Annotated in this window: 49 protein-coding genes, 1 tRNA gene and 1 pseudogene (1 of these 51 running past the window's edge); 35 read left to right on the top strand and 16 right to left on the bottom strand. The window is 32.2% G+C overall.

Annotated elements, in window-relative coordinates; genetic code table 11:
* The 9 genes from groL to miaB all read right to left on the bottom strand — a co-directional run.
* On the bottom strand, nt 1-158 hold the 5' portion of the coding sequence (gene groL / locus ACFFGA_RS08630) for a chaperonin GroEL (RefSeq protein WP_386062555.1). 1,474 nt of this gene lie to the left of the window's left edge; only the first 158 of its 1,632 coding nucleotides appear in the window; the start codon lies at nt 156-158; the stop codon falls past the left edge of the window.
* Nucleotides 159-266: 108 nt separating this feature from the next.
* Nucleotides 267-542 (bottom strand): co-chaperone GroES, encoded by a 276-nt coding sequence (locus ACFFGA_RS08625; protein WP_386062552.1) that lies wholly within the window; start codon nt 540-542, stop codon nt 267-269.
* Nucleotides 543-712: 170 nt separating this feature from the next.
* Nucleotides 713-1,060 (bottom strand): preprotein translocase subunit SecG, encoded by a 348-nt coding sequence (gene secG, locus ACFFGA_RS08620; protein ID WP_386062549.1) that lies wholly within the window; start codon nt 1,058-1,060, stop codon nt 713-715.
* A 1-nt stretch (nt 1,061) separates the two neighbouring features.
* A complete protein-coding gene (locus tag ACFFGA_RS08615) occupies nt 1,062-1,997 on the bottom strand; it encodes a DUF8458 domain-containing protein (protein ID WP_386062546.1) in 936 nt (311 codons plus the stop codon).
* A gap of 3 nt (nt 1,998-2,000) precedes the next feature.
* A complete protein-coding gene (locus ACFFGA_RS08610; RefSeq protein WP_386062544.1) occupies nt 2,001-2,507 on the bottom strand; it encodes an LptE family protein in 507 nt (168 codons plus the stop codon).
* The gene (locus ACFFGA_RS08605) at nt 2,508-2,705 is read right to left on the bottom strand and encodes a hypothetical protein (protein ID WP_386062542.1); all 198 of its coding nucleotides are present in this window, start codon (nt 2,703-2,705) and stop codon (nt 2,508-2,510) included.
* Nucleotides 2,706-2,810: 105 nt separating this feature from the next.
* Nucleotides 2,811-4,076: a sigma-54 interaction domain-containing protein gene (locus ACFFGA_RS08600; protein WP_386062541.1), complete on the bottom strand. Its 1,266-nt coding sequence runs from the start codon at nt 4,074-4,076 to the stop codon at nt 2,811-2,813.
* A gap of 6 nt (nt 4,077-4,082) precedes the next feature.
* A complete protein-coding gene (locus tag ACFFGA_RS08595; protein ID WP_386062539.1) occupies nt 4,083-5,012 on the bottom strand; it encodes a hypothetical protein in 930 nt (309 codons plus the stop codon).
* 16 nt (nt 5,013-5,028) lie between these two features.
* Nucleotides 5,029-6,474, bottom strand: a complete 1,446-nt coding sequence (miaB, locus tag ACFFGA_RS08590; RefSeq protein ID WP_386062536.1) for a tRNA (N6-isopentenyl adenosine(37)-C2)-methylthiotransferase MiaB — start codon at nt 6,472-6,474, stop codon at nt 5,029-5,031.
* Nucleotides 6,475-6,673: 199 nt separating this feature from the next.
* Between miaB and ACFFGA_RS08585 the strand changes: the two genes are divergently transcribed.
* From ACFFGA_RS08585 to ACFFGA_RS08545, 9 genes are all read left to right on the top strand, one after another.
* The gene (locus tag ACFFGA_RS08585; protein ID WP_386062533.1) at nt 6,674-7,462 is read left to right on the top strand and encodes a hypothetical protein; all 789 of its coding nucleotides are present in this window, start codon (nt 6,674-6,676) and stop codon (nt 7,460-7,462) included.
* A gap of 43 nt (nt 7,463-7,505) precedes the next feature.
* On the top strand, nt 7,506-7,952 hold the full coding sequence (locus ACFFGA_RS08580; protein WP_386062530.1) for a hypothetical protein: 447 nt from the start codon (nt 7,506-7,508) through the stop codon (nt 7,950-7,952).
* 155 nt (nt 7,953-8,107) lie between these two features.
* Nucleotides 8,108-10,615, top strand: a complete 2,508-nt coding sequence (gene topA / locus ACFFGA_RS08575) for a type I DNA topoisomerase (protein WP_386062527.1) — start codon at nt 8,108-8,110, stop codon at nt 10,613-10,615.
* Nucleotides 10,616-10,621: 6 nt separating this feature from the next.
* Nucleotides 10,622-11,788: a formimidoylglutamase gene (locus tag ACFFGA_RS08570; RefSeq protein ID WP_386062524.1), complete on the top strand. Its 1,167-nt coding sequence runs from the start codon at nt 10,622-10,624 to the stop codon at nt 11,786-11,788.
* A gap of 165 nt (nt 11,789-11,953) precedes the next feature.
* Entirely contained in the window at nt 11,954-13,300 is a 1,347-nt protein-coding gene (porK, locus tag ACFFGA_RS08565; RefSeq protein WP_446697945.1) for a T9SS ring complex lipoprotein PorK/GldK, read from the top strand.
* Between the two features lie 89 nt (nt 13,301-13,389).
* Nucleotides 13,390-14,022 carry a type IX secretion system motor protein PorL/GldL gene (porL, locus tag ACFFGA_RS08560; RefSeq protein WP_386062519.1) on the top strand — a complete coding sequence of 211 codons (633 nt, stop codon included), beginning with the start codon at nt 13,390-13,392 and terminating at the stop codon, nt 14,020-14,022.
* A gap of 53 nt (nt 14,023-14,075) precedes the next feature.
* On the top strand, nt 14,076-15,653 hold the full coding sequence (porM, locus tag ACFFGA_RS08555) for a type IX secretion system motor protein PorM/GldM (protein ID WP_386062516.1): 1,578 nt from the start codon (nt 14,076-14,078) through the stop codon (nt 15,651-15,653).
* Between the two features lie 65 nt (nt 15,654-15,718).
* Nucleotides 15,719-16,627, top strand: coding sequence for a type IX secretion system ring subunit PorN/GldN (porN, locus tag ACFFGA_RS08550; protein ID WP_386062514.1), 909 nt, complete (start codon nt 15,719-15,721; stop codon nt 16,625-16,627).
* A gap of 211 nt (nt 16,628-16,838) precedes the next feature.
* Nucleotides 16,839-17,882 carry an NAD(P)/FAD-dependent oxidoreductase gene (locus tag ACFFGA_RS08545; protein ID WP_386062511.1) on the top strand — a complete coding sequence of 348 codons (1,044 nt, stop codon included), beginning with the start codon at nt 16,839-16,841 and terminating at the stop codon, nt 17,880-17,882.
* Between the two features lie 7 nt (nt 17,883-17,889).
* On the opposite strand, the gene ACFFGA_RS08540 is transcribed toward ACFFGA_RS08545, so the two are convergent.
* Nucleotides 17,890-18,291 (bottom strand): DUF983 domain-containing protein, encoded by a 402-nt coding sequence (locus ACFFGA_RS08540; protein WP_386062508.1) that lies wholly within the window; start codon nt 18,289-18,291, stop codon nt 17,890-17,892.
* Nucleotides 18,292-18,402: 111 nt separating this feature from the next.
* Between ACFFGA_RS08540 and ACFFGA_RS08535 the strand changes: the two genes are divergently transcribed.
* The 19 genes from ACFFGA_RS08535 (at nt 18,403) to ACFFGA_RS08445 (ending at nt 44,061) form a co-directional block, all read left to right on the top strand.
* On the top strand, nt 18,403-20,313 hold the full coding sequence (locus ACFFGA_RS08535; protein WP_386062505.1) for an ABC-F family ATP-binding cassette domain-containing protein: 1,911 nt from the start codon (nt 18,403-18,405) through the stop codon (nt 20,311-20,313).
* 68 nt (nt 20,314-20,381) lie between these two features.
* Nucleotides 20,382-21,521 carry an efflux RND transporter periplasmic adaptor subunit gene (locus ACFFGA_RS08530; protein ID WP_386062503.1) on the top strand — a complete coding sequence of 380 codons (1,140 nt, stop codon included), beginning with the start codon at nt 20,382-20,384 and terminating at the stop codon, nt 21,519-21,521.
* On the top strand, nt 21,521-24,718 hold the full coding sequence (locus ACFFGA_RS08525; protein WP_386062500.1) for an efflux RND transporter permease subunit: 3,198 nt from the start codon (nt 21,521-21,523) through the stop codon (nt 24,716-24,718). The genes ACFFGA_RS08530 and ACFFGA_RS08525 overlap by 1 nt, the downstream gene beginning before the upstream one ends.
* Complete coding sequence (locus ACFFGA_RS08520; RefSeq protein WP_386062498.1) at nt 24,708-26,024, top strand: TolC family protein; 1,317 nt, start codon at nt 24,708-24,710, stop codon at nt 26,022-26,024. Before ACFFGA_RS08525 ends, ACFFGA_RS08520 begins: the two co-directional genes overlap by 11 nt.
* 11 nt (nt 26,025-26,035) lie before the next feature.
* Nucleotides 26,036-26,218 (top strand): CPXCG motif-containing cysteine-rich protein, encoded by a 183-nt coding sequence (locus ACFFGA_RS08515; RefSeq protein WP_386062495.1) that lies wholly within the window; start codon nt 26,036-26,038, stop codon nt 26,216-26,218.
* Between the two features lie 131 nt (nt 26,219-26,349).
* On the top strand, nt 26,350-27,192 hold the full coding sequence (locus tag ACFFGA_RS08510; protein ID WP_386062492.1) for a leucine-rich repeat domain-containing protein: 843 nt from the start codon (nt 26,350-26,352) through the stop codon (nt 27,190-27,192).
* 177 nt (nt 27,193-27,369) lie between these two features.
* Nucleotides 27,370-27,442 (top strand) — tRNA-Met (locus tag ACFFGA_RS08505).
* Between the two features lie 54 nt (nt 27,443-27,496).
* A complete protein-coding gene (locus ACFFGA_RS08500) occupies nt 27,497-28,855 on the top strand; it encodes a tyrosine-type recombinase/integrase (RefSeq protein ID WP_386062490.1) in 1,359 nt (452 codons plus the stop codon).
* 2 nt (nt 28,856-28,857) lie between these two features.
* On the top strand, nt 28,858-29,790 hold the full coding sequence (locus tag ACFFGA_RS08495) for a hypothetical protein (RefSeq protein WP_386062487.1): 933 nt from the start codon (nt 28,858-28,860) through the stop codon (nt 29,788-29,790).
* A 199-nt stretch (nt 29,791-29,989) separates the two neighbouring features.
* Entirely contained in the window at nt 29,990-30,484 is a 495-nt protein-coding gene (locus ACFFGA_RS08490) for a ribbon-helix-helix domain-containing protein (protein ID WP_386062484.1), read from the top strand.
* A gap of 7 nt (nt 30,485-30,491) precedes the next feature.
* On the top strand, nt 30,492-31,529 hold the full coding sequence (locus ACFFGA_RS08485; protein ID WP_386062482.1) for an AAA family ATPase: 1,038 nt from the start codon (nt 30,492-30,494) through the stop codon (nt 31,527-31,529).
* Between the two features lie 273 nt (nt 31,530-31,802).
* On the top strand, nt 31,803-32,654 hold the full coding sequence (locus tag ACFFGA_RS08480; protein WP_386062479.1) for a DUF6371 domain-containing protein: 852 nt from the start codon (nt 31,803-31,805) through the stop codon (nt 32,652-32,654).
* 152 nt (nt 32,655-32,806) lie between these two features.
* Nucleotides 32,807-35,875: a type I restriction endonuclease subunit R gene (locus ACFFGA_RS08475; RefSeq protein ID WP_386062477.1), complete on the top strand. Its 3,069-nt coding sequence runs from the start codon at nt 32,807-32,809 to the stop codon at nt 35,873-35,875.
* Nucleotides 35,876-35,883: 8 nt separating this feature from the next.
* Nucleotides 35,884-37,512 (top strand): HsdM family class I SAM-dependent methyltransferase, encoded by a 1,629-nt coding sequence (locus ACFFGA_RS08470; protein ID WP_386062474.1) that lies wholly within the window; start codon nt 35,884-35,886, stop codon nt 37,510-37,512.
* Complete coding sequence (locus ACFFGA_RS08465; RefSeq protein ID WP_386062471.1) at nt 37,505-38,770, top strand: restriction endonuclease subunit S; 1,266 nt, start codon at nt 37,505-37,507, stop codon at nt 38,768-38,770. Before ACFFGA_RS08470 ends, ACFFGA_RS08465 begins: the two co-directional genes overlap by 8 nt.
* 60 nt (nt 38,771-38,830) lie before the next feature.
* Nucleotides 38,831-39,019, top strand: coding sequence for a hypothetical protein (locus ACFFGA_RS08460; RefSeq protein ID WP_386062469.1), 189 nt, complete (start codon nt 38,831-38,833; stop codon nt 39,017-39,019).
* 71 nt (nt 39,020-39,090) lie between these two features.
* A complete protein-coding gene (locus tag ACFFGA_RS08455) occupies nt 39,091-41,700 on the top strand; it encodes a hypothetical protein (RefSeq protein ID WP_386062466.1) in 2,610 nt (869 codons plus the stop codon).
* Complete coding sequence (locus ACFFGA_RS08450) at nt 41,694-43,475, top strand: metallophosphoesterase family protein (protein WP_386062463.1); 1,782 nt, start codon at nt 41,694-41,696, stop codon at nt 43,473-43,475. The genes ACFFGA_RS08455 and ACFFGA_RS08450 overlap by 7 nt, the downstream gene beginning before the upstream one ends.
* 148 nt (nt 43,476-43,623) lie before the next feature.
* The gene (locus ACFFGA_RS08445; protein WP_386062460.1) at nt 43,624-44,061 is read left to right on the top strand and encodes a hypothetical protein; all 438 of its coding nucleotides are present in this window, start codon (nt 43,624-43,626) and stop codon (nt 44,059-44,061) included.
* A 540-nt stretch (nt 44,062-44,601) separates the two neighbouring features.
* Here the strand turns inward: ACFFGA_RS08445 and ACFFGA_RS08440 are convergent.
* Nucleotides 44,602-45,375 carry an XRE family transcriptional regulator gene (locus ACFFGA_RS08440; protein WP_386062457.1) on the bottom strand — a complete coding sequence of 258 codons (774 nt, stop codon included), beginning with the start codon at nt 45,373-45,375 and terminating at the stop codon, nt 44,602-44,604.
* A gap of 52 nt (nt 45,376-45,427) precedes the next feature.
* On the opposite strand from ACFFGA_RS08440, the gene dinB reads away from it, so the two are divergent.
* Complete coding sequence (dinB, locus tag ACFFGA_RS08435; RefSeq protein WP_386062454.1) at nt 45,428-46,642, top strand: DNA polymerase IV; 1,215 nt, start codon at nt 45,428-45,430, stop codon at nt 46,640-46,642.
* Nucleotides 46,642-49,602: a DNA polymerase III subunit alpha gene (locus ACFFGA_RS08430; RefSeq protein ID WP_386062451.1), complete on the top strand. Its 2,961-nt coding sequence runs from the start codon at nt 46,642-46,644 to the stop codon at nt 49,600-49,602. Before dinB ends, ACFFGA_RS08430 begins: the two co-directional genes overlap by 1 nt.
* Before the next feature lie 39 nt (nt 49,603-49,641).
* On the opposite strand, the gene ACFFGA_RS08425 is transcribed toward ACFFGA_RS08430, so the two are convergent.
* On the bottom strand, nt 49,642-49,824 hold the full coding sequence (locus tag ACFFGA_RS08425; RefSeq protein ID WP_386062449.1) for a hypothetical protein: 183 nt from the start codon (nt 49,822-49,824) through the stop codon (nt 49,642-49,644).
* Nucleotides 49,825-49,885: 61 nt separating this feature from the next.
* Here ACFFGA_RS08425 and ACFFGA_RS08420 point away from each other — a divergent pair, with 61 nt between their 5' ends.
* From ACFFGA_RS08420 to ACFFGA_RS08400, 5 genes and pseudogenes are all read left to right on the top strand, one after another.
* Nucleotides 49,886-50,614, top strand: coding sequence for an SOS response-associated peptidase (locus ACFFGA_RS08420; RefSeq protein ID WP_386062446.1), 729 nt, complete (start codon nt 49,886-49,888; stop codon nt 50,612-50,614).
* Between the two features lie 212 nt (nt 50,615-50,826).
* Nucleotides 50,827-52,137, top strand: a complete 1,311-nt coding sequence (locus ACFFGA_RS08415; RefSeq protein WP_386062444.1) for a tyrosine-type recombinase/integrase — start codon at nt 50,827-50,829, stop codon at nt 52,135-52,137.
* Between the two features lie 3 nt (nt 52,138-52,140).
* Nucleotides 52,141-52,842 (top strand): hypothetical protein, encoded by a 702-nt coding sequence (locus ACFFGA_RS08410; RefSeq protein ID WP_386062442.1) that lies wholly within the window; start codon nt 52,141-52,143, stop codon nt 52,840-52,842.
* Between the two features lie 44 nt (nt 52,843-52,886).
* Nucleotides 52,887-53,327, top strand: coding sequence for a hypothetical protein (locus tag ACFFGA_RS08405; protein ID WP_386062439.1), 441 nt, complete (start codon nt 52,887-52,889; stop codon nt 53,325-53,327).
* A 448-nt stretch (nt 53,328-53,775) separates the two neighbouring features.
* A pseudogene (locus ACFFGA_RS08400) lies at nt 53,776-54,748 on the top strand (IS110 family RNA-guided transposase).
* Between the two features lie 49 nt (nt 54,749-54,797).
* On the opposite strand, the gene ACFFGA_RS08395 reads toward ACFFGA_RS08400, so the two are convergent.
* From ACFFGA_RS08395 to ACFFGA_RS08380, 4 genes are all read right to left on the bottom strand, one after another.
* Nucleotides 54,798-55,289 (bottom strand): MafI2 family immunity protein, encoded by a 492-nt coding sequence (locus tag ACFFGA_RS08395; RefSeq protein WP_386062436.1) that lies wholly within the window; start codon nt 55,287-55,289, stop codon nt 54,798-54,800.
* 159 nt (nt 55,290-55,448) lie between these two features.
* Entirely contained in the window at nt 55,449-55,922 is a 474-nt protein-coding gene (locus ACFFGA_RS08390) for a carboxypeptidase-like regulatory domain-containing protein (protein ID WP_386062433.1), read from the bottom strand.
* A gap of 176 nt (nt 55,923-56,098) precedes the next feature.
* Entirely contained in the window at nt 56,099-56,590 is a 492-nt protein-coding gene (locus ACFFGA_RS08385) for a hypothetical protein (protein ID WP_386062430.1), read from the bottom strand.
* Nucleotides 56,591-56,720: 130 nt separating this feature from the next.
* The gene (locus ACFFGA_RS08380; RefSeq protein ID WP_386062427.1) at nt 56,721-57,530 is read right to left on the bottom strand and encodes a CPBP family intramembrane glutamic endopeptidase; all 810 of its coding nucleotides are present in this window, start codon (nt 57,528-57,530) and stop codon (nt 56,721-56,723) included.
* Nucleotides 57,531-57,671: the final 141 nt, after the last annotated feature.

Below are 57,671 nucleotides of genomic sequence, written 5' to 3'. Positions count from 1 at the left end.
ACACCATCTTTAGTTACTTGTGGTGCACCAAATGATTTACCTATAATTACATTACGACCTTTTGGGCCTAACGTTACTTTTACTGCATTTGCTAATGCATCCACACCACGTTTTAGTCCGTCGCGTGCATCAATATCAAATTTTATATCTTTTGCCATAATGAAAAATTTTGTTTGTCATTCCTGCGAAAGCAGGAATCTATTTGTATTTAATTTGGAATTTTTTGTTCTGATTGATGAGCTTCCTGCCTACGCAGGAATGACAATCTAGATAATCGCCAAGATGTCACTTTCGCGCATCATTAAGTAATCTTTGCCCTCTAATTTAAGTTCTGTTCCTCCGTACTTTCCATAAAGTACAGTGTTACCAACTTTTACAGTTAAAGGTTCGTCTTTTTTTCCGTTGCCAACAGCAACAACAGTTCCCTTTTGCGGTTTTTCTTTTGCATTATCTGGAATAATAATACCAGAAGCTGTAGTAGTTTCAGCTTCCATAGGTTCTACTAGAACTCGGTCTGCTAAAGGTTTAATGTTTAAAGCCATTTTTAAATATATTTTAATTGTTTAATTAATAATTTACGCTTTAGCGTACTTCGAAAATTATGCCAATGGAATAGGACTGACAAAGTTTCATACTTTATAAGGTGAAAAGTAGATATAAAAAAAGTCAACTGTTAAAGTTGACTTTGATTTTTATAATAAAAGGATGTTTATTATCCTCCAATTGAATCGTTTAAGTTTACAGCATCATCATTTGTTGTTGGTAATGTTGCAGGAGCATCAATAGCTTCATCTGCATCATAGGCTTTAGACTCTATACTAGATCCTGAATCTATCGTTAGGTTAGAAGCTAATATCAAAATGATAAGTGCTGTTGCCAAAAACCAAGTACTCTTATCTAAAAAATCACCTGTTTTCTTTACACCACCTAATTGTTGTGTGCCACCTCCACCGAAAGAAGAAGATAATCCTCCACCTTTAGGATTTTGAACCATAATAACTACAACGAGCAAAAAGGCTACGATTACTATTAGTATTAAAAATATTGTAAATGCACTCATTTTATATAGTATTTTTATCTTTTAATTCTTGCACCAATTTTATTTGGTCTGCAAAGAAACTACTTTTTTCTGGATATTTCAAACTTAAAATTTTATAAGATTGAATCGCTTTGTCATAATTTTTTTGCTCTAAATAAATACGTGCTAAAGTTTCAGTCATTAGACTGTCAGAAACAGCGTCATCATTATTAACCAACTTAGGTTTTGGTGCATGACTGCTAACAGGTTTTATCTTAGGATTTTCACTAATAAATTTATCTATAATAGCAAGCTTGTCTTGAAGTGGAGTAGTGGTTTTATCCGTTTCAGACTGAGGTTCTATTTCCGTTTCTTCAATTTCGTTTTCCCTTACAATGGGTTTGAAACTTGTAATTTTTAACCATTCAGCAAACGAATGACTTTCAGATTTGTCAAACTCAAGCGGTTTGCCAATGTTTAGTTGTTTTTCTGGTGTTATGTTTTTAACATCTACAGCAATTATTGAGTCTTCAATTTTAGGATCTTCAGTTTTTGGCAATGGATTTTGTTTAGCTTTAAACAGATTTGGATCCAAAACACCTTCGGTAGCTTTAATATGTTCTTTTAAAGCATCATCGATTGTAACACTTTTATTTACCGAAATATCTTCAGCTTCGGTAACTTCTATCGATTTAATATTCTCGGAATTCTGTCTAATTTGGTTAGATATTTCATTCTGATTAAATACTTCTGAGGTAATATAATCAAACAAAACGCTACGATCCGTTGTATGAGCAGCCGTAATTTTTAGGGCATTATTGTACTTATAGCTTTCTTTTTGTTTAAGACCTTTAAGTTGTAAAGCGCGCAAAGGTTGAAAGTATGGAAAATCATTGATTTTTTCAGAAAGCATATCTGTTTGATATCCAGTTATTGATTCTGGATGCTGTAAGAGATATGTGAGTTCTTGAAGCTGCATAGTTTACCAATTGGCTAGTGAAGCGTTAAAAATATCTTGGGTTAAACGCTCAAAAATTACTTCAAAAGCTTCATCTTTTGTACTCCCTATAAGTTGTGAATTGGCTGGATAATCAAAGAAGAACGAGAAGTTTCTTTCAAAATCTTTCTCTGTGTCTTTGATGTTAAAGTATCTTACGTTTACACCAATTGTAAGTCTGTTTTGAGCAGCTGTGTTTTCTGCAGTAGCTGTCATTGGAGCAATTCGATATTCTGTAATTTCACCTTCAAAAATTAAATCTCCACCACTATTTACTAAGCTTAAGCTTGTTTGATTTTGAATTAAATCTTGTAAAGCATTTGTAAAATCTATATCCAAACCAGGCTCTACCAAGTCTGCATTATTTTGAAAGAAATTAACCTGAAATGTTTTTGCATCACCAGTATCTGCTCCAGTAAACGAATATTGGACTTTGCATGCAGTAATAACTACACATAGTGTAAATAAAATAGAATACTTTAGTTGCTTCATTTAATAGGTGTTTGGTCGCTTCATTGTTATAAACGCGTATATATAGCCAGCGTTGTCTGCTACATCAAAATCTACATTGATTAAACGGTAACCTTTGTAGTGTTTTTCGTTAATTAGGTCTTCAGCTTCTTTTCGTATGGTTTCGGAGCTGTTTCTTGTAAACGACTTCCTAATCATAAATATTTCTACTGCTTTCATTCGGTGATTTCTAATGCTTTTTAAAAGTCTTATGTAATCAACTCAAAAATAAAACTTTTAAAAGTGTATTTTGTTATGGTTGATTTCATAAAATATACTTAAAATTTAAAGATCATATTGCTTAATCTTTCTGTATAATGTACGTTCACTAATACCTAATTCTGCGGCTGCCAGTTTGCGCTTGCCGTTATGACGCTCTAAAGATTTTTTTATAAGCTCTAATTCCTTGTCTTGTAAGGATAAAGTTTCTTCTTCTTCAATTTCTTCAGCAAAATGATATTTGTCTTCAGTTTCAGAAGGGCTTTGTTCGTCGGCTTCTATATGCTCAGGAATGGACAGTACATCTAAATCTTCTATAGTTGCGTCGAAATCATCATCCTTATCATCTCCATAGATTTTTTGAATAAGGTGTTCATTGTCCTTTTGCACATCTTTTGCACTGCCATTTTTCATGAGTTCCATAGTGAGTTTCTTAAGGTCGTTAAGGTCACTCTTCATGTCAAATAATACTTTGTAAAGAATTTCGCGTTCGCTACTAAAATCGCTTTCTGATTTAGAATTGTTTACAACAGCTGGTAAATTAGAACCTGTATTTGGTAAATAATGTTGAAGCGTTACAGCATTAATTGTACGGTTGTGTTCTAAAACAGATACCTGTTCAGCAACATTTCTTAACTGACGTATGTTACCATTCCAGCGGTATTTTAAAAGGGAATTAACGGCATCATCTGTTAGTTTTACAGTTGGCATTTTGTACTTTAATGCAAAGTCGCTTGCAAATTTTCTAAACAATAAATGAATATCCTCTTTGCGTTCTCGTAGTGCTGGTAAATTAATTTCAACAGTACTTAAACGGTAATAAAGATCTTCACGAAACTTCTCTTTTTTAATGGCTTCAAACATATTGACGTTTGTTGCTGCCACAATTCTAACATTGGTTTTCTGTACTTTGCTAGAACCTACTTTTATAAACTCTCCATTTTCTAACACACGTAGTAAACGAACTTGTGTGGTTAAAGGAAGTTCACCAACTTCATCCAAAAATATGGTGCCTCCATCGGCAACTTCAAAATAACCAGATCGTGTTTGTGTTGCACCTGTAAATGCACCTTTTTCGTGACCAAACAGTTCACTGTCAATGGTGCCTTCTGGTATGGCTCCACAGTTTACAGCAATGTATTTGCCATGTTTTCTGTGAGATAATTGATGAATAATTTTTGGAATACTCTCCTTACCAACACCACTCTCTCCAGTTACCAAAACCGAAATATCAGTTGGAGCAACCTGAATTGCTTTTTCTATGGCACGATTGAGTTTAGGATCGTTTCCAATAATACCAAAGCGTTGTTTTATGGCTTGTACGGATTCCATAATTATTTAGTTAACGTAATTAAATCTTTCGTTTATTTCAACAAAAACCGTTGGAGCATAGTCATAAATAATATCTCGAGTAATTATTCTTCCAGCTGAATTATATACAACATCGAAAGTAAAGGTTTCGCCATCGAAAACTGCACCAGTCCAATTGTTGGTAGAAATAAATTGAGCAATTACAGGTCCAATTTCATCCGAATATTCATCGGTAAGAAAGGTGAGAAGATAATTGTCGTTATAAACAACTTGTAGAGGATTTGTATTGTCATCAAACTGGTAGGTGGTGTTGTGCTCTAATTCGCCCGTTACCACACTGCTATTAATATTACCTGCTCCGTTGTAGGTTACAATTTCAGATTGTATTAAAACCGAACCGTCAAAAGATTCCTTTTTAATAATACGGTCAAAACCATCTAAAGTAAATACCGTAGAAATGCTAGTGCCAACTTCTGTTCTGGTAATAGTGTTGCCATCGTAACTGATGTTGTAGGTGTAATCTTCAAAATCATCCTCATAATAATCGTAGGTAATCTGAGATACTACTCCAGCAGTATAGGTCATAACATATTCATTAGTTGTTACACCTCCAGGAGTAACAGAAATGTTATGTGTGATTTGCCCAGACGAATTACGTGTGTATGTCTGATTTTCCGTTTGAAATGGACTTCCGTTAGCAGATAAGTCAGTAACAGAAGATACAGCCTTATCGTCTATTATATTAATATCTGAATTAGTAATAGTATTAATAGGAAATCCAAAGAAATCTAATGTTAATTCGGTATCCAATTCATAAACCTGAAGGCTTAAATCACCGCTTTCACTTCCGTCATCACCTCCATCGTCAGTTCCACCAACTAAATCTGGATCAATGGGTTCATTTTCACAAGACGTAATTAGTGTAAGCGTTAGAAGTAATAGAAAAATTTTTTTCATCAGTTATGTTTTTATATTAATTGTTGTCCGAATAACCCACTGCCTCACCAATAAGCGTTGCACTGGTGCAATCCGTTATTTTTACATTTACAAAATCACCTGGTTTATAATTTTCTTTTGGAAATACTGCAACCATATTTTGGCTGTTTCTTCCTGCCCAATGCTGGTCAGATTTTTTTGAAGATTTCTCAATTAAAATCTCCTCAACTTTGCCAACATGTTGTTGCGTTCTGTAATGGCTATGTTTACGTTGAAGATCTTGAATCTCATTTAATCGTCGTTGTTTAACGTCTGCAGGAATATCATCTTCCATTTTACGACCTGCTAGTGTTCCAGGACGTTCAGAATATGCAAACATAAACCCAAAATCGTACTTTACATAGTCCATAAGACTTAAGGTGTCCTTGTGATCTTCTTCTGTTTCCGTTGGGAAACCTGCAATAATATCTTGGCTTATCCCAACATCTGGTATAATACGACGGATATTATCTATAAGTTCAAAATATTCCTGTCTTGTGTGTAAACGATTCATTTCTTTTAAAATACGATCGCTACCACTTTGTACAGGTAAGTGAATGTAATTACAGATGTTTTTGTGTGCAGCCATGGTTTCAATGACATCTAAGGTCATATCCTGTGGATTTGAAGTAGAAAAACGGAAACGCATTTTTGGTTGGTTCTTGGCACAAAGTTCCAAGAGTTTTGCAAAATTAACAGCAGTTGCCTTTTGCAACTCTGAAGCTTTTTCAAAATCTTTTTTCAGACCTCCTCCATACCATAGGTAGCTATCTACATTTTGTCCTAAAAGTGTCACTTCTTTATAGCCTTTTGCCCATAGATCGTTAACTTCTTCTATAATACTTTGTGGGTCTCTACTACGTTCTCTGCCTCGCGTAAAAGGCACCACGCAAAATGTACACATGTTATCACAACCACGTGTTATAGAAACAAAAGCACTTATGCCATTACTGTTTAGTCTTACTGGAGAGATATCTCCGTAGGTTTCTTCTTTTGAAAGAATAACGTTAATTGCATCTCTACCTTCATCTACTTCAGCTAAAAGGTTAGGCAAGTCTTTGTAAGCATCTGGACCAACAACTAAGTCAACAATTTTTTCTTCTTCTAAAAATTTGGTTTTTAAACGCTCTGCCATACAGCCCAACACACCAACTTTCATGTTTGGGTTGTGCAGCTTAACTTTGTTATAATATTTTAAGCGCTTTCTAACGGTTTGTTCAGCCTTGTCTCTAATAGAGCATGTGTTGACTAAAACCAAATCGGCTTCCTCAAGGCTTTGTGTTGTGTTAAAACCTTGCTCAGACAATATTGAAGCTACAATCTCACTATCACTAAAATTCATCTGACAACCATAACTCTCAATAAAAAGCTTTTTTTGATTGCCTTCCTTTTGCCCTAATATTAAGGATTCACCTTGTTTGTTTTCGTCTATTATCTTTTCCATTTATGCTGAACTTGTATCAATATCTAGTTCTGTGAAAACTTCTGTAAAAACAGAAGAACTTTTAATGTTTGTTTTAAATCTCAATAAGCATGCAAAGATAGGATTATTTTATATATTATGACAAAGTGACAGATGTAATATTATTTTGAATAAATGTCTAAAAAAGATTTATTTTTGATGAACTAATCAAACCAATACAATGAACATTTCAGAAATTCAACAACGTATTCAAAATGCCAAAGATTTAGATTTTGGTACAATCTTTAACCAATCAATAGAACTTTTTAAGAAAACCTGGGTAAATGGCTTAGTAGTAGTTTTATTAAATATGGTATTAGCTATACCAGCAGTGATGCTCATTTATATTCCATTAATATTTACAGGAATGATGGATGTGTATTCAAGTAGTTATAATCCTTACGATCCTTATATGCAACCTGAAATAAGTCCAATTGCTGCAATAGTAATGTTTATACTGTATCTAATAGCTATGGCGGCTATGAGTGCTATTGGTTTAGGGCTTAAAGCAGCGTTTTATAGAATCTGTAAGTTAAAAGATCTTGAGGAAATGGGTCAGGAAGATTATTTCTACTTTTTCAAAAAGCCTTATTTAGGTAAAACCATTAAGCTTGGGTTGGTATATATAGGTATTACATTGGTTGCTGCACTATTGTGCGTGTTACCTTTGATTTATGCCATAGTACCGTTGTCTTATATGTTTGTGGTTTATGCTTTTAATCCAGAAAAATCTGTTTCAGAAATCATAAAATTAAGTTTCGATTTAGGAAATAAGAAATGGTTAATTTCTTTTGGGCTCTTGTTTGTTTCTGGTTTTTTAGCTGGAATAGTTGGGTTCTTAATGTGTTTTGTAGGTGTTTATGTAACAATGTCTTTTACATTTTTACCTCCTTACTTAATTTACAAAGAAGTTGTAGGTTTTGAAGATGAAATGGATAATATACAAATAGAAGAAAATTCAGGTTTTTAGTGCAACCTTTTAGAAATTTTACATCTTATAATAAAATGATGTTATGAAATTTCAAAAATTAATTACGCTATCGTTATTTGCAGCTTTATTTTTAAACATGCAATGTAGCGAGGATGACGCAACTGCTGCTTATGAGCCACAGTGTAGCGATGTTAATGTTATCGTTGATAATACAGAATATCAAAACGCCGAATCTGATTTTTACTCTTTTATAGGAGTTGGAATAGATGGTGATTGTTTGGTAGTTAGTTTTTCAGCAAGTGGATGTAGCGGAGATACATGGGAATTAAAGTTGGTGGATTCTGAAGCGATAATGGAGTCGTTTCCTCCACAAAGAAGCTTAAGATTTGTGCTTGTAAACAATGAGGCATGTTTGGCAGTTTTTACACAACAAAGAGAGTTTGACATAAGGAATTTGCGTGTAGAAGGTACTGACGAAGTTATTTTGAATATTGATAATTTTGAAGGGCCAATAACATATTCGTATTAATTTTAATGTATCAAAAATATTCAAAGCCTTGTATTTTGCAAGGCTTTTTTAGTTTTTTAAGGTGTTAAAAGCACGATAAAATGTATCGTATTTCAGACCAAATTAGGATTGTAACTTAATTTTCATATACATTTGTATCTTCAAAAAAATAAAGAATGCCAAAAAATCTAGTCATAGTTGAGTCACCAGCAAAGGCCAAAACCATAGAGAAATTTTTAGGGAAAGATTATAAGGTTGAGTCCAGTTTTGGACACATTGCCGATTTGCCTTCAAAAGAATTAGGTGTTGATGTTGAGGGAGACTTTGAGCCCAAATATAGGGTATCTAAAGACAAGAAAGATGTCGTAAAAAAACTAAAAGAACTGGCAAGCAAAGCAGATATGGTTTGGCTAGCAAGTGATGAAGATAGAGAAGGGGAGGCGATAGCATGGCATTTGGCAGAGACCTTAAAATTAGATAAAGCAAAAACCAAGCGTATTGTATTCCATGAGATTACTAAAAGCGCTATAAATAAAGCTATAGAAAATCCACGTAGTATCGATTATAATTTGGTTGATGCGCAGCAGGCAAGACGTGTTTTAGACCGTATTGTAGGTTACGAATTATCTCCTGTATTATGGAGAAAAGTTAAAGGTGGTTTATCTGCAGGTAGAGTACAATCTGTTTCTGTACGTTTAATAGTAGAACGAGAAAGAGAAGTTCAGGATTTTGAACCAGTTGCATCTTATAGAATTGATGCAGAATTTACAACTGAAGATGGAAGCACTTTCAAAGCTAAACTGCCTAAGAATTTTAGTTCAGAAGAGGAAGCTACAGAGTTTTTAAACAATAATTTGTCTGCAACATATCAGGTTGCTGATTTGCAAAAAAAGCCTGCTACAAAATCACCAGCAGCACCATTTACAACCTCTACATTACAGCAAGAAGCTTCAAGAAAATTAGGCTTTTCGGTAAGTAGAACCATGAGTAATGCGCAACGACTTTACGAAGCTGGTCTTATAACATATATGAGAACAGATAGTGTTAACTTATCTGATGAGGCAAGAAAAGGAGCTGAGAACGAAATAGTTTCAACTTACGGATCCGAATACAGTAAGCCTAGAAATTATAAAGGAAAATCTAAAGGTGCTCAAGAAGCGCATGAGGCAATTAGACCAACAGATTTTGCTAACAATACGGTTAGTGTAGAACGAGACCAGGCAAGATTATACGATTTAATATGGAAACGCGCTATTGCTTCACAAATGAGTGACGCAAAATTAGAGCGTACCAATCTTAAAATAAAAATTAACAGTTCTGCAAACCTCAGTGAACAATTTACTGCAAATGGAGAAATTATAACTTTTGATGGATTCTTAAAAGTTTATTTAGAAGGAACAGATGATGAAGATACAGAGCAAGAAGGGCTTTTACCAGACTTAAAAGTTGGTGAAACACTTCAGAATAAATATATAACTGCAACTGAAAGATTTACAAGACCACCATCAAGATATACAGAAGCTTCTTTGGTAAAACAGTTAGAAGAATTAGGTATTGGTCGTCCATCAACTTATGCTCCAACGATTTCCACAATTCAGAACAGAAATTATATTGAAAAGGGAACGCATGAAGGCGATGAGCGCAAGTACAAGCAATTAGTGTTAGCTAAACAAAGTATAAAAGAAAAGAACTTAACAGAAAAAGTTGGATCTAATAAGGGTAAACTTGTACCAACAGATGTAGGTTTTATTGTTACTGACTTTTTGGTTAATCATTTTGAAAGTATTCTCGATTATAATTTTACGGCAAAAGTAGAAGAAAGTTTCGATGACATAGCAGAAGGTAAGGAAGATTGGCGTGCAATGATGAAAGATTTCTACAAAGGTTTTCATCCACAAGTAGAAGATGTGCAAGAAAATGCGGAACGAGAATCTGGCGAACGAGTTTTAGGAACTGATCCAAAAACAGGTCGTCAGGTAAGTGTGCGTCTTGGTAAGTTTGGACCTATGGTTCAGGTGGGTACAGTAGATGATGAAGAGAAGCCTAAATTTGCAAGTTTATCTCCAGACCAACAATTAAATTCTATTACGTTTGAAGAGGCAATGGACTTGTTCAAACTGCCAAAAGCTTTAGGACACTATAAAGATGACGAGGTTGAAGTAAACAATGGTCGTTTTGGACCGTATGTAAGATATGGGAAAAAGTTTGTGTCGCTTCCTAAAGGTGTAGATCCTTTAAGTGTAGAATTGGAAGAAGCCATTACATATATTAAGGAGAAAGAAAAAGCAGATGCACCTATATATGTATATGAAGGATTAGAAGTTGTAAAAGGTAAAGGGCGTTTTGGACCATTTATTAAATGGAACAATATGTTTATAAATGTGAATAAAAAATACGATTGGGACAATTTATCTGAAGAAGACATTGTAACTTTGATCGAAGATAAAATCCAAAAGGAAAAAGATAAACTTATCCATGTTTGGGAAGAAGAAGGCATTAGAGTAGAAAAGGCAAGATGGGGAAGACATAATGTTATAAAAGGAAAGCAAAAAGTAGAATTGGCAAAAACAGTTGATGTAAGCGACATGACATTAGAAGAAGCCAAGGAATTATTAGAGAAAAACGCTCCTAAAAAGAAAGCAAAAAAAGCAACAAAGAAAAAAACGTCGACCAAAAAGAAGTAATAAACTATGAATTTTAATTTTCTAACGCCTGTATCTGATGCGGTTTTGGCTCACAAAGAACTAATTGCGCAACAAGCTTTGGGAAAAAAAATTAAGGTCCATTCACGACAAAACGGAATTCCAGATTTAGATGATGTGCAACTCGCTATCATTGGAGTTCAAGAAAGCCGAAATGATGTTAACTATATGGGAGCTAACATTAATTTCGATTCTATAAGAAAAACACTTTATACATTGTTTCCAGGTAACTGGCACACGATAATAGCAGATTTAGGAGATATTGAACCAGGCGAAACGGTAGAGGATACCTATTTTGCAATCAGAACCGCAATTACGGTTTTATTAGAAAAGAAAATTATACCAATTATATTAGGAGGTAGTCAGGATTTAACCTATGCTAATTATCGTGCTTACGATTCGGTAATGCCTATGGTTAATATCGTCAATGTTGATACTAATTTTGATTTAGGTGACGCCAATCTGCCAATAAAAAACAACAGTTATGTAGGTAAGGTTATAGTAGAAGAGCCTTACAATCTTTTCAACTATTCAACAATTGGATATCAAACTTATTTTAACTCCCAAGAAGAAATAGATCTCATAGAAAAGTTGTACTTTGAGGCCTATCGTTTGGGTGAGATTTCGGGAGATATTAATAAGGTAGAACCATTGTTGCGAGATGCGCATATTGTGTCCATAGATTTAAAGTCTGTAAAGGCATCAGAAGTGAGTGATAACCAAAAGTATTCACCTAATGGATTCTCAGGAAAAGAAATTTGCGCCATTACACGTTATGCAGGTATAAGTAATAAAGTATCTTCTTTTGGGATTTATGAATATCATAATTCTAAAAATGATAGTGCATCGTCAATGTTATTGGCGCAAATGATATGGTATTTTATCGAAGGAGTTAATTGCCGTGTTGCAGATGACGATTTTACTAACGAAAAGTACTATCAAAAGTATAATGTTTTGGTAGATGATGATGAGCTTATTTTTTATAAAAGCTTAAAAACAGGACGCTGGTGGATAGAGATTCCTTTTTTGCCAGATGTTAATAATAAATTAAAAAAGCATACGTTATTACCATGCATGCATTCCGATTATGTGATTGCAACGCAAGGTGAAATACCTGAGCGATGGTATAAGGCATTTAGGAAGAATAGCTTTTAAAATATACCCTTTATCGATATTTAACATTTATTTTGTCGATGAAATGCTTATTTTTAGGACGAAATGCAAAAAAAACAATAAAAAAGTTGTATTTTAAAAAATATATAAATATGTTTACGACCTTAAAATTAAGGACGACTAATTTAACCTCGAGTTACTATGAATATTAAGAAGTTTATTTTACTAACCACTGTATTAGTTTTGGTTGCCAGTTGTAATTCTGGAGACCGAGGACAATTAGTAGGTGTTAAAGGTAAAAAATGGCACCCAGAAAAGCCTTTTGGTATGACATTGGTTCCAGGTGGAGCTTTTATTATGGGTAAATCTGATGATGATTTAGCAGGTGTGCAGGATGCACCTACTAAAACAGCTACAGTTCGTGCATTTTATATGGATGAAACCGAAATTACTAACAGCGAATATCGTCAATTTGTATTTTGGGTAAGAGATTCTATATTAAGATTAAAATTGGCTGAAATGGCTGATTTGGAAGGTAAGACTCCAGGTAATGGTGATATAGGTGAATTTGCTTATGTTGATGCTAATCCAGACGATATGAATGCCTATGAAAGCTATATGCTTAATACCTATGGTAATGAGCAAAGAAAAATTAATCGTGATGTAGAGCTATATTTTGACACCGATGATTATCCTGATGAACTATATGCTGAAGTTATGGATGGTATGTACTTACCTTTAGAAGAATCTTACAATGGTCAACGTACTTGGGATGTAAAGCAATTTAAATTCCAATACACTTATATGGATATTGCTAAAGCAGCTAAGGACAGAAGTTTAAAACGTTCTGAGGTTATAGAGCAGGAAGAAGTAGAAGTGTATCCAGATACTACGGCTTGGATTAGAGATTTCGCGTATTCTTATAATGAGCCAATGCACAATGATTATTTCTGGCATGATGCTTATGGAGATTATCCAGTAGTTGGTGTTTCTTGGAAACAAGCTAGAGCATTCTGTCAATGGAGAACATTATATCATAATGGTTACCAAAAGAGTAAGGGAAGACAGCCTGTAAATTCATATAGGTTACCTTCTGAAGCAGAATGGGAATATGCTGCACGTGGTGGACTTCAAGGAGCTTCATATCCTTGGGGAGGACCTTACACTAAAAATGATAGAGGATGTTTTATGGCAAACTTTAAGCCGTTACGTGGTGATTATGCAGCTGACCAAGCTTTATATACCGTAGAAGCAGATGCTTACGATCCAAATGACTTTAACCTATACAATATGGCAGGAAACGTCTCGGAATGGGTAAATGGTTCTTACGATCCAGGATCTTATGAGTTTTCTTCAACAATCAATCCAAATGTAAATGATCCAGATAACGCACGTAAAGTCGTTAGAGGTGGTTCATGGAAAGATGTTGCCTATTTCTTACAAGTAAGTTCTAGAGATTACGAATATGCGGATTCTGCTAGAAGTTATATCGGATTTAGGACAGTTCAAGATTATATGGGAACTGAAGTAACTAAAAACGCAGCAACGAATTAAAACTAAATTTTTAAAATAACAACCCAAACTAAATTATAACCTACTTAAGTTATATATCCATTAACTTAAACTTAAAAACTAAACAAATTATGGCACAGAAAGGTAAAATGACATTAACAAACATGATCTACGGATTAGGAGCGGCAATCGTAATCGTTGGAGCATTATTTAAGATTCAACATTGGCCTTATGGTTCTGAAATCTTAACGTTAGGTATGATTGTTGAAGCATTGGTATTTACATATTCAGCTTTTGAAAAACAACAAAGTGAATTAGATTGGTCTTTAGTATATCCAGAATTAGCAGGTGGTAATTCTTTAGGAAAAAAGAAAAAAGAAGAGCCTAAAGATGCTGAAGGATTATTATCTAAAAAATTAGATAATTTATTAAAAGAAGCTAAAATAGATGGTGAGCTTATGGCAAGCCTAGGTAGTAGTATTAAAAACTTTGAAGGTGCTGCTAAGAGCATTAGCCCAACAGTAGATTCTATGACAGCTCAAAAGAAATACAGTGAAGAATTATCATTAGCTGCTGCACAAATGGAGTCTTTAAACAGTCTTTATAAAGTACAAATGGAAAGTGCAAATCGTCAAGCTGCTATTAACGAAGAAGCTGTAGAAAACGCACAGAAATTAAAAGAGCAAATGGCATCTTTAGCTTCTAACCTTTCATCATTAAATGGTGTTTACGGTGGAATGTTATCTGCAATGAACAAAAACTAATTAGTTTTTATAAGTAATCAATTTAATTAATTAACATTTAAAAACTAATTACAATGGCAGGAGGAAAATTATCTGCAAGGCAGAAAATGATTAACTTAATGTACTTGGTATTTATTGCTATGATGGCAATGAATATGTCTAAAGAAGTACTATCCGCTTTCGGATTGATGGAGGCGAAGTTTGCAGACTCAAATGCATCTACGGCTGACAGAAATGAATTATTGCTAGCTGATTTGAAAGAAAAGAGTAATGAGAAACCAAAAGAATTCTCAGTTCCAGCAGCAAGAGCGCAACAAACAGAAATAGCTTCTGATAAGTTTTATAAATATTTAGAGTCTTTAAAACAAGATTTACTTAGAGAAGGAAATTATAAAATAGATCCTGAAACAGGTAAGTTGCCTTTTGAAGCTATGGATAAAACCGATATTTTAGACGAAGCATGGTTTACTGGTGACCGTTTGACCAAAAAGGGTGACGAGGTAATGGCAAATATCAAAGAGTACAAGGAGAGTATTTTAGAAGTATTATCTAAAGACGAGTCTTACAGAGGAACAGCTGAAGATTTTCAGAAAACCTTTAGTACTGATAAAGTAGAGAATAAAGATGGAAAGAAAATCGATTGGTTAAATTACCATTTTCAAGGTTTTCCAGCTATAGCATCTTACACTAAGCTTACCGCTATGCAGAATGATGTTAGGGTTGCTCAAGCTAATATGCTTAACCTATTCTTAGGTAAAGTAGTTACAGAAGCTACAACATTAAATAATTATAAAGCGATTGTATTAGCAGATAAATCTGCATTTTTTGCAGGTGAGAAGTTTCAAGGAAGAGTTGTTATAGGTAAATATGCAAATGTTCCTCCTACAAAATTAGTTGTACAAGGTGAAGAGATTAATTTATCTGAAGCAATAGACTCAACAGGAGCTGCTACATTAGACTTTAACGTAGGAAACGTTGGTGAGCACACAATTAACGGTGAATTTACTTTCATCGAAAATGGAAAAGAATTACCAATTCCAATTGAAGCTAATTACGTTGTTGTACCTAGACCAAACTCTGCAACAATTTCTGCAGATAAGATGAATGTTGTTTATCGTGGTGTAGATAACCCAATGACTATTTCTTTTGCTGGTGTTCCAGACAATAAAGTAAGTGCTAGTGGACCTGGTTTATCAAAAGTTGGTGGTCAAGGAAAATATATAGTAAAAGCTGGTTCTGGTAAAGAAATGACAATTAATGTTACAGCTACCTTAGATGACGGTTCAAAAGCTAGTGATAGTAAAACCTTTAGAATTAAAGATATTCCTGCACCAACAGGCATGATTGCTGGACAAACAGGTGTTGTGAAATTACCAAAGCGTAATGTTGAAATAGGTACAGTTAGTGCAAAATTAGATGATTTTGTATTCGATTTACCAATTGCAGTAACTTCATTTAAAATTAGAGTTCCTGGACAACCTACAGTAAATGTAGCTGGTACAAAAATGAATGCACAAGCACAAGCTGCTATTAAAAAAGCAAGACGTGGTGATAACATTACAATTTTTGATATCAAAGCTAAAATACAAGGAAACGCTACTTACAGATTGAAGAATGTTTCACCTGTAATTGTTGAAGTTACAAGTAACTAGTTATAATTTATTTTAAATTTAAACGTTACTGATAAAACAAACCCAAATTATTAATATAGAATAAGATGAAATTAAGAAGCTTTTTATATATAGGATTAACATTCTTGGCAACAAATACCATGTTTGCACAAGCAAATATCCTAAATGCAAAAATACCAGAAGAAATTGGTATGAAAACCGAAGCGCAATTACTTCTAGATAACGATAAACCACTTGAATATGGTTATGTAGGTGATAGAGATATCTTATATTCAAAAATGATTTGGGAAAAAGTCGTCTTAGATGAACGTGTTAATTTTCCATTATATTTTCCTGTAGAAGGAAATCTTGGTGATGACAGAAAGTCTTTATATAGAGTCTTAATGGACAATATAGAAAATGGTATGATATCCAAAATTTACGGTGATTCGTATTTTGCAGAAGAGCGTACACTTAAAGATATCGAAGCTGCACTGAGGATGAGAAAAATCACTAATGCTGGAATTGACTATATGAATGAAAATGGTGTTGGTGAAGATGAAATACCTGAAGAGTATATCATTGAAAGAAATATTGAACCAGCAGATATTAGCGCTTATTTAATTAAAGGTCTTTGGTATTTCGATAAACGTCAAGGCGAACTTAAATATCGTATTCTTGGTATAGCACCTGCTGCACCAGATGTGAATTTTATTGATTCTGATGACGAAGCACAAAAAGAACCTATTCCAATGTTTTGGATATTTTATCCAGAAGTAAGAGAGATTTTACACGAAGCAAAAGCATTTAATAATAATAATAGTGCTTCACCAATTTCTTTTGACCATTTATTGAATAGCCGTCGTTTTGGTGGGTATATATACAAGGAGGAGAATGTTTATGGAGATAGAGAAGTTACAGAGTACATTGCTGAGAATGCTTTAATGCAGCTTTTAGAATCAGAACGTATCAAAGATAAAATTAGAGACTTTGAACAAGATATGTGGAGTTACTAATAACACACATTATCAATTATATAACGCTCACTTTTTTAAGTGGGCGTTTTTTATTGATTGAGTACTATTATCATAATATTTATTCAATATAAATTCCCTTCCTTGGAAGGGCTAGGGATGGGTAAATAAAGGTTTAACTTTGTATTCATTGAATATTAAGAAGTTATGTTAATGGTAACGAAGTCAATAAATAGTTACTATTTTTACCTCAATGAAAGAAGTAGATTATATAGTTGTTGGGTGTGGCTTAGCTAGTATAGCCTTTTGTGAGCAATTAAGAGCCCATAAAAAATCTTTTATGGTCTATGATAATAATTCTCAAAAATCCTCTATAGTAGCAGCTGGATTATACAATCCAGTAATTTTAAAACGATTTTCAGAGGTTTGGAAGGCTAAAGAGCAATTAGACATTGCTTTGCCTGTTTACAAAAAAATTGAAGTAGATTTAAATATTAAAATAGACCATAAACTTCAACTTTTAAGACGATTTGCCTCAGTAGAAGAACAAAACCTTTGGTTTAGTGCCGCAGATAAGCCAAAGCTAGAACCCTTTCTTTCAACAGATCTTATTAAAAATACTAATACATGCATAGACGCACCTTTTGGTTTTGGTGAAGTTTTACATGCTGGCAGATTAGATACTGTAACATTAATAGAGGCCTATAAAAACTATATAAAGACTATTGGAGCCTTCAAGGAAATAGAATTTGAATATCATAAACTTCAAATTAATGCAGCTGATATTCAATATGAAGATATAAAGGCTAAACATATTGTATTTGCTGAAGGCTTTGGTGTAAAAAATAATCCCTTCTTTAATCATATTCCTTTAAATGGAACAAAAGGAGAGGTGTTAACAGTAAAGGCACCAAAATTAAAATTAAATTTTGCTATAAAATCTTCTGTATTTATAATTCCGTTGGGTAATGATTTATATACAGTTGGCTCTACATATAATTGGGAAGACAAATCAAACAAGCCCACTTCGGAGGCTAAAAATGAATTAATAAAAAAGCTAAAAACTTTTATTAAATGTAAGTTTGATATTGTTAGCCATGTTGCAGGTATTAGACCAACAGTTAAAGACCGAAGACCATTAGTAGGTAAACATCCTCAGCACAACAATTTGTATGTTTTAAATGGCTTGGGAACACGAGGAGTAATGATTGCACCTTATATAGCCGACAAACTATTTAAATTTATAGAAGCGAAAGAAGCACTAGATAACGAAATAGATATTAGGCGGTTTAATTAAGCTAAGATTAGCTTTGCGACTCTGCGTCTTTGCGAGATAACGATTTATCATAACTCATAAAAAGATTAATCCAAATATTACGCGATAAACGCATAATAACTGGCATAAATCCAATAAGGGTTAATACTATAGCAACAAAAGAAGTTAAAAGTGAAGACTCAAGCATTAAATAGCTAATTACAAAGGCTGCCACAGCAAAAGCAATACCAACTCCATAGCTAACATACATAGAACCGTAAAAAAACGAAGGTTCCATTCTATATTTAGTTCCGCAATGCGAACAGTTATCATGGATTTTCAAAGTCTCTGATAACTCATAAGGATTTTTATTAACATACATTGATTCTTGGTGACATTTTGGACAAGCACCAAAAAGAATACTATAAAGTTTCATTCCTTTTCTAATCATAACTAAAACCTTTACTTTTGCGTTTTTTAAGACAATGCAAAGATAAAGTTTTATAATTCTGGTATTGTAACAATTGTAACATTTATAGCAATTGTATTATTCAAAAAAGTTATGCTAAATATTCATAATCTATCTATATCCTTTCAAGGAGAATATCTTTTCGAAGAAATTACCTTTAAGCTTGGTCTTGGTGACCGTATCGGTTTAATTGGAAAAAACGGTGCTGGTAAATCCACAATGCTTAGAATTCTATCAAAAGAACAAGAACCAGATACAGGACAGATAGCTGCAGATAAAGATCTTAAAATAGGATTCTTAAAACAAGATATAGATTTCGATTTTGGAAAAACTGTACTCGAAGAATCCTACGAAGCTTTTAAAGAAATAAAAACTTGTGAAGCTAAATTAGAAGATATTAATACGCAACTAGCTGAGCGAACAGACTACGAAAGTGAATCGTATAACCAATTGATGATTGATTTAAACGAAATACAGCATCAATACGAAATACTTGGAGGTTATAATTACCAAGGTGAAACAGAGAAAATATTACAAGGTTTAGGGTTTAAGCGCGAAGATTTCAATAAGCTCACTGATACGTTTTCTGGTGGTTGGAGAATGCGAATAGAGCTGGCAAAGTTACTACTTCAAAATAATGATTTATTACTTTTAGATGAGCCAACAAACCACTTAGATATTGAGTCTATTATTTGGTTGGAGAGCTTTTTGAAAAATTACAGTGGTGCAGTAGTCATTGTATCTCACGATAAAATGTTTTTAGATAATGTTACCAACCGAACTATCGAAATTTCATTAGGAAGAATATACGATTACAATAAACCTTATACTAAATTTTTGGCGTTGCGAAAGGAAATGAAAGTTCAGCAATTAGCAGCTCAAAAAAATCAGGAAAAACAAATACAACAAACAGAGAAGCTAATTGAAAAATTTAGAGCAAAAGCATCAAAGGCAACTATGGCGCAATCTCTAATAAAAAAATTAGATAAAATAGACCGAATTGAAGTTGATGAAGATGACAATAGCGTCATGTCATTAAATTTTCCTGTATCTATAACACCAGGAAAGGTTGTTGTAGAGTTAGAAAATGTTTCAAAAAACTATGGTGACATACAAGTACTTAATAATGTTAATCTTGCCATAGCAAGAGACACTAAAACAGCTTTTGTTGGACAAAACGGACAAGGTAAATCTACATTGGCCAAAATAATAGTTGGTGAAATAAAACATCAAGGAAAACTAACCTTAGGGCATAATGTTCAAATTGGGTATTTTGCTCAAAACCAAGCAGAGTATTTAGATGGCAATAAAACTGTTTTAGATACTATGATTGATGCTGCCAACGAAACTAATAGAAGCAAGGTTAGAGATATATTGGGTTCGTTTTTATTTAGAGGAGACGAGGTAGAAAAGTACGTAAAAGTTTTATCTGGTGGTGAAAGAAACCGTTTAGCATTGGCTAAACTGTTATTACAACCTCTAAATGTCTTAATAATGGATGAGCCTACTAACCACTTAGATATAAAATCTAAAAATGTGTTGAAAGAAGCTCTTAAAAAGTTTGAAGGGACTTTAATTTTGGTATCTCACGATAGGGATTTTCTTCAAGGCTTAACAGATACTGTTTACGAATTTAAAGACCAGAATATAAAAGAATATTTAGGCGATATAGACTTTTACTTAGAACAACGTAATCTCGAAAATCTAAGAGAAGCCGAAAAACGAACTGTAGTCGAAAATAAACCTAAGGAAAGTAACAAACAGAGTTACGAAGATCAAAAAAAGGTTAAATCTTTAAATAATAAGCTTAGCAATATTGAAGCTAAAATTAATCAGCTAGAAAAAGACATTAAAGCAGACGATGTTAAGCTAGCTACTGACTACGATAAAACAGCTTCTGACCCAAAATTCTTTGATGCTTATCAGGATAAAAAGAAAAAGTTAGAAAAATTAATGGCAGATTGGGAGACAGTACAATTTGAGCTGGACGAAATTTCAGGTTAATATTAAGATTATTTTAACTGCATAGCGTTTTCAGTTAGGTAAATTTGCAATTTACTGACCGTCACATTATGCTAAGAAAAGTTATTTTATCTGTTCTAGGAGTTGCCTTGATTATAGGCGCTTTCTTTTTTGCTAATTATTTAATTGACAACAAAAACAAGCCTAAGCCTGTTGTTCCTAAAGTTGTTAAAACAGTTCTTGTAGATACTGTCCAAAATTCCTTGATTCCCATTGTTATTTCTGCGAATGGAAATCTTACAGCAAAACAACGTGTAGAGTTGTATTCTGAGGTGCAAGGAGTTTTTAAAACTGGGAGCAAATTATTTAAGCCTGGTCAAAAATTCAACAAGGGAGAAACCTTAATTCGTTTAGATGCTTCAGAATATTATGCAAGTGTACAATCTGCTAAAAGTAATCTCTATAACAGCATTGCTGCTATAATGCCGGATTTACGTTTAGATTTTCCAAATGTGTATCCAAAATGGCAAAACTATTTGAATGGTTTCGATTTAAACAAAAGCACACCTCAATTACCAGAGCTGTCAGATGAAAAGGAAAACTATTTTATTACAGGTCGTGGAATAGTAAGTACATATTACAACGTTAAGAATTTAGAGCAACGACTTTCTAAATACAGAATTTCAGCACCTTTTACAGGAATTTTAACCGAGGCTTTAGTAACTGAAGGAACACTTGTTAGAAGCGGACAAAAGCTAGGTGAGTTTATTAACCCTTCGGTTTATGAAATGGAAGTAGCTGTGAGTAAATCTTTTGCCGATGTTTTAAAAGAAGGAGAAAAAGTAAGTTTAACCAACTTAGAAAAAACTAAAACTTATAACGGAACAGTATCTAGGGTTAACGGCAGTATAGATGCAACAACACAAACCATTACAGTTTATGTAGAAGTAAAGCATCCAGACCTTAAGGAAGGTATGTATTTAGAAGCCAACTTAAATGCCGAAAAAGTTGAAAATGCTATAGAAATAGACAGAAACTTATTGTTGGACAGTGAAGAGATATATGTTGTTAGAGATAGTTTGTTGGATGTTATTTCCGTAAAACCAGCACATTTTTCAGATGAGAAAGTCGTTTTAAAAGATGTGCCAAATGGTACGATAATTCTAAGAAAACCTGTACCAGGAGCTTACGCAGGTATGCAAGTTAAAGCCGCTGAAATTAATTCATCAACCGTAGATTCTATTCAATAATGAGAAAAATAATTGAATATTTTATTAGATATCACGTTGCGGTAAATGTGGTTATCATTGCATTTTTTGTGTTCGGGATTATTGGCGCGTTTTCATTAAAATCTTCATTCTTTCCTTTAACCGAATCCAAAATAATAAATGTAGCAATTACGTATCCAGGAGCATCACCACAAGAAATAGAAGAGGGTATTGTACTTCAAATTGAGGATAATCTCAAAGGTTTAAAAGGCATCGATAGAGTTACATCTACCTCTCGCGAAAATAGCGGAAGTATTACTGTAGAAATTGAAAAAGGTGAGAGTTTAGACTTTATGTTGCTCGAAGTGAAAAATGCAGTAGATAGAGTACCTTCTTTCCCAACAGGAATGGAGCCATTAGTGGTTTCTAAGCAAGAAGCTGTAAGAGAGACAATTTCTTTTGCTATAAGTGGTAAAGACATTCCTTTAGCAACGTTAAAGCAATTGGCTAGGCAAGTAGAAACCGATTTGCGTGCTATAGATGGAATTTCGCAAATTGAAATTTCTGGTTTTCCTGAAGAGGAAATTGAAATAGCAGTTAACGAAACCGATTTACTGGCTTATAATTTAACTTTTGGTGAAGTTGCTGAAGCAGTTAGTAGTTCTAACATATTGGTAACAGGAGGTAATGTAAAAACCGTTGCCGAAGAGTATTTAATTAGAGCCAATAATAGAGAATATTATGGTAGCGAATTGTCTAACATCATAGTTAGAGCAACACCTGATGGAAAAGTAGTGCGATTAAAAGATGTTGCAATCATAAGAGATCGCTTTTCCGAAACACCAAACTCTACTTATTTTAATCAAGAATTAGCAGTAAATATAGACATTACAAGCACCAACAATGAAGATTTAATTTCTTCAGCAGATAAAGTTGTAGAGTTTATTGAGGTTTACAATCAAAAGTATGATAATGTAAAGATTGATGTTGTAAACGATAGATCCATAACGCTTAAGCAACGTACCCAGTTATTGACTGAAAATGCCATAGTTGGTATGTTTTTGGTTTTATTATTTTTATCAATTTTTCTGAATACAAGGTTAGCATTGTGGGTTGCCTTTGGTTTGCCAATATCATTTTTAGGAATGTTTATGTTTGCTGGTCAGTTTGATGTGACTGTAAATGTTCTATCGCTTTTCGGAATGATTATCGTAATAGGAATCTTGGTTGATGATGGAATTGTAATTGCAGAAAACATTTATCAGCATTATGAGAAAGGGAAAAAACCAATTCAAGCAGCAATAGATGGTACGTTAGAGGTTATTCCGCCAGTGGTTTCAGCAATTATTACTACAATTTTAGCCTTTTCTTTATTTTTCTTTTTAGAGAGTAGAATTGGTGAGTTTTTTAGCGAGGTTGCTGTAATTGTAATTCTAACATTGGCCGTATCCTTATTTGAGGCACTTATTATATTACCTGCGCATTTAGCCCACTCAAAAGCTTTACGAGTAAAAAAGGAAGACTTACATGCTAAGAAATCTAAAGGTTTTTTTGCTGTAATGCGTGGCATAAATAAATCAGGAGATAATTTTATGGCTTTCCTTAGAGATAAGGTCTATACTCCGGTTTTAAACTTTGTACTACAATTTAAATTATTCGCATTAGGCATTTTTGTTACCTTATTGGTATTAACCTTTGGTTCCATTGGTGGTGGCATTATTGGTGTTACGTTATTTCCTAGAATAGCCAGTGATGCAGCAAATATAGAATTGGTAATGCCTGCAGGTACCAATGTTAAGATTACAGATTCAATAATTTCAATGATCGAAGAAAAATCATTCATTGTAAATAAAGAACTTACAGATAAATATCTAAAAGGTACAGGAAAACAATTGTTTGAAAATACAATAGTAGATATTACCAGTAGCTCTAGTGCCAGACTAAGAATTAATCTTTTGCCTGGAGAAGAACGACCAGATGAAATTCAAGCATTTTTAGTCACTAATCGTTTGGAAGAATTGGTAGGTCCTGTACTTGGGACAGAGCGATTGATTTATGGTTCTGGTGGAAATTTTGGAGGAAATCCAGTTTCAGTGTCGCTATTAAGTAATAATATTGAAGAATTAAAAGCCTCCAAACAAGAGCTTAAAAAGTATATGGAATCTAATCCACTACTTAAAGATATTGGTGACAACGATCCTGCAGGTATTAAAGAAATTAGATTAGAACTTAAGGAAAGTGCTTATTTATTAGGTTTAGATTTAAGAACTGTTATGTCGCAAGTTCGTTCAGGTTTCTTTGGCGCGCAAGCACAGCGTTTTCAACGTGGACAAGATGAAATTAGAGTTTGGGTACGCTATGATAGAAATAATCGTAGTTCTATCAATGATTTAGATGATATGCGTATAGTAACTCCAAGTGGTGAGCGTGTTACTCTAAAAGATATAGCAACTTATAGTATTGCCAGAGGAGATGTAGCGATTAATCACTTGGAGGGTAAACGAGAAATCCAGGTATATGCCGATTTAAAAGATCCAAGCACAAGTAATACGGATATAATAGACGATATAAGAACTGTTTTTATTCCAGAGTTACAATCTAAATATCCTACCATAAACGCATCTTTTGAAGGTCAAAATCGGGAAAAAGATAAATTAGTTGGTTCATTACAAGTAGCAGGCCCAATAATATTATTATTAATATACATCACAATAGCATTTACATTTAGAAGCTACTCACAACCATTTTTACTCATTCTATTAATTCCATTTAGTTTAACGGCTGTAGCTTGGGGACATTGGCTATTAGGTTTTCCGGTTAATATTTTATCGTTACTTGGTATTATTGCTTTAATCGGTATTATGGTTAATGATGGCTTGGTTCTTATAGGTAAGTTTAATAGTAATCTTAAAGAAGGAATGAATTTTGATTTGGCTCTATCCGAAGCTGGCAAATCTCGATTTAGAGCAATTTTCTTAACATCGTTAACTACAATTGCTGGTTTAGCACCTTTATTATTAGAAAAAAGTAGGCAAGCCCAGTTTTTAAAACCTATGGCAATTTCAATATCATTCGGTATAGCGTATGCTACTGTTTTAACACTATTGGTGTTACCATTATTTTTATCTTTTAGTAATGCTATTAAAAAGAACAGCAAGTGGTTAGCAACTGGTAATGATGTTACAAAAGAAGAAGTAGAACGTGCAATTAAAGAACAAAATGAAGGTAATGAGCATTAAAAGCAAAGTCATAGTTCTGTTTTTGTTGTGTTGTATTAGTGTACAAGCGCAAGAGGTGTTGACCAAAGAGCAAGCAGTGGCTGTGGCTTTAGAAAATAACTACGGAGTTAAAATTGCTGAAAATGCGGTTGAGGTAGCAGAAAATAATACCAGTATTCTAAACTCAGGTTTCTTGCCTACAGTTACAGGTAGTGCAGGAGCAACCTATAATATCGATAATACGGAAGCTGAATTTTCAAACGGTGAGTCAACAACATTAAATGGTGCCGAAAGCTCAAGGTATAATGCTAGTGTTAATGTGAATTATACACTTTTTGATGGTTTAGGCAGACGTTACAATTACAAACGCTTAAAAGAACAATACCAATTATCAGAATTACAAGCAAGAGAAACCATAGAGAATACCATCTTACAATTATTTTCTGTGTATTATAACGTTGCCCAACTTACAGATAATTTAAACACTTTAGAAGAGACAATAAATATCACTAAGGATAGATTGGTGCGAGCAGAATACCAATTTGAATATGGGCAGAACACAAAATTGGAAGTGTTAAATGCCGAAGTTGATATTAACAACGATAGTATTAATATTATCAATACAAAACAACTCTTAAAAAATGCTAAGCGAGATTTAAAACTTGTTTTAGGAGAAACCTATACTAATGATTTTGATGTAGAAACCGATGTTCAGTTTGTGCTTCAATTTCAAAAAGATAGTTTATTTCAAAAAGCTAAATCGAGGAATGTAGCGTTGCTTCAAACAGAAAAAAACATTGCCATAAGCAAATTGGATATTAGTTCTGGTAAATCTGCATATTTACCTACAATAGGTCTTGTAGGTACTTATGGATGGAATAAAAGTAACAATAATGCTGCATCATTCGTTGCTGTCTCTACCAATACTGGATTGTCTGGTGGCTTAAACTTAAGTTGGAATTTGTTTGATGGTGGTACTACAATAAATAGAGTACGAAATGCCAAAATAAATCTTGAAACGCAGCAATTACAAAAAGAGAGTATTCTCCTCACTATTGAACGCGATTTTAATAATGCTTGGGATGAATATCTCAATAAATTAGAGATATATAACATTCAAGAAAAAAATATTCTTACCGCAAAAAACAACTTTGAGCGTACACAAGAAAAGTTTAAAATAGGTCAAGTTAATTCTATTGAATTTAGACAGGCTCAGCTAAATTTATTGAATGCAGAGTTAAGTCGTAATCAAGCAAAATATGATGCTAAATTAGCCGAGTTGAACTTACTTCAAATTAGTGGTGAGTTATTAAATGTTCAATTTTAAATTGAAGCTTTATGGAAGAGTATTTTTTTCAATGTCCTTATTGTTGGGAGCAAATTTCTATGCTAATTGATACGTCTCAAAAACAACAAAATTACATTGAAGATTGCGAAATTTGTTGCAATCCTATTCAACTTTCAATTACCGTTTTAAATCAAGAAATAACAAGTTTTCAGGCTTACAGTATAGAACAATGAAAATTTATAAATACCTGTTAATCAAGTATCTATAAATTTAAAGTGTGTAGTTCGTCGAAAAAATTTGCATTTAAAGGTGTTTGCTTCTATATTAGACTTATTATTGTGCCCCTCCACAAAAATCTGCTATTATGAAAACTTTAAAATTAACATTAATTTTTTGCCTACTTTCTGCAATAACTTTTGCAAGTGTTTCGCAAAACGATAAAGATGCTTTAATTGCGCTTTACAATTCAACAGACGGAAAATCTTGGAAAACTTCTTGGAATTTAGATCAACCAATTTCGGGTTGGCACGGAGTTACAATTGAAAACGATAAAGTTGTTGCTATCGATTTAAGTTTTAACAATTTAGATGGTGTGCTTCCTAATGAAATTTCACGATTAACTTCATTAAAAACATTAAACTTATCATTCAATAAGTTAAAAGGGGAATTACCAGAAGAACTGACTGAGATGTCTAGTTTAGAAGAACTAAAGTTATTTTCTAATAATTTAAGTGGATCAATTCCTTCTAATATAGGGAACATGTCTAACTTAAAAGTATTAGAGCTTTATAACAACAACTTCTATGGAGAAATACCTTCATCTATTGGAAACCTCTTAAAGTTAGAAAGTTTAATTTTAAGCAGTAATCAATTAATGGGGAAATTACCAGCTAGTATATCTAACCTTAAGTCGTTAAAGGTATTAAGTCTTTTTGATAATAATTTATTAGGTACAATTCCATCATCTATTGGCGAATTAGGACAACTAGAGGAATTGGTATTATCTAATAATGCGTTTTATGGAAACTTACCAGGAGAGTTAGCACAATTATCTAACCTAAAGACTTTACTTTTAAGCAATAATGGGTTTAAAGGCAATTATGCTGCATTAAAGGGAGAACTACCTAACATTGTGGACTTTGATTTAGATGAAGCTAACATGAAAGGTGCTTTAGCGACGCTAGATACAGAGGATGACGAAGATTAATATAATCTTTCTTTCTAATAAATGAGTTATTCAATAACGCTTAGTAAATAATCTAAGCGTTATTTTTTTGTATTAATCCTTGTTAAAATTAAAAAGCATTGTATATTTGCAGTCCAATATTTCTGTCGGCATTATGAACCGAAAGTTAAAAGCTAGTTGAAATTTGGAAAATTACAACGCGGGATAGAGCAGTAGGTAGCTCGTCGGGCTCATAACCCGAAGGTCACTGGTTCGAGTCCAGTTCCCGCTACAAAGGCGAAAGCTATTAAAATCAACGGATTGTGTACTCACAATCCGTTTTTTTATGTCTTCTATTTTCTTACTTTTACAAAAAGTACACGAAAACGTACACGTTTTATCAATGAAAACCAATTATTCTGAGCCTAAAATCTATACTGGAGGGGTTGATATCAATCAATGGTCTAAACTCACTAAATCAGAACAAACCAAGGCTTTAAATAAAGACTGGTATGTTCATTATAGTTTCAGGCATCCTGAATCAGGTCGATTGATAAGACAAACAAACATTAAAGCTGGGGCAAATAGATTTAAAGATAAAAGATCTAGGTACCATATTCTCAAGGTTATCAAACAAAGTCTTGAAATTATATTAAGTGAAGGCTTCAATCCTTATGAGGATAACGCTAATCTGAAACAATATCTAGAAGAAAGACTCGATAATAAACAAAGAACAAAGAACAGTTCTAAATCTGAAAATATTACAACTAAATTAAAAGTAAAGCCCAATGATAAATTCGAGACAAATGTAAATTTGAAGGAGGCTTTCGAACTAGTATTGAAATTAAAAGAGAATGTTATGACGCATGACTCTTTTGTCAAGTACAGGAGTAGGATTAATAAGTTTAATACGTGGCTGCTTAATAACGGTTTTAACACTAAGTCTGATATAAGGAGCATTCAGAAAAAGACTGTTATTACTTATTTAAATCAAAGATTAGAAGATACGGGAGTTAGAAATAGGAACAATGCGAGAACGGATTTATCCTCATTTTTTCAAACACTAAAGGATAATGATATTACTGCACAAAATTTTATAAAAGAGATTAATATTCTAAAAGCTACGCCGAAGAGAAATAAGTCCTTTTCACCTAAACAGGAAAATGAAATTTTTAGTTATTTAGAAAAGTCAGACAAAACTTTATTGTTATTCATTAAGTTTATTTGTTATGCGCTACTTAGACCCATAGAAATATGTCGCTTGAAAATCAAGGATATCGATATACCAGACAAAAAGCTCTATGTAGTCGCAAAAAACCAGCCCGTAAAAATTAAAATAATTCCTGAGATTTTATTGAAGGAAATCCCGAGCTTAAAAGACTTTGATCCAAACCATCCTTTGTTCTCCAAGGATTCTTTAGGGCAAGAATGGTCAGTAAAGGAAAGCAGCCGTAAGGACTATTACACGAAGCAATTTAAAGCGGTCAAAGATAATTTTAATCTCAATTCAGACTATGGACTTTATAGCTTTAGACACACTTATATTGCCAAGATGTATAAGAAACTGGCAAGAGAAAGTTCACCTCACAAGGCTAAGAGTGATTTGATGTTGATTACAGGTCATACCTCTATGTCTGGATTGGAAAACTATCTAAGGAGCATCGATGCCCAACTACCAAAGGACTACTCTAATTTATTGAAATAGCAATGGATGAAATCATATTATATAAGAATCACTATAAAGCTATAAAGATCAAGGCAAAACATATTATTATTGCTTTATTTAAAAAGCACAGTTCAGATAGAAGACCCTTTAATTTTTTCTACCCAAAGATAATCGAAAGGGTTGACAAATATCGTGATACCTTTTACAGTAAATTATATAGCACTAAATATGTTGATGCGTACGAATTCTTTGAAAGAAGAGGAATGCATTATAAGGCTAGCAAAGATGAAGTTATTACACTTATATTTCAGAATGACATTGCACCTTTGTTCGAAAACTTTCCTACTAAAAAGTATGAGAGTTTCATTATTGCAATGGCAAGGAAGGAGGCTATTCACAATTTATTTTTACATTTAGATAACTTCTATGACTATTATCGTTTAGTTTATGAAACAGAAAGTTTCCAGTATATTTATTTGAAAGGCTTTGATAATCTAGATTTCAGAGATTCTAAGGAATATCATGATATGCTCGACATAAAGTATCCTAACAGGATGAATAGCCAGGCAAACATTGAGATGAAATTACCAAAGGAAGATGACAATTCAAAAACTAGTAGTTCTAAAAATGACAAGGATTCTGAAATTCAAAACAAACTAAATGATTTTACTGATGATGAAAGAATGATAATTGGTTATTTAATATATGAAAACTATTTAAAATCAAAGAAAAGATCAATTACCTTTAATAAATTTTTACTTCTTGTAAAAATAATTGGAGGGTACGAAGAATTATCTATATTTTATCAAAAAACAAATTCTAATACCTTATATAAAAAAGGGAATGAAGGTCCTAAATACTTCGCTGAATCCTCACAAGTGAAATTACTAAATTCTCTACTATTTAAATTAGGGGATTTGGGAATTGACGATATATCTCCTTTGATTAGAAAAGAACTAAGAAAATTAAAATAATCAAGTACTCTTCTTCCGAAAATATACTAAAAAGGATTATTTTAAATGTTAAAAAATCGACATAAAACACTGTAATACATATGTTTGCAGTTGTTGTGTCGGAATCCTTTGTTCTTCCGACACTTGTTTGAAAACTATAGATCGTTTATAATATTTGTTTCCGTAGGACATTGTCCCACATAATTAAAACATTGTTTATATGGAAACAAAAATCAACTTAAGAATTGAGGAATTCGTCAAAGAGTCATTAGAAAAAAGTGCGAAAGAAGATGGTAAATCTTTATCTGAATATATTAGAGGAATTTTAAGAGAATACGTAGAATTCGAAATAGAAGCACCTATACAACAAGAGTCAAAATTCCCGGAGATTGTTTTTATAGATACAGATAAAGGTTATGAGTCAACTTTTGAGTTCACTTATCTATTAACATGGCTTTTTTGCAAGTATATGTCTCCAGTTGACATAAATCATGTCGATGCTATTAATGCATTAAAAAGAAGAGTAGAGCTTGTAGTTAGTGAAAGTACATTTTCTCAAGAACTGAAAATGGAGTTTGTTAAGGTTCTAAACGATTTAAACCGCTTTCTAGTAGAACCGCCTTACGAAGGAAAGCAATTTTATTTTTCTATTCCAAATAATCATTTGTCATTTAATTACAATATGTTGATGAATGAAATATGGTCTAAAAATTAAAATCTTCATGGATAAATCAAATTTACATAGAGATTTTATATCAGATTTTAGCAACAATGAAGCAATATTGAGATCTGAACATGGTAGAAATGATTGCTTACTTATTAAACCTGCCAATCAATGGATTGATGAAGCAAAAAATCGACCAATCCCCAATATGCTCTTTAGCGAATTCTGGTATGAGAATGAACTATGCATTCTGTTTGCAGATACTAATCTTGGTAAATCTGTTCTTGCGGTTCAAATTGCTGATAGTATTAGTCGTGGTGTTGCCATCCCTAACTTTAAACTTGAAACCAATCCCAAAAAAGTACTCTACTTGGATTTTGAGTTGTCAGACAAACAACTTGAGAAACGTTGTTCTGTTAATTATGAAGAACATTATAAATTTCATTCAAATTTTTATAGAGCAGAACTTAACAGTGATTTTGAGCTACCAGAAACCGCAAAAACCACTGAGGAATATTTGTGTCAAAGCTTAACGCAATATATTGATAGTTACAATATAGAGGTAATAATCGTAGATAATTTAACCTATCTCAATAATGACAATGAGAAGGCAAAGGATGCTCTTGTATTAATGAAGTTTCTCAATAAATTAACGAAAGACAGTAATATTTCAATACTTGTTTTATGTCACACGCCAAAACGCTACGACTCAAAACCCATTAGTAACAACGATGTTTCAGGTAGTAAAATGCTTATGAATTTTTGCGATAGCTCTTTTGCGATTGGTAGAAGTATAAAACATCACAATTTAAGGTATATCAAACAAATTAAGCAACGAAATACGGAGCATATGTATCATTCAGAAAATGTTATTGTTTGTGAAATTGCCCAGGACTATAACTTCTTACAGTTTCGATTTATCGAATTTGGCTCAGAATCCGAGCATTTGAATGGTGATAAATCTATTGATTTAGAAGAGCGAGATGCTTACATGGTAAATTTAATAGAGCAATGTAAATCTAATGTTGAAATTGGGAAAATTTTAGGCATTTCTGAAGGAACTGTTAGAAAACGTAGAAAAAAGTTGGATATGTAATCGATGAATGCTAATGACGTATATAATATAGCCACCGCACTTCCAGAAGAAGAGCTTTTAAAGCTATGTGATATGCTAAAGATTAGTGTGAAACCTGAAAATAAACTTAAAAAGAAACGAAAAAAATTGCCTGAATTTACAGTTAATGAAGGGATTAGGTACTTAATCAATAACCATTTTAATAAAATTAAAGAACCCTAAAAGAATAAACTCGTACCACTCGTACCTCTTTTTTTGGTACGAACGGTACGAGCGGTTCGAAAAGTGATACAAATGAACTTTAAATACAAACTTGATCCAACTAGTAAGAAATTTTATTGTCCTGCCTGTGGTAAGAAATCATTTGTTTGTTACATTGAGGTAGCAACTAATAAGTATTTGGAATCAACCATTGGAAGATGCGATAGGGAATCTAAGTGTGCTTATCACAAAACACCAAAGGGAAATCTGCCGATATCATCAACTTGTTTCATACAACAACCAAAAACCCCTACGTATCATACCGATGACGTTATTGGTTATTATGGAAGGGATTACAATAATAATAAGTTTGTATCCTATTTAAAGCAACACTTCGCACCTAGGGATATCAAATCTGTAATACAAAAATACTTTATTGGTACGTCATCCCATTGGAAAGGTGCAACCGTTTTTTGGCAAATAGATCATAAAATGAATGTACATGCAGGGAAAGTAATGTTATATAATCCATTTACAGGGAATAGGGTAAAAAAACCATTTAATCATATTAACTGGATGCATAGAGTATTACAAATAAATAACTTTGTGTTACAACAATGTCTATTTGGAATACATAATTTGTGTGATTTTGATTCAGATAGTACGGTTTGTATTGTTGAATCAGAAAAAACAGCAATTGTTATGAGTTTGTTGTATCCGCAATTCCTGTGGTTGGCAACTGGTTCAAAATCAAATCTTAAACTTGATTTATTACAGCCATTAAAAGGGTATAAAATTATTGTATATCCAGATAAGCTTGAATATAATGATTGGAAAATAAAAGTGCAAAATTTCAAGAATTTGGGGTATAATATTATTTGTAGCTATTTTGTAGAGAAATTATCTGTTTGTGAAGGGGCTGATCTTGCTGATGTTTTAATTTAGTAAACGATATTTATATTTATCCATAAATCAATGAAATTATGAATTGATTACAAGGTTTTTATTATTTTTAAAAACCCTTAGAATTATAACCCTTGTTGATGCGCAATTTATTAATCAATTTGTCTATGTTAGAAAGATAGGCGCAACTATATATGATATTCAACGAAGACTCTAGAGTTAAAATACCTTCAATATTACATTTAATTCAACTGGGTTATGAATACCTGTCGCTGAAGGATATCACTTGGGATGAAAATACTAATATTTTTACTTCAATATTTAAAGAGCGTGTTCAAAAGATAAATTCCCAATTATCGGAAAAGGACATTCAAAAGGTATATGATGATATTTCTATAGCCTTAGAGAATGAAGATTTAGGAAGAGCATTTTACAACAAACTCATAGATCAATCTGGAGTAAAACTTATTGACTTTGAAAATTTTGATAATAACTCTTTTCATGTTGTTGCAGAATTAACTTATCAAAAAGATGATGAAAGCTTTAGACCAGATATTGTTCTTTTAATAAACGGAATGCCTTTAGTGTTTATAGAAGTTAAAAAGCCTAATAATCGCAATGGTGTTCAAGATGAACATAAACGTATGCAAAGGCGTTTTCAGAATAAGAAATTCCGAAAATTCATTAACCTCACTCAGCTCATGGTATTTTCCAATAATATGAGTTATAGTGAAGATGATACGCAAATGCTTGAAGGTGCTTTTTACAGTACCACAAACTATAAGAAACCAATTTTCAATTACTTTAGGGAAGAAGAAACATATGATTTAAAATCACTTCTAAATCCAATGACTGATGAAGTTGAGAATTTTGTTTTAAAAGACACCAATCTTTTAAGTATTAAAAGCAATAAAGAGTATCAGTCTAATAAAAAGCCAACCACAGCAACCAATTCCATTTCAACATCTCTGTTTCAGCGAGACCGTTTAAAATTCATTTTACGTTATGCTTTTGCTTATGTAGAAGAGGAAAATGGACTAGAAAAACATATTATGCGTTATCCACAACTATTTGCTACTAAAGCGATAGAAAAGAAGTTGGAAAACGGAATTAAAAAGGGAATTATTTGGCACACACAAGGTTCAGGTAAAACGGCTTTAGCATATTTTAATGTAAAACATCTCACACATTATTTCCAGAAGCATACTATCATTCCAAAGTTTTACTTCATTGTAGATCGTTTAGATTTATTAACCCAAGCTGCAAAAGAATTTACAGCACGTGGTTTAGTGGTACATAAAATTGATTCTAGAGATGCCTTTAGTAGAGATATTAAATCGACGAATGTAATACATAACAGCTCTGGAAAAGCAGAAATTACAGTCGTAAATATCCAAAAGTTTAAAGACGATCCTGATGTTATAAAAAACAATGATTACAATTTAAGTGTGCAACGTGTTTTCTTTTTAGATGAAGTACATCGTAGTTATAATCCTAAAGGTAGCTTTTTAGCGAATTTAGAATTAGCCGATAAGCATTCCATTAAAATTGGTTTAACAGGAACACCTTTGTTAGGATCAGAATATAACTCAAAAACCTTATTTGGCGATTACATTCATAAATATTATTACAATCTATCTATAAAAGATGGTTATACGTTACGATTAATTCGAGAAGAAATTGAAACAAGTTACAAGCTTCAACTTCAAAAAACACTTGATGAAATAAAAGTCTTACAAGGGAATATTAATAAAAAAGACCTTTATGCTAAACCTCAATTTGTAGAACCTATGCTAGACTATATTGTAAAAGATATGGAACAGGCTAGAATTTCTATGGGAGATAATAGTATTGGCGGTATGGTAGTTTGCGATTCGTCCGATCAAGCTAAAATGATGCAAGAGATTTTTGATGTTAAATATGCTGAAAAATTGGAATCTCTATTTAATGAAGCAGCAGAAGAACCTGCTAGTTATGGTAACAAGAAAAAAGAAGAAAGTAAAGTAAACAAAGCACAGGTTATTTTACATGATATTGGCACCAAACAAGATCGTAGAGATTGGGTGTCCGATTTTAAAGTTGGTAAACTCGATTTACTTTTTGTTTACAATATGTTATTGACTGGTTTTGATGCCAAACGATTAAAGAAACTCTACATAGGCAGAAAGATAAAATCACATAATTTACTGCAAACGTTAACTCGTGTAAACAGAACTTATAAAACACACAAATATGGTTATGTGGTGGATTTTGCAGACATTCAAAAAGAGTTTGATAAAACCAATCAAGATTATTTTAATGAGTTACAGAGTGAGCTAGGAGATGAGATGCAACATTATTCTAATCTGTTTAAAAAGCCTGAAGAAATCCAAGAAGAGATTGAAGAAATTAAAGATGTTCTGTTTAAATACGATACGGCTAATGCTACTGTTTTTGGCGAGCAAATTTCAGAAATAAACGAACGTTCAGAAATTCGTCAAATTGCTAAAGTTTTAAACAATTCAAAAGAATTATATAACCTCATTCGTTTGTCTGGTAATTTTGAATTACTTGAAAAATTAGATTTCAGAAAACTATCTGTTTTAGCACGATTAACAAACGATAGATTAGCCTTAATAAACACAAGAATTGCATTAGAAAACAATGTAGATACCGATAACATTTTAAACACAGCTTTAGAAGATGTCATTTTTGCTTTTACCAAAGTGAAAGAAGAAGAAATGATATTGGCAGACGAACTGAAAAACACCTTAGGTAAAACAAGAGAAATGTTAGCAGGAAACTTCGACCAGAAAGATCCTATCTTTATTTCATTGCGTGAGGAGCTAGAGCGTTTGTTTAAAAAGAAGAATTTAAGCGAAGTCACAAAAGAAGAAATGGAAGCGAATATAAAAGCTTTAAACGAAATCTATGACAAAGCCAAAAAGCTAGAACGTGAAAACCAGTTGCTGAAAGCTAAATACGATTACGATGCTAAATATGCACGTATTCATAAACGCTTAATGGAAAAAGACCCATTAACCGATAGCGAACGCAAATTGTTTGAAGCTTTAAAGGGTTTGAAAACCGCAGTAGATAAAGAGATTTTGCAAAATTCTAAGTTATTAGAAAATGAGAGTTATGTAGAAAAAATGATGATGCGTTTAGTAGTGAGCCAATTTAAAAAAGAACAAAGGATAGATATAAATACAACCGATGTAAGACGAATTAATAGCCTTATAGTAAAGGAGTACATGAACGAATACAATGGTTACGTAGCTTAAAATAATATATGACAAGTACAACACAATTTGAAACCCAAACCAAAGCACTCATAGACGACCTTAAAAGCGTCTGTGCAAATTATGGTTTAGGGAATGACGGAAACGAATTTAAAATAATTACTCAGGTATTTTTGTATAAATTCTTAAACGATAAATACGTTTACGAATTGAAACAACTAGAACCCGATTTAGCAAAAGCGGATAACTTTGACGAAGCACTTAAAACGTATTCTGAGGATGATTTGGAGATGCTAACCATGCAAATAAGCGAAAACACAGCACGCATCGCCCCTAAAAACTTATTGTCGCGCTTGTTTGAACAACAAAACAAAGACAATTTCGCCGATATTTTTGATGAAACTTTAGTAAGCGTAGCTAAAGATAATATCGATATTTTCTCGGTACTCACTCAAGGAGGCGAAAAAGTAGTCTTGTTTGAAAACCTAAGTAAATACGTAACCGATAAAAAGGATGACTTCTGCAAAGCCATAGTTAATAAGCTAGTTGGTTTTAGTTTTGAACATATATTCACGCAGAAATTCGATTTTTTCGCCACTATTTTCGAGTATTTAATTAAAGATTACAACACCAATTCTGGTGGTAAATACGCCGAGTATTTTACACCACATGCTGTAGCTAAAATTATGGCAGCTTGTTTGGTAACTGGAGACGATGTAAACAACGTAACCTGTTACGACCCAAGTGCAGGATCGGGAACCTTGTTAATGAATATAGCACACGCCATTGGCGAAGATAAGTGTACCATTTACTCGCAAGACATCTCGCAAAAATCGTCTGCCTTATTACGTTTAAATCTTATTTTAAACAATCTGGTACATTCCATACAAAACATTATACAAGGGAATACCATTTTAAGTCCGTATCACAAACAAGACAACGGACAATTAGAACAGTTTGATTATATCGTATCTAACCCACCATTTAAGTTAGATTTTAGCGATTACAGTGCAGATTTAGACAGTAAAGCCAATAAAGAACGCTTTTTTGCAGGCATCCCAAAAGTACCAGCCAAAAAGAAAGATTCTATGGCTATTTACCTGCTGTTTATACAACACATTATGCACAGTTTAACCGCGAAAGGTAAAGCAGCTATTGTAGTGCCAACAGGTTTTATAACTGCACAATCTGGTATCGATAAAAAAATTAGAAAAAAATTGGTAGAAAGTAAAATGCTAGCAGGTGTAGTGTCTATGCCATCTAACATTTTTGCCACCACAGGAACCAATGTTAGTATTTTGTTTTTAGATAAAACCAATACTAAAGATGTGGTATTGGTAGATGCGTCTAATTTAGGAATCAAAGTAAAAGACAGCAATGGAAACCAAAAAACTGTTTTAAGCGAAGTCGAAGAACAACAGATTATTAATGTTTTTAATGCGAAAGAAGCCAAAGACGATTTATCTGTTGTGGTGTCTTATGACGATATTAAAGCCAAAAACTACAGCCTAAGTGCAGGACAATATTTTGAAGTTAAAATTGAATATATAGATATTACTGCGGAAGAATTTACAACTAAAATGAAGGGCTTTGAAAGTAATTTAGAAACATTTTTTACGGAATCTAAAAGTTTGGAAAAAGAGATTCAGAATAATTTGAAAAGTTTGAAGTATGACTAATCCGCTAAAAATAGTTGCTGATTACTCGAAATCTAGAATTGCTTTAGAAGATATTGATGTTGATACTTATGTAACTACAGATAATTTACTTCAAAATAAACAAGGTAAGGTTAGTGCTGAAAAAATGCCTAAACAAACATCAAATACTGTTACGAGATTTGATAAAGGAGATATTTTAGTTGCAAATATACGTCCTTACCTAAAAAAAATATGGTTAGCTAAATATACAGGAGGTAGTTCAAGTGATGTATTAACATTCAAAGTAAGAAAGAATTTTGACTCAACATTTGTTTATTATTCGCTTTTTAGAGATGATTTCTTTGAGCATATGATGAATGGTTCTAAAGGAACGAAAATGCCTCGTGGTGATAAAAATCAAATACTGGATTTTCCTATTCCTGATTATAAATTTGATACCCAAAAACAAATAGCCAAAGTCCTTTCCGATTTAGACGCCAAAATAGAAGTCAACAACAAAATAAACCAAGAATTAGAAGCGATGGCAAAAACGCTTTACGATTATTGGTTTGTACAGTTTGATTTTCCAGATGCTAATGGGAAACCTTATAAATCGTCTGGAGGTAAAATGGTTTTTAATGACGAGTTGAAACGTGATATTCCTGAGGGATGGGAGGTGAAACAAATTAAAGACATTGCTAAAACTGGTTCAGGAGCAACACCACTTAAATCTAAAAAAGAATATTATGAAAATGGTAATATTCCTTGGATAAATAGTGGAGAAGTAAATGCTTCATTTATTATATCTTCAAAAAAATATATTTCTGAATTAGGTTTAGAAAAATCTAGTGCGAAACTATTTAAAAAAGGAACAATTTTGATGGCAATGTATGGTGCTACAGCTGGTCAAGTTAGTTTAATAGATATTGAAGCGTGTACAAATCAAGCCATTTGCGGAATAAATGTAAATGAAGAAAAATTCAAATACTATACTAAATTCGCTTTAGAAGATTTATATAAATATTTAATCCAATTAAGTACAGGATCTGCAAGAGATAATTTATCACAAGATAAAATTAAAGAGTTAAATTTAGTTATCCCAGATGATCAAATAATTTCAAATTTTCACAATAAAGTAGATTCAAATTTCACAAATATTTTATTGAATTTAAAACAAAACCAAAAACTCTCAGAGCTTAGAGATTGGTTGTTGCCTATGTTAATGAATGGGCAGGTTACTGTTGGTGAGGCAAAAGAGCAGTTGGGTATGGTTGCGGATCAAGAAGGAAAATATCAATAAAGTTTTGTAAGACTATTTACTTTTTTGGTTTTGAGGTTATATTAAATAAAAACAAAAAATATGGATGAACATTTAACATTTGAACTTGCAGTTAGGGAATTAACTGAGTTAGGTGATTTTAATTCAACAACTATCGAATTAGATAATAAGGTTTTATTTAGAGTAAAAGTAGTAGTCAATGATAAAGAATATGAAGAGTTTAATGAAGATTTAGTTGTAGCAACAATTAGATTAAGAAATAGTATTTAAAAAGAGTAGACTGTTAGAGTTGCGGTACAAACCGTAGAATATGAAATAAATAATTGTTTATGTATAAAAATATGGACATAGAATATGGTTTTCAAGTTGTGCTATCAACAATTCCTAATCAAGATAATATTGATTTTGAACAGGATATTGAGGAACATTTCTTTAAAAGCTACAAGGATAAAGTAAATAGTACCGATGAGTATTTATATAAGCCTCTAAAATTTTATATGTTGGGCAGTTATGATGTTTGCTATATTTCATTGATTGATAATTTTAAATTCTCTCATAGACTATTTGAACCTAAAAGGAAAGGATACGAAGAAGGTTTTGTTTATAATGATCATGCATTTCAAAGTTACAGCGGCTTTGCACTTAATGACAAAACCCACTTAGAAGAAATATTTACCAATAAACCGAACAAATATTTTACCGGAATAATCAATTTAAAATTGAACAACGGATTATTAATTGGTAATGGTTTAAAATATATCGAGGCTGTTGTCGCTTTACTCAGAAAGTTAATAGATATTCCTTTTTTAGTTTTTCAAACATTTTCTTGGTTCGAAATTTCATTAGTTGTTTTTTTAGACTATCCAGAAGAATTATCTAAAATCATATCTGAATTGAGAATTGCTGAGTTTAGAGATTTAGACAATGAAAAATACGATTTAAGTAATTCACTTTATTCAGAGATTTTTACTAATGCTGAGAATTTAAAGATTAATAGAACGAGTATTTTTTCTGATACACATACCTACTTTGGATTTAATGAAAACTTAATTAAAAGCGAAAGGAATAGCGAATATTTCAGTGATTTTGAAGGTCTCGTTAAAAAAGGTAAAATATCTTTAAAAACTGAAGTTGAGTGGCATGTTAAACCTGGGCATATTCATGAATTAGGAAAGACTTTGGAAAGACATAAGGATCTAAAAGCATTACTAGATGATGGAACGAAGCAATTTGTTCTGGGTAAAAGCGATTATCTTTTGAAAGAAAAAGAAACTGATATTCTATCTAATATTTATCTTATAAGATATATTATAAATTACGATGGCTACTGTGACTTATTTAAAGATGTAAGAAAGATAAAAAGTTATGTTTATTTAGATTCATCTTTTGACAAATGCAATATAAAGCCAAAAAATACTGAACCTCTATTCTGGTTTGATAAATTAAATAAGTTGTGTGTAAGTTCTCCTGATTTTTTAAGATTTGATAAACGATTAAAATCACTAAAAATTTCAAGACAGATAAGGAATAAAATCTTGAAAATTTTCTCCAACTATAACAATGGTATCCAAAACCCTATACTATTTCCTTATTTTCTAGATTTTACAGTATTCATTGAAAATTTGAAAAACCTGATTAATCACGAGTTCGATAAATCTAAAAAAAAGCTAATAGAAGTTAGGACCTTAGAAAAAAAATTAAACGAGAATATTAAAGTATTCCAAGAAGCCTATAATGTGAGATTTCTGAACGGCTATCATTTTGAGAATATCTCTGATTTCGATTTAGATTTTAATAATTCTATTCAGCAATTACTGACAAGTTACGGTACTTTTGTTTATGAATACGGCAAGTATTTTTACAATTCATATAAATCTAAAATGGATGCTGAGTATTCACCAATTATTCAATTGAATGATATAGATACTATTTCAAATGATTTATCTATAAATTATTCTGTGCATCACCTTACATCACCTGAGTTTGTATTTGCCACAATTCTAAAAGAGCTATTGAATCATTTAGATATTTATAATGACGACATAAATAAAGCTGTATTAGATCAATATAATAAAAACTTAGAATCAATAAAAGATAGCATAAATCAAAGCTATTTAGATGATATGTTCGAATCTGAACTCATCGAAATAAATTATTTTATAATTGATTCAATAAGGTTCGCTTTAACTTTTAATTTCGATTTTGATTTGTTTTTTCACTGGTTTTGGACCTATAATTTCCAAAACTCTGCACTCTTTAATACAAGCGGTATGATTAATGAATATCGATTAAAAAGTGAATTGTTCAGAATAATGCTGGTTAAAAATTATTTTGGTGTTAAAAAGAAAATGAAATGCCCATCACCTGAAATATATTCATATTGGAAAATCCACTATGACAAAATTGATAAAATCTCAAGAGCTTTTTTAGAAAGAATTGATGCGGATGGTGGTTTTTTCGGTTTTATAAATGATACGCTTGTTAAATACTTTTCTGAACACTATATGTCGAATGAAATTATAAACAACCCAGAAGAATGGCAAATAGCACTTAAAGAACTTGAAAAATTAAAATTGCGAGTAACTAATCTTGATAAATTCGATGCCCAAATAAACGGTAAGTTCATTTTTAATATTTTAGAAGAAAAAGATTATTCAAATAACCTTTATTTCTTAGATGATTTAATGTGGAAATTATTAAAAAAGCATTATTGCAGTAATAAAGAAGATATTACCACAATGAAACGAGATTGGGATAAGGGAGAAGTATTACCTCAATATAATGCCAATTATGATGAGATTTTATATTCTATTGACGCTACTGGTGGAGTTTATTTTTTTAATACTCAGAAATCAAAAGATTACTTTAAAGTCAATGCTGAATGTTTGCTGAAGATAATTGACTTTTCATTAAAACAAAAAAAACAATTTATTTCAAATAGAGTATGTTAGACACATATGTAAATATAATATGGTTAAGTGATATACATTTTCTTTCATCTTATGAAGAAGATGAAAAATATGAAAATCTAAATAACTATATAAATTCATTCCACGCACATATTGATAGCATAGCCGATAAAGATCAATATGATTATATTCTAATTTCTGGGGACACTGCCCAAGGGGGAGAAGCTAAAGAATACGAATTATTCATTGAAAGAATTTATAATAAATTAGAGAAAGCTTTCCCCAACGCATCTTTACTAATTGTGCCAGGTAATCATGATGTAAATAGATTTCAAACAAGCGAATTAACAAGTCTATTTATAGATAATATTGGAATAAATGATAAAAAGGACTTTCTATCAGTTAATAAGGAGTTTTTTTATTCTGCCTTTGAAAATTATTCCACATTTTTTCAACATAAAAAACTTCCGACCTCAGAATCGAGTTTAAAGGATAATAAACTTCTTTTTGGTTATGTGTTAAACAAAGAAAAAAAAATGCTCTTTATCCTTTTGAACTCTGCATGGTATTCGGTTGGAAACGGATTTCTAAATCACTATTTAACTGAGAGAGTGTATAATATTGACTATGATAAGGACAGAAAAGATATTTTAGAGGAGTTATCAAATGAATTCAAAGATGTTGATATCAATGTAGATAATTTTATCACATGTTTAACAAGTATTATTGAAAATAAAACGTATATTAATAACGTTAAATTGATTAATGAGTTTGTTAATAATTTAATTGAGCAAAATACTATTACAGAAGGTTGTTCTATCCCCTCTTTTGAACCCATTGTAGATGCAATAATTAAATTTAAAAGAAAATATATTCTTAAAGATATTGAATATATAACCAATGAATATGGAAAACAATTAATTGGATTGGATGTTTTTAAAAAAGAATATTTGAAGATAGAAGAGCTATATAATACCTATAATGACTTTATTGTTACAACAATAATGCATCACCCAATTAATTGGTTGGATTTCAACGAACGTATCCCCTACAAAAGCGAAAAGGATGAAATCTCAAATTTTCACGATATCAAAAACTTTACTGATCTGTTGTTAACAGGTCACGAACATGTACCTACTTACCATAAGACTGAAATGATTAATAACAATGAATTGCTTCATATTCAGGCAGGGTGTTTTATGGACGCAAAAAAACCATTAAAATTTAAAGCTAAAAAGAATTGGTTTTCAACATTATCCATTAATATAAATAAAAGAACAGTAAGTCAATCAAAGCATTATTACGATTCCGATGTATGGAATGTTGAAGAACTAGAACCTGTTAAGCTGAATAAAAAGCACGATACAGTTTTATCAAAAGATAGGAAAGAGATCATTACTACAAATACTTTTGATTTCCGAAAATTAATTGACAAAGATAATTTTGAAAAAGTTATCAAATTAGAATCTAACTTTTACTCTATTGGCAAAAGACTTTATATGATAATTGATCAACTAGAAGATAAAAACTTTGGCGTATGTTTTGATAAGTTAAAGGAAATGATCGATAAAAACTCGTTAAAGAAGATCTATTTTATAGCAATGGATCATCACCATAGTCAATTCAAATTATACTCAAATAAAGAAAATCAAAAGTTAAGGGTTTTAGATTCAATAAAAAGAGATTTTGATTTCAAGTTTGATAAATTAAGAAACAACTTCTTTAGCGAATTAAAGGAATCTGAAACTGAAAAATATAAAAAATTAAAACTCATTGGAGTTATAAAGCCATATTGGATAACCGAAACGTGTATTTAATGTATCTGAACGAGTAACACGCTCTAAATTTGTGATAATCAATGTTTTTGTATACATTTAAACGTTTTTTGAAGTAAAAACAACAATAGGGTTGCTAGATAAATTTAAAAAAGTATTATCTTTGCACCCCTTTAATAATTAACTTATTATGAAGAAAATGGAGCTTAATTCTAATCAAATAATGCTTGAATTAATTGATTATATCTTAAAGGAAGATTTAGTAAACAAATTTGATTTAAATACAATTAAAGATAGTGCTAATTCTTTCTATGAGAATTTCTATGCTTCAAAACATCGAAAAACTAAACAAAAATTAGTTGAGGAAATTGAGAAGTTTTCTTTGTACGATATGTCTAATTATAATGGATATGAAACTGCTATTATACCAAATTTAATAATGGTTCTTTCTATATTCAAGCCTGAATTTGTAAGAAAACTTACGTCAAATAGCGATAATAAAAAGTATATGGATTTTGGCGGATTAAAACGCAAAGTGTCGCCTCCAGTGGAAGCATATGAATATGTCGGTAATAACAAACTCGACATTTCACCAACGCATAGAAGCTACGGGCTATTATTCGAATAAAACTAATGTTGAAGCCATCTTCTCAGATGGCTTTTTTTGTATCCATTTTTAATTCCAATTAAGTCAAATATATTTATAATCAATCATTTTGTAGAATTTACTAATTCTTACAATTAATGAAAGTATGATTATTTACGCACTGAACCTGGAAATTAATAGTAACGGATTTGGGTTGAATCTAATAGAAAAAGATTTTTTTCGGAATTCACACCTTCCCGAAAAAGACAACTATACATCTCAATGGATTATTATCATAAAGAGGGTAGATATTAGAATCTAAAATATAGTTCTTAATATAAACAGAAAATCAAACTGTTTACGTTGCTATTCTGTTACTTACAACAACACAAAACACTGAAATAAAATGTCTTAACGGGATTTTTAGTACTAAAGCTGGGTGCAGTTCGAGAAGTATGATTATGTAGAAACCTTTTGTCACAAAACAGGTAAAAGATCAAATTGAAAAACAAGTATGGCAAATCCTATTTTAACTAATTGAAATTACTACCTTTAGGGAGTAGTAAATTCAAGGTATAGGTATCAACTCACTACCTTTCCCAAAGCCTTTAATTCCACACCAAGCTCATTAAACATATTTAGAATACTACTGATTTGAAGTTCTTCTTCCGTGTACTCTTGGGTATTGATACTACAAGTAAATTCCCATATTTCGAGAACTTCATCTATTGGTACACTATAATCGTTATAGGTTTTGTTGTCAGACATCAATAACAATGAACCGTTAAAATCTATATTGTTCATTACACGTTTGTAGACCATACCGTCATTTAGCGTAACCAAAACATAGGTTCTACCTGTCTTAATCTCGTTTCTATCTTCTATGAATCTACCTACAACAAAAGCACCATCTTTCATTGGCAACATGGAGTCACCTTTTATTGGGAAAGCTCTATGCTTTCCAGTGGGTAAAAAAGGAAGTTTAATCTTTTGAAGTTGCTCAATGTATTCAGGATCGTCATAACCATTAAGATAACCAGCGGATGCTTTTGCCGGAACTATTTCAATTAAATCATCATTATCTGAATCTACTGATATAGGGAACAGTACACGCTGTTTTCCAATTTCAATGAATGACGCATCTTTAGATTTTGTCAAATCATTTCTTAACAAGATATCGATTGGTAATCTGAAAAAATCGGATAACTGAATGAGAAATTCAATGGTTGGTGCAGACCTACCCTCTTCATATGATCCAATCCTAGACCTTGATACTTTTAGGCTTTCTGCCAGTGTTTCTTGCGTTAAGCCTTTGAGTTTTCTTAAGTGACGAATGTTTTTTGCTACAATATTCATAATACTACAAATATAAGCAATAATTACTTATATATGTAGCTAATTTTGTAAAATGGAAAAGAATATTTTACACTTGGATTTAGACACTTTTTTTGTCTCTTGCGAACGTCTTATTGATAGGCGTTTACAAAATAGACCTTTATTGGTTGGCGGAACTGGTGATAGAGGTGTTGTAGCTGCTTGCAGTTATGAAACTCGACCATTTGGAGTACATTCTGGTATGTCCATGAAATTTGCCAGAAGATTATGTCCCGAAGCAATAATTATTCGAGGTAATTCTTCCATTTACACCAAATATTCCCACTTGGTAACCCAGATTATCAAAGAAAGTGTTCCTGTTTTTGAAAAAGCAAGCGTTGACGAGTTTTATGCTGACCTTAGTGGTATGGATAAGTTTTATGGTTGCTATAAATATGCATCCGAATTGCGAAAACGCATTATTAAGGAATCAGGGCTTCCAATTTCATTTGGTTTATCCGCAAACAAAATAGTTTCTAAGGTTGCTACTGGTGAAGCAAAACCTAATAACCAATTGAAAATAGATAATGGTTTTGAAAAAGACTTCTTAGCACCACTATCCATTAGGAAAATTCCATCCGTAGGGACAAAAACCTATCAAGTGTTGCGGAACCTTGGTGTCGATACGGTAAAAGTAGTGCAAGAAATGCCATTGGAAATGATGATTAGTGCCTTGGGTATCAACGGTAAAACAATCTGGAAACGGGCACATGGTATAGATGACCCACCACTTGTGCCTTTTCATGAACGCAAATCAATTTCAACCGAACGCACTTTCAATAAGGATACAATCGATCTACACGTTTTAAAGACCACAATTTTTGCAATGGCGGAAAATTTAGCTTTTCAACTGAGAAGAGGAAATAAATTAGCAGGAACGATAAGCGTAAAAATTAGATATTCGGATTTTAACACCTACAACAAGCAAGTAAAAATACCATATTCAAGTGCGGATCATGTCATAATTCCTAGAGTACTTGAACTATTTGAAAAATTGTACCAACGACGTTTACTTATACGATTAGTTGGAGTTAAAATCAGTGATATAGTTAGTGGACATTATCAAATAAATCTGTTTGATGATACCGAAGAGATGATTAACCTTTATAATGCCATGGACAAAGTACGGATACGTTATGGAGAGTTGAGCATTATGAGAGCTTCATCAATGGGAGCAAAAACCATAGGGCGTTTTCAAAACCCTTTTAGTGGCGAACCACCAATATTATTGGCACATCGTAAACAGTGATGTATTTGAATTGTCATACATATTATTCCTTACGATACGGTACATTTTCTGAAATTGAGTTATTAGAGCTTGCCAAGGAAAATGATATTGATGTTTTGGCTTTGACCGATATCAACAACACTTCTGCTTGTTTGAACTTTATCAGGAAAGCAAAAGAGTTTCAAATTAAACCGATAATTGGAATTGATTTTAGAAGCGGTAATGACCAATTATATGTTGGTTTAGCCAAGAATAATGAGGGCTTTAGGGAGTTAAATGAATACTTGTCGTATTATTCTGAAAAAGGAATAGAATTACCTGACATTCCTAATTTACCGCTTAAAAACTGTTATATAATTTACCCTTTTGAAAAAGTTTTAGAATTAGAAAAAACGGTATTTAAGGAGAACGAATTTATAGGCGTTTCTGTTGTAGAACTCAGAAAATTACGCTTCTCTAAATTGCTTTCACAAAAGAACAAATTAGTTATACAACAACAAGTAACGATAAGAAACAAAAGAGACTTTAATGCGCATCGTTTACTGCGTGCCATTGATAAAAACTGTTTGTTAAGCAAACTAGATAAATCTGAAGAATGCTTGTTTACAGACAAAATGTACTCAAAAGCAAATTTAGAGGAGGTCTTTAAAGAATTTCCCTTTATACTAGATAACACAAGGCATATACTTGAAGATTGCAGAATTGATTTCTCATTTGGTAATAACAGAACATCACAAAATCTAAAACTCTATACGGATTCTTCTGAAAATGATTATGCATTATTAGAGCATTTATGCTATGAGAACATAAATAAACGGTATAAAAACCCTTTACCTCCAGTCAAAAAACGGTTAAAAACTGAGCTTAGAACAATAAAAAAACTAGGATTTGTATCATTCTTTTTAATTAATTATGATATTGTTTGTTATGCTAAAAGCAAAGGCTATTTTCATGTTGGTCGTGGTAGTGGTGCTAATAGCATAGTTGCCTACATTATTGGTATTACGGACGTAGACCCAATTGAACTTGACTTGTACTTTGAGCGTTTTATCAATCCGTTTAGAGCATCACCACCAGACTTTGATATTGACTTTTCTTGGAAGGACAGAGACGATGTTACCGCATATATTTTTAAACGGTTTAAGCATACAGCATTAATGGCTACTTACAATACATTTAAATACCGTGCTGTGGTAAGAGAATTAGGCAAAGTGTTCGGTTTGCCAAAAGAAGAAATTGATAAATTAAGTAAGGGTAATTATACCTTTTCTAATTTAGATGACATCTCTAAATTGGTACTACGCTATGGCAAACTTATAGAGGGCTTCCCTAACTATCTTAGCGTGCATTCCGCAGGCATCATCATCTTAGAGAAACCAGTGCATTATTATTCCGCTACAGATCTTCCACCCAAAGGATTCCCAACGGTTCAGTTTGATATGATAATTGCTGAAGATGTTGGCATTTTTAAGTTCGACATTTTAGGGCAACGTGGCTTGGCAAAAATTAAAGAAGCCTTGGAAATTATTAAAACCACCAGACCAGAAGCACAAGATATAGACATTACAAATGTAGAAGCCTTTAAGGCAGACAAAAACATCAATCAACTGCTAAAATCGGGTGGTGCTATTGGTGCATATTATGTAGAATCTCCAGCGATGCGTGGACTAATGCAACAGTTACAAACTGATAATTATTTGGGTTTGGTTGCTGCCAGTTCCATTATTAGACCAGGTGTATCTAGTTCGGGTATGAAAGACGAATATATTAGACGCCATCGTAACCCTGAAAAACGAAAAGATGCTCATCCTATATTAATGCAAATTATGCCAGAGACTTATGGAGTTATGGTTTATCAAGAAGATGTGCTTAAAGTAGCAAATCAGTTTGCTGATCTTACACTTGGCGAAGCTGATATACTGCGACGAGGAATGAGTGGTAAATATCGGTCAAGGAAAGAGTTTTTAGAGGTAGAACAAAAGTTTATATCCAATTGTAGAAATAAAGGCTTTAATGATGATTTAATTTTTGAGGTGTGGAATCAGATCAAAAGTTTTGCAGGCTATGCGTTTGCTAAAGGACATTCGGCATCCTATGCCGTAGAAAGTTACCAAAGTTTGTTCTTAAAGTGTTACTACCCTTTGGAGTTTATGACCGCTGTTTTAAATAATGGTGGTGGCTTTTATAGTGCAGAACATTATTTACATGAAGCTAAAAAGCAAGGTGCAAATATTTGTTTACCATGTATCAATAAAAGCGACCATCCTAATAGGCTAATAGGAACTTCTATTTACTTGGGTTTTGGTTATCTTAAAAATTTGGAAACCTATACCATTCAAAGAATAATTAGTGAAAGGCAATTACATGGAATTTATAAATCTCTTGATGATTTTATAGATCGGATAGTTATTAGCATTGAACAGTTAACGATACTCATACGTATCAACGCCTTTAGATTTACAAAAAAGCATAAAACTGAATTGTTGTGGCATGCTATTTTTAAACTTAATGCTAATGGTATAAAAAGTAAGCAGGCACAGCTTTTTAAAATCCAACACAAACAATTTAACCTTCCTAAACTTAAAACGAATTGGGTTGAAGATGCCTATGATGAAATGGAACTACTAGGTTTTCCATTGTGTGATTACTTTAATATGATAAATGAAGAAATGCATGGAGGAATCTTAGCTAATGAAATGAAGGATTTTGTGGGCAAAAATATATTTATTTATGGTAGCTTAGTAACAACTAGATTTAATAAGACATCTCAAGGTAAACTTATTAGGTTAAGTACATTTATTGATAAAGCAGGTAGTTATTTTGATGCGGTACACTTTAGTGACGTAGTTGATAAATACCCAATTAACGGCTTGGGCACTTATGCTTGTTATGGTACAATAAAGGATCGATTTGGTTTTTACAGCATGGTTATAGTTAAAAGTAAAAAATTGGGGATACTTCCAGATCCTAGAGTATTTTGAAAAATTTAATCATATACATCCGTTTATCACTAATACTTACTATGTATAAAAACCAAATATATAATCTTCATCACCCAGTTCGTCATTTACTAATGTAAAACCGTCTTCATTCCATTGTGCCAAACTCTTTCTTCCATTATTAGACAGATTTCGAATCAACACTTTATATAATTTATTTTCCTTAGGCTGCTCTTCTGAAAGATCTTTTAGTTTTAATTCCATATTATCAATAATTATAGATAAATTTAATCAATAATAACAAAATAAAAATCATCTAGGTTATATGTGTTTCCATACCAGCACTACTGATAAGGTTAAAAAATTAGAGAAGCATTTCAAAGTTAACATAGTTGATCCTTCAATGGAGAAATATTTTGACAAACCTACCTATCATCACAATGGCTTTTCTCATCCAAATATGTTAGTCATACCACAAGAACGCTCTGATGTTTTAGCCCCCGGAATATGGGGAATTGTACCCAACTATAAAACCAAGGACGAAATTAAAGATTACCATAAAGAAGCAGTGCGTTATGGTGGAGGCTTAAATGCTCGCTCAGAAAAGGCATTCAATCATTTTATCTATAAAGAAGCAATTATGGACAAACGTTGCATAATCCCTGTTTCTGGCTTTTTTGAACCACATGACCACAATGGAAAAAAATACCCATTTTATTTTAAGGATAAAAATGATGAACCTATCGCATTGGCAGGACTTTATACGGTAATTGATACCTATATAACATTTACTATTTTGACAAAAGAGGCTTCGCCATTATTTGCCAAAATTCATAATAAAAAAAATAGACAACCTTTGATTTTAGATCAAGAATTAACCCATAATTGGTTGTCAGTTGATTTAGAAGAAACGGATGTCGAAGACATTCTGAACTTCAGCTTCCCAGAAGACGAATTGGAGACTTATTCGGTAAGTAAAGATTTGTATAGTCCTAAAGTTGATAGTAATGTGAAAACGATTATAGATAAATATGAATATGAGGAATTGTCATAGTATTATAAAGCAATTTTTATTATTTTAGTTTTTTGGTTTAATCAGAGTACACAATACAGTACACGATTTTTAAGCGAAATGCCATTTTGGGGCAGTTTCAGGGTGATTTGTCGAACTCATAACCCGAAGGTCACTGGTTCGAGTCCAGTTCCCGCTACTAAGTGTAAATAACTCTAAAATTAACGGTTTAGTTCACTCTAAACCGTTTTTTTATGCAAAGTATTTATGAATTAGTTACCTTAGAGTGTCAAAATGAACACGATTTAGAACACACTTTGGAACACAAGACAAAATTTTCTCAACCTAAGGTTTTTGATGCCAATGGTGATTTAAATAAACGCTGGTACGTTTATTTTTCTTATCGCAATCCATTAACAGGTAAACTAGAACGCCAAAAGAATATTTATGGTAAAGCTCATCGTTTTAAAACGAAGGCTGAACGTTATTCAGTATTAAATCTTTATAAGAAACGTTTATTAAAGTTTCTAAATGATGGGTTCAATCCCTATGAGGATAATACAAAACTTTATAAAGATAAAATGGTTGTTAAACGTAACGGAAATGTAAATGATAAACAACAGTTTCTTAAGAATTTGCAACCTGGTTTGCAGGAGGTTGCTCTGCAACCAAAAACAATAAAGGAAGCTTTTGATAAGGCTATGTTGCTTAAAACCAATGTGGTTAGTACAACAACCCTTAAAGATTATCAGAGTCGTATCAACCAATTTCAAAGATGGTTGCTCGAAAATCACAAAACCGCAACCTTCATCAACCAAGTTTCTAAGAAAATGGTGGTTGCATTTTTAAATAGTATTCAATTAAATACCTCTGCAAGAAATAGGAATAACTATAGAACGGTCTTTAGTAGTATATTCCAAATCCTTGAGGATAATGAATTTATTGAGAAGAACTTTATCTCTCAAATTAAATCTATAAAAACGCAACCGAAACGTAATAAAACGTATTCATTAAAAGAGCAAGAAGCCATATTTAAATATTTAGAAGCTAATGATCAAATTTTATTGCTTTATATAAAATTTGTTTCTTACAATTTGCTAAGGCCAATCGAAGTATGTCGATTACGAATAAAAAATATCAATCTAGAACAAAAAACGCTTCAATTTCAAGCCAAGAATAAAGTTTTAAAAACGAAAATCATTCCTGAAATACTATTTAATGAACTACCAGATTTATCTAAAATGGATGGTGAATTACTGTTGTTTACACCAGATAGAATTGGAGGACTTTGGGATACACAGCTAAATAATCGAAGAGACTATTTTAGTAAACGTTTTAAAACGGTAGTTAAAGACCATTTTGGATATAATGAAAATTATGGTTTATACAGTTTTAGGCATACGTTTATTACTAAACTCTATAGAGCACTGGTTAAAAAATCATCACCATATGAGGCAAAGAGCAAGCTTATGCAAATTACAGGACATTCTACTATGACAGCACTAGAGAAATACTTAAGAGATATTGATGCTGAATTACCAGAGGATTATTCAAACTTATTATAGACTATGGGATTAAATAGTGATATGCAAAGCTTAATAGATAATATAAAGCAACCTATGGTTTTTTATTTATCTAGAAGTCTGTTTGAAATTGCCATAAAAAAGGACTTAAAACCATTAGAAGATTTAGGTTTATTCAATTCCTTAGTTGTTCTCAATTCTAAAGGAGAAACTAAATTGATATCAAATGCTTTTCAATTCGCACAAGTATCAGAAAAAAGTAGAATTCTAAAATCTAATGTTTTTGAATTATTAGAGTTAAGATCAAAACTAGATAAGAAGGCTTTTCATTATTTAATTGATGAGTATTTTAAAGAGTTAAATAATTTGATAATTATAGCAGATACTGTTAGAAAAGAGGCTAAAACAGAAGTTAATAATTACGAGTCCTACATGCAAAATTATTTAGAACTTCAGTATAAAACTTTTAAAGCGCATCAAGAAGAGTTGGAAGGTCATTTTGGTGAATGGAAAACCTGGTTTGAACTTGAACGTGTATTTAAACTATCACCTTATGACCTTGACAAAGGAGAATACAAAAAAAGCAACATAACAAATGCTAATAAACCAAAAACCGAAACTGTTAATCAGTCTAAAACAAAGTCATCAGCTAAAAAAGTCTTACTAAATGAAGATGAAGTAGATAAACACCTTTTAGAATCGGTTTTCAATATTGATTTCTCAAAGATTGATGATGAAAAAAGATAAATATTTAGTATTTTAACGTTAAATGAACGTTTATTTAACGAATAATGAAACAAATAAAATACTATACCTGCGAATATTGCTATAAAGAATATATTCCTAAACGAAGAGGCGTGCAGAAGTACTGTAGTAACTCATGTCGATCTAATGCATGTCGAGTACGAAATTCAAGTAACACAAAAACGGATGCTATAAAACATTTAGAAAACAAAGATTTAAATCGATCAGAAGAAAAAATGTCATTAGCCGGTGTAGGTAATGCTACAGCTGGAGTTATGATTGCAAATACCATTAAAGCAGTATTTACAAAAGAGGATGACAAAGCTGCTACTAAGCGTGATTTAAAGTTATTAACAGAAAAACTTTTTAGTAGATATCATTTGGTAATGAACTTAGAGCCAAATTCTAACGGTGAGTATCCTTATTTTGATTTAGAGAAAAATATAATCGTATATCTATATACTAATAACATAGTCACAAAAAAGTAGATATTTATTATTTTAATAATTTTTATTGCATTGTTTTTGAATATACTTGATTAAAATTCTAAAAAAAAAATCGCGAAAAAAAGGTTGGCAAAAAATTGCGAATTGTATTGTCTTTAACGTGTATGTGTATGGTTAGTTGCGTGCAAATACGCTGTTATTCTTTGCTAAGCAATATAGTGAATTTTGAGAAAAAATCCTGCGCTTAGCCAACATTAGCAATTAACTATACACGTCTTAAGTTTACAATCTATTAAATTTAAGGTATAAATCAGAAAGAACAAAAGAGAGGATTAAGGTTATTATACACGCAGAAGCCTAGACTTCGTCAACATTGAAAATCCCCTCTCTTTTCTACCCAGATTTCGTACAGTTCTATGAGGCCTTTTGGACCTCGCTTTTAAGTCGTTGAAACTCGTGTAGATTGTCCTTTCAAAAAAAACATTTTGTTATGAATAAAGGTATTAAATATTTTGGGATTGACATTAGCCATTTAGTGTTTGACGTTACGGATTCAGATGGCAATTACTATCAGTTTAAAAACAATGAGTTTGGGTTTAAAAAATTCTCTAAACTCTTGGATTGCAATAGCCATTGCGTTATGGAGGCCACAGGTTATTACCATTACCAGTTGGCTTATCATTTACTGGAATCGGGTATCAAGGTATCGGTAGAAAACCCGTTAGCGGTAAAACGTTTCATCCAGATGGGACTATCAAAGATCAAGACCGACAAGAGCGATTCAAAACTTATATGTACTTATGCAGAACAAGTGGAACTGAAGCTATGGCAAGGTAATTCCAAAAGTGAAATAGAGAGCCTTCAAATCGTTAGAGCCCTTTCGGTATATACAAAACAGAGCACCATGCTAAAGAACAAACTACATGGTGAAGCGGTTTTGGGCAATCCAAGTAAGCTCGTCGTCACGTCTTTAAAACGTGAGTCTGAGACAGTTGACAAAAGAGATAAAAACGTTGGAGGATAAACTATTGGCTTTAGTAAAAATAGCACACCAAGATCTGTTTACACGTTTAAAGACCATCCCTGGAATTTGTCCAAAAACAGCGATTATGTTAGTGGTCCTGACAGGTGGCTTTGATCGTTTTAATAGTGCAAGTGAGCTGTGCAGTTATGCAGGGTTGACTCCTGTGATTAGACAAAGTGGTAGCAGTGTAAAAGGGCGACCAAGAATAAGCAAAATAGGGAATCAGAAACTGAGGAATTTATTATTCATGTGCAGTTTTAATGCATGTAAGTACAACAAAGCTTGTAGAGATTTATATGAGCGCATTCTAGCCAAAGGAAAGAGTAAAAAATTAGCGTTAATCGCAGTATGCAATAAACTATTGAAACAAGCCTTTGCAATTGCTAAATCGGGATTAATATATGATGATACTTATAGAAGCACGTTGGTGAAAAATTAATGCGATTTTACTTGTTTTTTACCACAGTACTTTGTTAGGTGCAGTTTTTTTATTCCGCTTCTACTTTTATTTCCGTTCTACAGGCAGTTCCGCAAACTTTGCAAATTCCGTCAATGTAAATTTTTCCGCCGAATTCATATTCGATTGGGTAATGCAATCCAGTATCCGCTTTTTTACATTTTCCGCAATAATTATTTTCCGTAAACCATTCCTGTTCGTCTATATCTCTTTCTTTAAAATTCCTTTCCATTCTTTCATAGACGACATTTTTTAAAACTCTTGGTTTTTCATACGGTTTTACTTTTTCGAACATTTCATTAATTCCATATTCCCAAGTAAAATCCGCAATTATTTCAGTTCCAGCTACAGCACAATCTTCTATATCATCTTCGGTTGCTGAATAATCTAATATACATAACCATTGAACTTCTTTATCTATTAATTCAATTGACGCTTTACGTAAAGATTTCGGCGTATTTCCTCCGAGTGCTCTTTTAGCACTACTTTTTAAAAATTCGTTTATGTCTTTCCCGAAGTTCATCGTTTCTCAAATTGCACCTAACGTGTTTGTGTATGGTTAGTTGCGTGGTTAAGCAACTAATTTAGTAAACATTCACGAGCCAGAGAAAATTCCGCAGGAATTTTCGCAAGTAAGCACATAAAAAGCAATTAATTATACACGGTGTTGGCATTTCGTTTTTTATTTATTCGTGTTATTATAAAACTCCACTTGATTCCATTTATATTCAGTTGTTCCGTCTCCTTGACCGAGAATTGCTGAAAAGCTTATAATTTCTCCAGTTCCGACTTTTACGTTTTTAACTTTTAGATTATTAAATCCAATAAATTGCACTTGTAAATCATATTCAGATGCAGGCATTGTAAATTGAAATTCGCCTTTCGAGTCAGATGTTGTTCCGATTAAAGAGTCAGTTTTTAGGTCTCTTACCCAAATATTTGTAAATGCAAAATTATCAGTCAGAGTATCTTTTTCATTAATTGACTTTGCATAAATTTTTCCAGAAATACTCGCAAGAGTTGTGTCCGCAATTCCGATTCTTTTCAGATTAAGTATTTCACTATCAATTGAAACAATATTCAGAACTGGCTCAAGTCCGCAAGAATAGATTTTTTTCGAACAGCTAATTAGTCCGATTAAAATTCCTGTTGTCAATATGATTGTTCTGATTTTCATAAATGAATGCCAACGGTCTCGTATAACCGTCAGTTACGGGTTAATATGCGTTAATCTTCGGTTTAGCACAGACGTTAGCAATTCCTAGTGGATTCGGACGAAGTCGAATCCGCCGTAATTGCGTTTATACATTGTTGTACGCTGGCTTTTTATTTTTAAAATTTCCACCAAGGTTTTTTCGGTTCTAGTGGTTTAATATCTTTTTCAATTTCCCAAAAGGATTGGTTAAACTTTTCATTCAGAGTTTTTTCAGTCAAGCTGTGTCCATATGGATAAATTCCGTCTTCGAGTCCGTTTTGAATTCTTTTCATCATTCTTTGTCCAGGCCAACAAGTTGTTCCATCTCCAAGTTCGACAGCAATATTAATTTCTCCTTGTGGGTCATTGTCGTCAGTAATCCATTTTGAATTAGGAACATTTTTAATCAAAGTTTCTCCAATATATGCTCCGAGTGAAAAAATAATTCCGCCTAAATTCTTTGATAGTCTGCGTCCTTTTACTGGTTGTCCATCTTTGGTGTGCATTTGAACAAACTTGTCGATTTCCATTAAACTATTTATCGAATAGTCCAAAGTCAGTCCATCTTCTTTAAACGCTTTTACAATCCAATCTGAATATTTTAAAATATCATTTTTCAATGTCGCCATTCGGTAGTTTTTTTAGCTTGCGTACAACGGTCTCGGCTATGAGTAGTTGCGTGGTTTAGCACTTAAGTTTGCAAGTACACACCAAGTTGGAAATTCCGCAGGAATTTCCAAAGTAGGCGAGTAGAAGCAATTACTTATAGCCATTGTTAGCCACTGTTATTTTTTTAATTCCAATATACGATAATCCCATTCCAAAAATAAATAACAACCAATAGACGAAATTGTAATTCAGTCCGTAGCTCCATTCATAATATGATTTTCCATAAGCCACTAATAGCAACCAACTTAAATTGGTCAGAAAGTGTAAGATTATCGTATAAAATATATTTTTAGTTCTATTATATATTAAGCACGCTATAATTCCAAAAATGAATGTGGGTAATAGGTTTCTATAACTTGGTAAGTGAATTATAGAGAAACAAATACTTGAAACAAGTATTGAAATAGTTAATGAGTGTTTTTTTAATACCTCTCCGAATAAAAACTTACGAAAGAAAAGTTCCTCGAATATTGGTGCAATTATTAAAACAGATATTCCACGATAGAGAATTGACAAGTTCGAACTTTCGGAAAATTCAAATGGTTTTAATTCCGCACCACTGAAATAATCACAAATTTTGCTGAAGTCAAATAACGGTCGGTCAAACAATTCAAGTCCAATGGTGATTAAAATCAAATAGAGAATGAAATCAGGTTTTACGCCTTTTACTTTTTCAATTCTGTTGTCAAATCTGAAGATAGTTTTATACGACAAGTAAAAAACTATTAAGTAAGCTATTACTGTTGGTATTCGACTTGTAATTCCGAAATAATGAATCAGACTGTTATCACTTAAAGAATCACTTACTTTTGGCTCTATGAATTCATAAACTCCTAAAGAAATTAGAACTTCTAATCCCATTAATAAGGCGGTAAGTAAAATGGCTTTGAGGATGTTCATTTATAATTGTGGCTAACGTTTATGTGTATGGAAAGTTGCGTGCTTGTGTGCGAGGATTTTCCGAAGGAAAATCGGATGCAAGCAAGCAAAGCAACTGACATTGGTTTAGTATAAAACTAGCAATTTTTTATACACGGTGTT

Origin of the sequence: Winogradskyella pulchriflava (genome assembly GCF_042434315.1) — a bacterium.
GTDB lineage: Bacteria > Bacteroidota > Bacteroidia > Flavobacteriales > Flavobacteriaceae > Winogradskyella > Winogradskyella pulchriflava.
The sequence above is the reverse complement of the archived record's forward strand: the minus strand, read 5'-3'. Positions and strand labels throughout refer to the sequence as shown.

What these genes read in the sequence shown, in the direction of transcription:
- ACFFGA_RS08615 (WP_386062546.1), bottom strand. Translation starts at nt 1,997, where the DNA reads ATGCAGCTTCAAGAACTCACATATCTCTTACAGCATCCAGAATCAATA.
- ACFFGA_RS08530 (WP_386062503.1), top strand. Translation starts at nt 20,382, where the DNA reads ATGCTAAGAAAAGTTATTTTATCTGTTCTAGGAGTTGCCTTGATTATA.
- ACFFGA_RS08600 (WP_386062541.1), bottom strand. Translation starts at nt 4,076, where the DNA reads ATGGAATCCGTACAAGCCATAAAACAACGCTTTGGTATTATTGGAAAC.
- ACFFGA_RS08415 (WP_386062444.1), top strand. Translation starts at nt 50,827, where the DNA reads ATGCAAAGTATTTATGAATTAGTTACCTTAGAGTGTCAAAATGAACAC.
- ACFFGA_RS08595 (WP_386062539.1), bottom strand. Translation starts at nt 5,012, where the DNA reads ATGAAAAAAATTTTTCTATTACTTCTAACGCTTACACTAATTACGTCT.
- ACFFGA_RS08410 (WP_386062442.1), top strand. Translation starts at nt 52,141, where the DNA reads ATGGGATTAAATAGTGATATGCAAAGCTTAATAGATAATATAAAGCAA.
- ACFFGA_RS08425 (WP_386062449.1), bottom strand. Translation starts at nt 49,824, where the DNA reads ATGGAATTAAAACTAAAAGATCTTTCAGAAGAGCAGCCTAAGGAAAAT.
- porN (WP_386062514.1), top strand. Translation starts at nt 15,719, where the DNA reads ATGAAATTAAGAAGCTTTTTATATATAGGATTAACATTCTTGGCAACA.
- ACFFGA_RS08405 (WP_386062439.1), top strand. Translation starts at nt 52,887, where the DNA reads ATGAAACAAATAAAATACTATACCTGCGAATATTGCTATAAAGAATAT.
- ACFFGA_RS08430 (WP_386062451.1), top strand. Translation starts at nt 46,642, where the DNA reads ATGTATTTGAATTGTCATACATATTATTCCTTACGATACGGTACATTT.
- ACFFGA_RS08570 (WP_386062524.1), top strand. Translation starts at nt 10,622, where the DNA reads ATGAATTTTAATTTTCTAACGCCTGTATCTGATGCGGTTTTGGCTCAC.
- porM (WP_386062516.1), top strand. Translation starts at nt 14,076, where the DNA reads ATGGCAGGAGGAAAATTATCTGCAAGGCAGAAAATGATTAACTTAATG.
- topA (WP_386062527.1), top strand. Translation starts at nt 8,108, where the DNA reads ATGCCAAAAAATCTAGTCATAGTTGAGTCACCAGCAAAGGCCAAAACC.
- ACFFGA_RS08465 (WP_386062471.1), top strand. Translation starts at nt 37,505, where the DNA reads ATGACTAATCCGCTAAAAATAGTTGCTGATTACTCGAAATCTAGAATT.
- miaB (WP_386062536.1), bottom strand. Translation starts at nt 6,474, where the DNA reads ATGGAAAAGATAATAGACGAAAACAAACAAGGTGAATCCTTAATATTA.
- secG (WP_386062549.1), bottom strand. Translation starts at nt 1,060, where the DNA reads ATGAGTGCATTTACAATATTTTTAATACTAATAGTAATCGTAGCCTTT.
- porL (WP_386062519.1), top strand. Translation starts at nt 13,390, where the DNA reads ATGGCACAGAAAGGTAAAATGACATTAACAAACATGATCTACGGATTA.
- ACFFGA_RS08395 (WP_386062436.1), bottom strand. Translation starts at nt 55,289, where the DNA reads ATGAACTTCGGGAAAGACATAAACGAATTTTTAAAAAGTAGTGCTAAA.
- ACFFGA_RS08495 (WP_386062487.1), top strand. Translation starts at nt 28,858, where the DNA reads ATGGATGAAATCATATTATATAAGAATCACTATAAAGCTATAAAGATC.
- ACFFGA_RS08450 (WP_386062463.1), top strand. Translation starts at nt 41,694, where the DNA reads ATGTTAGACACATATGTAAATATAATATGGTTAAGTGATATACATTTT.
- ACFFGA_RS08470 (WP_386062474.1), top strand. Translation starts at nt 35,884, where the DNA reads ATGACAAGTACAACACAATTTGAAACCCAAACCAAAGCACTCATAGAC.
- ACFFGA_RS08490 (WP_386062484.1), top strand. Translation starts at nt 29,990, where the DNA reads ATGGAAACAAAAATCAACTTAAGAATTGAGGAATTCGTCAAAGAGTCA.
- ACFFGA_RS08380 (WP_386062427.1), bottom strand. Translation starts at nt 57,530, where the DNA reads ATGAACATCCTCAAAGCCATTTTACTTACCGCCTTATTAATGGGATTA.
- ACFFGA_RS08460 (WP_386062469.1), top strand. Translation starts at nt 38,831, where the DNA reads ATGGATGAACATTTAACATTTGAACTTGCAGTTAGGGAATTAACTGAG.
- ACFFGA_RS08605 (WP_386062542.1), bottom strand. Translation starts at nt 2,705, where the DNA reads ATGAAAGCAGTAGAAATATTTATGATTAGGAAGTCGTTTACAAGAAAC.
- ACFFGA_RS08580 (WP_386062530.1), top strand. Translation starts at nt 7,506, where the DNA reads ATGAAATTTCAAAAATTAATTACGCTATCGTTATTTGCAGCTTTATTT.
- ACFFGA_RS08480 (WP_386062479.1), top strand. Translation starts at nt 31,803, where the DNA reads ATGAACTTTAAATACAAACTTGATCCAACTAGTAAGAAATTTTATTGT.
- ACFFGA_RS08510 (WP_386062492.1), top strand. Translation starts at nt 26,350, where the DNA reads ATGAAAACTTTAAAATTAACATTAATTTTTTGCCTACTTTCTGCAATA.
- ACFFGA_RS08420 (WP_386062446.1), top strand. Translation starts at nt 49,886, where the DNA reads ATGTGTTTCCATACCAGCACTACTGATAAGGTTAAAAAATTAGAGAAG.
- ACFFGA_RS08520 (WP_386062498.1), top strand. Translation starts at nt 24,708, where the DNA reads ATGAGCATTAAAAGCAAAGTCATAGTTCTGTTTTTGTTGTGTTGTATT.
- ACFFGA_RS08385 (WP_386062430.1), bottom strand. Translation starts at nt 56,590, where the DNA reads ATGGCGACATTGAAAAATGATATTTTAAAATATTCAGATTGGATTGTA.
- ACFFGA_RS08445 (WP_386062460.1), top strand. Translation starts at nt 43,624, where the DNA reads ATGAAGAAAATGGAGCTTAATTCTAATCAAATAATGCTTGAATTAATT.
- ACFFGA_RS08525 (WP_386062500.1), top strand. Translation starts at nt 21,521, where the DNA reads ATGAGAAAAATAATTGAATATTTTATTAGATATCACGTTGCGGTAAAT.
- ACFFGA_RS08515 (WP_386062495.1), top strand. Translation starts at nt 26,036, where the DNA reads ATGGAAGAGTATTTTTTTCAATGTCCTTATTGTTGGGAGCAAATTTCT.
- ACFFGA_RS08440 (WP_386062457.1), bottom strand. Translation starts at nt 45,375, where the DNA reads ATGAATATTGTAGCAAAAAACATTCGTCACTTAAGAAAACTCAAAGGC.
- ACFFGA_RS08545 (WP_386062511.1), top strand. Translation starts at nt 16,839, where the DNA reads ATGAAAGAAGTAGATTATATAGTTGTTGGGTGTGGCTTAGCTAGTATA.
- ACFFGA_RS08540 (WP_386062508.1), bottom strand. Translation starts at nt 18,291, where the DNA reads ATGATTAGAAAAGGAATGAAACTTTATAGTATTCTTTTTGGTGCTTGT.
- ACFFGA_RS08475 (WP_386062477.1), top strand. Translation starts at nt 32,807, where the DNA reads ATGATATTCAACGAAGACTCTAGAGTTAAAATACCTTCAATATTACAT.
- ACFFGA_RS08500 (WP_386062490.1), top strand. Translation starts at nt 27,497, where the DNA reads ATGTCTTCTATTTTCTTACTTTTACAAAAAGTACACGAAAACGTACAC.
- ACFFGA_RS08585 (WP_386062533.1), top strand. Translation starts at nt 6,674, where the DNA reads ATGAACATTTCAGAAATTCAACAACGTATTCAAAATGCCAAAGATTTA.
- dinB (WP_386062454.1), top strand. Translation starts at nt 45,428, where the DNA reads ATGGAAAAGAATATTTTACACTTGGATTTAGACACTTTTTTTGTCTCT.
- ACFFGA_RS08485 (WP_386062482.1), top strand. Translation starts at nt 30,492, where the DNA reads ATGGATAAATCAAATTTACATAGAGATTTTATATCAGATTTTAGCAAC.
- ACFFGA_RS08625 (WP_386062552.1), bottom strand. Translation starts at nt 542, where the DNA reads ATGGCTTTAAACATTAAACCTTTAGCAGACCGAGTTCTAGTAGAACCT.
- ACFFGA_RS08455 (WP_386062466.1), top strand. Translation starts at nt 39,091, where the DNA reads ATGGACATAGAATATGGTTTTCAAGTTGTGCTATCAACAATTCCTAAT.
- ACFFGA_RS08535 (WP_386062505.1), top strand. Translation starts at nt 18,403, where the DNA reads ATGCTAAATATTCATAATCTATCTATATCCTTTCAAGGAGAATATCTT.
- ACFFGA_RS08610 (WP_386062544.1), bottom strand. Translation starts at nt 2,507, where the DNA reads ATGAAGCAACTAAAGTATTCTATTTTATTTACACTATGTGTAGTTATT.